This window comes from Frankia sp. CgMI4 (assembly GCF_001756285.1).
Taxonomy (GTDB): domain Bacteria; phylum Actinomycetota; class Actinomycetes; order Frankiales; family Frankiaceae; genus Frankia; species Frankia casuarinae.
In genome coordinates this window covers 57672-115342 of the sequence record NZ_MAQZ01000060.1, presented here as the reverse complement: position 1 = coordinate 115342, position 57671 = coordinate 57672, and the positions used below count along the sequence as shown (strand labels likewise).

Genomic DNA, 57671 nt, shown 5'->3' with positions numbered 1-57671 from the left:
CGCGCATGTCCGAACTCATGGCGGGTGGGCGCCGGCGAGCCCTGGCCGGACATCCTCCCGACGAACCCGGCGGACGATCCCCCGGGCGCTCTCTCCGCCGACGACCACCTCCCCCCGTACTGATCCGACTCCCCCGGTACTGATCCGATTCCTGAGGAAGCGCGACGCCCATGCCCTACACCAAGCAGATCGACCGGCGTGCCCCGGGCTGCTTCATCTTTCTGCTGGACCAGTCCGACTCGATGAACTACCCGATCGCCGGGCGTCCCGGCATCTCCAAGGCGCAGGCCCTCGCCGACATCGTCAACGACACCCTCGCGATGATCATCCGTCGGTGCAGCAAGGAGCGCGGCGAGGGTCCGCGTCCCTACTACGACATCGCCGTGCTCGGCTACAGCGGCCAGGAGGCCCGCTCACTGTTCACCGGAGCGCTCGCCGGCCAGTGGCTGGTCTCGGTACCGGACCTCTTCTCCTGCGTACTGCGCCGGGAGGAGCGGCACGGCTCCTCGATGCCAGTGTGGTTCGAACCGTTCGGGGCGGGCCTCACCCCGATGTGCGCCGCCCTCGACATGGCCGGGAGCCTCGCCTCCGGCTGGGCCCAGAGCCACCAGGACTCCTTCCCCCCGATCATCATCAACATCACCGATGGAGCCGCCACCGACGGCGAGCCCGAGAAGGTGCAGATGTGGGCCGACCGGCTACGGTCACTGCGCACCGCGGACGGCAACCTGCTGCTGTTCAACATCAGTATCTCCGCGGTCGCGCAGACCACCACCACCTTCCCCGCGGCCGAGTCCGAGCTGTCCGACGAGTGGGCTCGCGGGCTGTTCCGGATGTCGAGCGAGCTGCCGCCGCTGATGCGCACCGCGGCGGAGCGCCTGGGCGTGCAGACCCGGCCCGGCGCCCGGGGATTCGTCTCCAACGCGACACCCGACGCGATCGTCCTCGCCCTCACCGTCGGCACCCAGGTGGCTCAGGTCGACGCCTGAGTGGGGCGGTGGGCCGACGGCTGCGGTGGGTCCCGAGGAAGGAGAGGTGCGGGAGTGCGGGTCACGGGCCGTGTGCAGGTGTGGCTGCCGAAAAACAGCGGCTATGCCTCCGAAGACGCGACGATGGTGAGCACGGCGCGCCGGCGGGCGGCCGTCGCGGATGGCGCGTCGGAGGGGGTCGACGTGCGGCGGTGGGCAAACCTGCTGGTCACGCGATACGTCAACGCGCCGCCGCCGATCGGGGCCTCGGCCGAGGGCATCTACGAATGGTTCCGCGAGACGATCAGGATCTGGAACCTGAGCCCGCCGACGGTCGATCCCGACGACTGGCGGTTCCAGGGCGTCGGTGCGACGGAAGCGGCGTTCGCCACGTTTCTTGGGCTGCAGTTCAGGAGCGAGGAGAACGAACACGACGGCCGGCTGGAGTGGGAGGCGATCGCGGTCGGCGACTCCTGCCTGGTCCGGGTGCCCTCGCCGAAGGCCATCCTGGCGGGCGCGCAACCCGAGTTCTTCCCGTACTCCGCATCGGCAGCCTTCACGAGCACCCCCGACCTGGTGCCCAGCGACCTCGGGCGGGCCCGTCGGCTCGCGCCGACCGGGGAGGGCTGGCCGGTGCGGGTGCGGCGGGGCTTCGCCGAGGCGGGGGAGGTCTTCCTGCTCGGCAGCGACGCGATCAGCAAGTGGCTCTACACCCTGCCGTGGACTGATCCGGAGGTTTGGCGGCGACTTCCCGACCTACGCAAGCCGAACCTGGAGGGGCTCGCCCACCAGCTCAAGGACGCGGGCGAGATCGACCACGACGACCTCACGCTGGTGGTGCTCCGGGTGCGCGAGGACCCGCGGAGGTGACGCACGGGCGTGGATCCTAAACGACGGCCGGGCGCCACCCTCGCCGAGACGGATGGACGCCCGGCCGTGGCCGGTCCGCGGGATCGATCAGCCGGCCCTGCGCTTCTCGATCGCCTCGATGAGCTGCGGGACGACGTTGAACAGATCGCCGACCAGCCCGTAGTCCGCGAACTCGAAGATCGGCGCTTCCGGGTCCTTGTTGATCGCGACGATCGTCTTGGACGTCTGCATCCCGGCCCGGTGCTGGATCGCGCCGGAGATGCCGACCGCGATGTAGAGCTGCGGGGACACCGTCTTGCCGGTCTGCCCGACCTGGTTCTGGTGCGGGTACCACCCGGCGTCGGTAGCGGCACGCGACGCGCCGACCGCGGCGCCGAGGGTGTCGGCCAGCTTCTCCACCAGGGTGAAGTGCTCGGCGGCGCCCAGACCGCGACCACCGGAGACGACGACCTGGGCCTCGGTGAGGTCCGGGCGGCCGGACTTCGCCTCGACGACGCGGTCGACGATCTTGGCTCCCTTCGCGGCGTCGGAGATCGCGATGTCCACCGTCTGYTCGGACGGCGTCACCGGGGCGGCCTCGGGCGCCGTCGAGTTCGGCCGGACGACGACCACCGGAACACCCTTGACGACCTTCGACGTGACGATCGTCGAGCCGCCGAAGATACCCTGGGTGGCGACCAGATCGGGGGTCAGCGCGACAGCGTCCCAGATCAGGCCCGAGTCGGTCTTCGCGGCGACGCGGGCCGCGATCTCCCGCGAGTCCGCGGTGGCGGCGACCAGAACGGCGGCCGGCGACGCGTCCGCGACCAGCTTGGCCAGCACCTCGGCCGCCGGCGCGCCCACGTAGCCGACGACGTCCTCCGACTCGACGACGTAGACCCTGGCGGCGCCATACTGCGCGAGGTACTCCTTGGCCTTCGCATAGGTGCCCGGCGCTCCGAGGAACACCGCGGCGGCCTCGCCGAGCGAACGGGCGAGCGTCAGCAGTTCCGCGGTGACCTTCTTGGGTTCACCATCGGCGTGCTCGACGAGCACGAGAACTTCAGCCATCGGACAAAACCCCTCAGATAAGCTTCTGCGCCGCGAGGAACTCCGCGACCTTCGTGCCGCCGTCGCCCTCGTCCTTGACGATCGTGCCACTCGACCGCGGCGGCGCGGGCTCCGAGGCAACGACCGTCGACGTGGCGCCGGCCAGCCCGACCGCACCGGCGTCCAGACCCGCGTCCGCGGCGGACAACGTCGTCAGCGGCTTCTTCTTGGCCGCCATGATGCCCTTGAACGAAGGGTAACGCGGCTGGTTGATCTTCTCGACCACGGCGACCACGGCCGGCAGGCTTGCCTCGACCAGGGCGTAGCCGTTGTCGGCGAGACGCTCGATCGTGACCTTACCCGCGGCCGGATCCACCGTGACCTTGCGGGCCTRGGTGAGCTGGGGAAGGGCCAGCCGCTCCGCCAACAGGGCACCGATGACGCCGCCACGGGCATCGGAAGCCTCGCTGGAGGTGATGACGATGTCGGGTGACAGCGTGGAGATCACCTTCGCCAGCGCGGCGGACGTCGCCAGCGCGTCCGACCCGTGCAGCAAGTCGTCCGTCAGGTGCACGGCCTTGTCCGCGCCCATCGACAGGGCCTTGCGGATCGTCTCGGCCGCCTTGGCCGGTCCCATCGTGACGACGGTGACCTCGCCCCCGTGCGCTTCCTTGATCTTCAGGGCCTCTTCGACCCCGTACTCGTCCATCTCGTTCATGACGCTGTCGACACTCTTACGGTCGACGGTCTTGTCCGCGGCGTCGAGCTTCTTCTCCGCCCAGGTGTCAGGAACCTGCTTGACGGTAACGACGATGTTCACGCGTTGGGGCCTCCGTAGCCAACATCCGATGTCAGTCCCTTGACATCGTCGCATCTGGGGCGCTCACGCGCTCAATGATCGACGACGTGACGCGGACCGCAGTACGCCCCTGACCTGGACAGCCGGGCCGAAACCGGGCGGCAACTACGCTCCGTTATGGAGCCTAGTCCGTCCGCGCCCATCTCCGGCCCTCCAGCGCTCTCGGGGCGCGCGGAGACACGCCATGCAGATGTATGTGCAGAAAATGGATCCGCCACTTTCCGTAATGATTGAGATATTCCGCACGTTCTTTTACCGACCATCCGGGGATCCGCTAGAGGCATCGGCCCCGACTGGTCGTGCATTCCGGCCGGGTTATGCACACCCTCTTCCTTGCAACGTGACTTCTCGGCTACTTTCTGCCCAAGAGGTGCGCAAGGCACCGACATTATGGATTTAAGCCATCTTTACCTCGACGGGGGACACATGTCGAATACGTCGTCCGGAGATCCCTCTCCCACGACCCAGTTCGAGCGTCTGCTGCGGGAGGCCGGGGTATCCGACACCCGGTTCGCCCGGCAGGTGAACGCCCGCGCCCGCCATCAGCGCCGGATCGAGCTGGGCCTGGCCAGRACCACCGTCGGTCACTGGCGTCGCGGGATGCGGCCGCGTGACCCGATGGTCGCCGAACTTGCGGCGGCCGAGATATCCGCGGCCCTGGGATACCCGGTCCGGCCGGTGGATCTGGGCTGGCGCGGGGAGTCCTATGAACGCGACGACCTCGGGCTGTCGAGCTCGAACGCACCCACCGAGACCCTAAGCACCCTTGCCGGACTATCGGGACGAGACATGCGGCGACGCGACCTGTTGCACGACGGAACGGCCTTTATCGCATCGGCCTTCGCCGATCCGGTCCTCTCCAGCCTCACCGGAGTGGTTGACCGGGTCGCCAGGCCGGAATCAACGGGAGCCTCCGCCGGCGCCGTGATCCGGGATATGACCGAGACCTTCCGCCGGCTGGACGYAAAGTTCGGCGGCGACGAGATCCGGCCTCAGGTCGTCGCCTTTCTGCACGACCGGACCCGGGCCGCCCGGGAGGGGCGGCCGAGCCCCGACCTGTTCAGTGCGCTGGCCGAGCTGACCCAGTTCAGCGGGTGGCTCGCCCAGGACAGCAACCGGCAGGCCCTCGCGCAGCGCTACTACATCCAGGCCCTCAGCCTCGCCGAGCACGCCGACGACGCCATGCTCGCCGGCCGGGTGCTGTCCGCGATGAGCGACCAGGCCGCCCGGCTGGGCCATCCCCGGCAGAGCCTCGCCCTGGCCCGGGCGGCCCTCGGCCGCGCGGTGCGGCACTCCTCGTATGCCGTGCAGGCCATGCTGCACGACAAGCATGCCTGSGCACTGGCACGCAACCGTGACGAGGCCGGTTGCATGGAGGCCCTGGACAAGATGGACCGGGCGATCGCGCGCAGCGACGGGGACGAMGGACCGTCCTGGGCCGGCCACTACAACGCCGGCGACGTCGCCGAGTGCCATGGTCACTGCCTGTTACTGCTGGGCCGCGCCCGACCGGCCGAGACGAAACTGCTCGAGGCCCGGAGCCTGCAGGGCGCGGCGCGCGCCCGAACCCGCAGCTACGCCGAGGCCGACCTCGCCTTGGCCTACCTGCGCCGACCGACTCCGGACCTGGAGGCCGCCCTGGAGGCGGGCTACCGAGCCGTCGCCGTCGCCGGGCAGCTGTCGTCCTCTCGGGTCACCGAGAAGCTGCGGGAGCTGGACCGTGAGCTCGACACGCACCCGACGGTGGCGGTCCGCGAATGGCACGAACGGGCGCGCCCGCTGGTCGGCGCCGCGGCCGGCGCCACAGCCGCCACCTGACCAGTCACCGATAGCCGCCGCACGGGCGCCGACGGCTCCCGGCCCCGGCAAGCTACGGCCATCGGCCCCACCGTTACCGACCTCTCACCACCGAACGGGCCGTCCGGGAGCACCCGCCTCCCGGACGGCCCTGTCAGCCGGGCACTCTGGTGAAGTGAGTTCCGCGCAGGAGTCCGGTTCCGCCGTGCCGGATACCGACCCCACCTCCCGGCACAAGGACATCCCGGTCGCCGCCCCGGAGCCCCGGCCGCACCCGACCTTCCCGGTCCGCCCCCTGGTCGTGATCGTCGCGTGGGTCGCGGCGGCCGGACTCGGGGGGATCGCCCTCGGCCGGTTGGCCCATCTCGACGATGCGGTGGGCTGGCCCTACTCCGCGATCAACGCCGGGACCGAACTGCTCTACCTCCCGGCCTACGCCACCGTGGCGGTGGCCTTCGCGCTCCGTCGCAACCTGCTGATGATCATCTCCATGGCCCTGATCGCCATCCATCTGTTCTGGACCCTGCCCGAGGTTTTCCCCGGCGGCGCCGAGGAGGCCCCGCAGGGTGCCGCGCGCCTGCGGGTGATGTCGGCGAACCTGCTCTACTACAACGACCACGCCGACCGGCTGGGCGCGCAGATCCGCGCCGCGAACCCGGACGTGCTCGTCCTCGTGGAGCTCTCCCCGCTCACCCTGGCGCGGGTCACCTCGTCCGGAGCGCTGGCGAGCTACCGGTACCGCGAGGTGCACCCGGAGCCGGGTGCGTTCGGCGCCGCCGTGTTCTCCCGCTTCCCGCTGCACGACGCCGCGGCCCCGATCGTCGGCGGAGCAATGTCATTGCGGGCCACCGTGGAGGTGGATGAGCGTCGACGCTTCGTCGTGTACGCGGTGCACACGATCTCACCGACGACCAGCGCCTACACCGACCGCTGGCGGACCCAGCTCGACACGCTGCGCGCGCAGCTCGAGCACGCCACGCTGCCGGTCGTCATGGCCGGCGACTTCAATGCCACCCGGGACCACCGGCCGTTCCGTCGGCTGGTGAACTCGGGGGTACGCGACGCGCACGACGTCGTCGGCGGCGGATGGCAACCGACCTGGAACTCCAAGAGCCTGATCCTGCCGCCCGTGCTGCGCATCGACCACGTGCTGGCCTCACCCGCGTTCGCGGTGACGGGTTTCGAGGTCGGCGGCGACTTCGGCAGTGACCATCGGCCGGTCATCGCCGACCTGGCCATGCGGTAACCCCCGGATGGCGCCTTCGGCGCAATCCGGGGACCCCTACCACAGACACCGCACGGGGTCTCCGTCGAATCGCCTCCGGCGATCCTCCTGGGACAACCATCGCGCGCCTTCGGCGCAATCCGGGGACCCCTACCACAGACACCGCACGGGGTCTCCGTCAGCGGCCGATGAAGTCGGCCTTGCCGGGCCCGCTCTCGAGGAAGGACTCCATTCCGATCCGCCGGTCCTCGGTGGCGAACAGCCCGGCGAACAGCGCCGCCTCCAGACGTAGCGCCTCGGCCAACGCGATCTCCGCGCCGTCGTCAACCGCCTGCTTCGCCGCCGCGAGCGCCATCGCCGGGCCGTTCGTGTACCGGCCCGCGATCCGCTTCGCCTGCACGTACACCTCACCCGCGGGAACGACGGCGTCGGCCAGACCGATCTCCGCTGCCTCGGCCGCCCGGACCTGCCGGCCGCTGAAGATGAGGTCCTTGGCGCGGGACGGGCCGATCAGGCGCGGCAGCCGCTGGGTGCCCCCCGCGCCGGGGATCACTCCGAGCAGGATCTCGGGCTGGCCGACCCGGGCGTCCTCGGCCAAGACCCGCACGTCCGCGCACAGGGCAAGCTCCAACCCGCCGCCCAGGGCATAGCCCGTCACCGCGGCGACCACGGGCTTCGGGATCCGGGCCACGACCTCGAAGGTGGAGTTCAGATCGCCCACCCAGGTGGATACCTCGGCGTAACCCATCGGCGCCATCTGCCGGATGTCGGCCCCGGCGGCGAACACCTTTTCCCCGCCATAGAGCACCACCGCGCGGACGTCCGACCGCCGGGTCGCCTCGACCGCGGCGGTCCGCAGCTCCGCGGCGACCGTGGAGTCCAGCGCGTTCATCGGCGGCCGGTCTAACCGGATGGTGCCGATCCCGCCGTCAACCTCGAGCCGCACCACACTCATCCGCGTTCCTCCCGCTTCAGGCCCTCGATGACCGGCGAGGCGTCCGGCGCCCCGGCGTTCCCCACCCCGTCCGACCCGCCGAGATCGTCGACGGTGCCGGCTTTGAGGATGGTTTCGATGTCGCTGTAGATGTCGGTCGCCACGATAGGCCGACACCCGCTGATCTTCATCAATCATCTCCAGATCGGGTTCGGGGATCGCTCGGTTCCACCCGGCGCACTAGCCCATAGCAGGAAATAGCGGACATTGCCAACGGTCGGCCGCCGGCCGGTCCCCTCTCACGCCCGGAACCTGCCGACCGCCGGAACCTGCCGCGCAACTCCTGAGAGTTGACGGGCCTTCGTGGTAGACCGGGGGGGCAGCGTGTGACCGTGCTGTTCGTCCCGAGCCGACCCAGGAGGAGCCGTGACCGACACAGGTGTCAGCGTCTCGACCGGTCTCGAGAACGTCGCCGATCTCGAGGCGACCCTGGAGAGTCTGCTGTCGGTGGAGCGTTTCGACCCATCGGCGGCCTTCACCCGGCGCCTGCCGATGGACGCCGACCGGGCCGCCGCCGAGGCGGACCCGAACGCGTTCTGGGCTCGCAARGCCGAGGAGCTGCTGACCTGGCACACGCCGTTCACGCAGGTACTCGACGACTCGAACCCGCCCTTCTACACCTGGTTCGCGGACGGGATGCTGAACCTGTCGGAGAACTGCCTGGACCGGCACGTGGCGGCCGGGCGCGGCGAGCGGGTGGCCTTCCACTGGCACGGGGAGGAGGGGGAGCGGCGCACCGTCACCTATGCGGACCTGCTCGCCGACACCCAGCGGCTGGCGAACGGGCTGCGTTCGCTCGGCGTGCGCGCCGGCGACGTGGTCGGGATCTTCCTGCCGATGATTCCCGAGGTGGCCGTCGCGATGCTGGCCTGCGCCCGGATCGGCGCGGTCCACAACGTGGTCTTCGKCGGTTTCGCGCCGTCCGCGGTCCGGGAGCGGATGGAGGTCTCCGACGCCAAGGTGCTGATCACCGTGGACGGCGCGCGGCGCAAGGGACGGACGGCGCCGGTGAAGGCCGCCGTCGACGCGGAGCTCGGTGACCTCCCGGCGCTGGGGCACATTGTGGTCGTGTCCGGGCCGGGCGGTACCGGGGCGCCGATGACCGCGGGCCGGGACGTCTGGTACCACGAGCTGCTGGCCACGGCGGCGCCCGACTGCCCGCCGGAACCGCTGTCCGCGGAGCATCCCCTGTTCATCCTCTACAGCTCCGGGTCGACCGCGAAGCCGAAGGGGATCCTGCACACGACCGCGGGTTACCTGCTCGGCGCCACCTACACTCACCGGGCGGTCTTCGACATCGACCCGGACACCGACGTCTACTGGTGTTCCGCGGACGTCGGCTGGATCACTGGGCACTCCTACATCGTCTACGGCCCGCTATCGAACGGCGTGACCAGCGTGATGTACGAGGGGGCGCCGGACTACCCCGACTACGACATCTGGTGGCGGCTCATCGAGGAGTACAAGGTCACCGTGTTCTACACGGCGCCGACGGCGATCCGTACGTGCATCAAGTGGGGCGCGCGGTATCCCGGTCGGCACGACCTGTCCTCGCTGCGGGTACTCGGYACGGTCGGGGAACCGATCAACCCGAAGGCGTGGTTGTGGTACCACGTGGTCATCGGCGGTGGTCGCTRCCCGATCGTCGACACGTGGTGGCAGRCCGAGACCGGCTCCGCGCTCATCTCGCCGCTGGCCGGCGTCACGTCGACCAAACCGGGTTCGGCGACCCTGCCGCTGCCCGGTATCAGCCCGGCGCTGCTCTCGGAGGACGGCGAGCCGGTCACTGAGGGCACCGGAATCCTGGTGATCACCAAGCCGTGGCCGTCCATGCTGCGCACCCTTTACAAGGACGACGAGCGATTCGTCAAGACGTACTTCTCCCGCTTCGGCCCGTCAACCTACGTCGTCGGCGACGCCGCACGCCTCGACGCCGACGGCTACTTCTGGATCATCGGGCGGATCGACGACGTCATCAACGTGTCCGGGCACCGGCTGTCCACCGCGGAGGTGGAGTCGGCGATCGTCGCCCATGAGGCCGTCGCCGAGGCGGCGGTGGTCGCACAGTACGACGAGCAGACCGGCCAGGCGATCGTCGCGTTCGTGACGCTCGCCGGTGACCGCTCGGGCGACGAGGCCACCGAGGCCGAGCTGCGCGAGCACGTGGCCAGGCGGATCGGCAAGCTCGCCCGGCCGCGGCGGATCATCTGGGCCGACGACCTGCCGAAGACCCGGTCCGGCAAGATCATGCGCCGGTTGCTGCGTGACATTGCCGAAGGCCGGGAACTCGGCGACGTCACGACCTTGCGCGACCCCGCGGTGATGGCCGCGCTCACGGCCAAGGTGGGCACCGCCCGAGACAACGAGTAAGGGYGGTTCCGGTCCCCGATTCCGGACAATTCTGGCTGTCATCGGGTCGACATGACAGTTGTTTCCCGGYCGGGACCAGCTGGCCGCACCCGGGTGTGTCGACGTCGCCGGCACTGTCTAGGCTCACGTCTTCGTGAGAGCCCTCCGACGGTTCACCGTCCGTGCGCAGCTCCCCGGGCAGCTTGCTCCACTGGGGGAACTAGTCCTGAATCTTCGCTGGTCCTGGCATCCCGAGACGCTGGACCTGTTCGAGTCTGTTGATCCGGAGCTCTGGCGGGCGACGAAGGGAGACCCGGTCCGCCTGCTCGGCGAGGTGGATCATAACCGGCTGCTCGCGCTGGCCGCCGACCGCCGGTTCGTGCGCCGACTCACCGACGTCGCGGACGACCTCCAGGAGTACCTGACGGCCGATCTGTGGTATCAGCAGCGGAAGGCCGAGGGCGCCCCGTCGGCGATCGCCTACTTCTCCCCGGAGTTCGGTATCACCGAGGTGCTGCCGCAGTACTCCGGCGGCCTCGGCATCCTCGCCGGGGACCATCTCAAGACCGCGAGCGACCTCGGCGTGCCGATCATCGGCGTCGGCCTGCTCTACCGGGCCGGGTACTTCGTGCAGTCGCTGTCCCGGGACGRCTGGCAGCAGGAACGGTACCCGGGCATCGATCCGCACGGGCTCCCCCTGACCCAGCTGACCGATACGGCGGGGATGCCGGTGAAGGTGGCCGTCGGGCTGCCCGAGGGTCGCACGCTGCACGCGCAGATCTGGAAGGCGCAGGTCGGACGGGTCCCRCTGCTGCTGCTCGACTCGGACGTCGAGGACAACCAGCCGGCCGAGCGGGGGGTGACCGACCGGCTCTACGGCGGCGGAACCGACCACCGGCTGCTCCAGGAGATGCTGCTGGGCATCGGGGGTGTCCGCGCGCTGCGCGMCTACGCCGCGGTGACCGGGACTCCGGAGCCCGAGGTGTACCACACCAACGAGGGGCACGCGGGCTTCCTCGGCCTGGAGCGGATCCGGGAACTCGWCGAGAACGGGCTCAGCTTCGACGAGGCGCTCCAGGCCGCCCGCGCCGGCACACTGTTCACCACCCACACCCCTGTCCCCGCCGGCATCGACCGGTTCCCTCGCAGCCTGGTCGCCCGCCATTTCGGCGGGGACAACGGCTGGCCCGGCGTGCCGGTCGAGCGGATCCTGCAGCTCGGGGTGGAGGCCGACCCCAACGTCTTCAACATGGCCCACATGGGCCTACGGCTCGCACAGCGTTCGAACGGCGTCAGCAAGCTGCACGGCATCGTCAGCCGGGAGATGTTCGCGGGGCTGTGGCCCGGCTTCGACACCGCCGAGGTCCCGATCGGCTCGGTGACCAACGGGGTGCACGCCCCGACCTGGGTGTCCCGGCCCATTATCGAGCTTGCTGACCGCGAGCCCGACCCGGGCCTGCTTTCCGACGACGCGGCCGGATTCGAGAAGATCTCCACGTTGCCCGACGAGGTCGTGTGGGCCGCCCGGCGGCAACTGCGGGAGCGCCTCGTCACCGAGGTCCGCCGCCGGCTGCGGGCCTCCTGGCTCGAGCGCGGCGCGGCACCYGGTGAGCTGGAGTGGGTGGAGTCGGTTTTCGACCCGGACATCCTCACGATCGGTTTCGCCCGGCGTGTGCCGTCCTACAAGCGGYTGACCCTCATGCTGCGGGACCGTGACCGGCTGCGCCGGCTGCTGCTGCACCCGCAGCGGCCGATCCAGATGGTCATCGCCGGCAAGGCGCACCCCGCCGACGACGGCGKCAAGCAACTCGTCCAGCAGATTGTCCAGTTCTCCGACGACCCGGCCGTGCGGTCGCGCATCGTCTTTCTCCCCGACTACGACATCGGGATGGCGCGCTTCCTGTACTCCGGATCGGACGTTTGGCTGAACAACCCGCTGCGTCCGCTGGAGGCGTGCGGCACGTCGGGGATGAAGGCCGCGCTGAACGGCTGCCTGAACCTGTCCATCCGGGACGGCTGGTGGGACGAGATGTTCGACGGCCAGAACGGCTGGGCGATCCCGACCGCGGACGGGGTCGAGGACCCCGACCGGCGCGACGACATCGAGTCCGCCGCCCTGTACGACCTGTTGGAGAACACTGTCGCCCCCCGCTTCTACGACTCGGAGCCCGGCGACGGCATCCCGCGGCGCTGGGCCGCGATGGTCAAGCACACCCTGTCGGCCCTCGGTCCTCAGGTCCTGGCCAGCCGCATGGTCCAGGAGTACGTCGAGCGCTACTACGTGCCGGCCGGTGTCTCGGCCCGGGCCRCCGCCGCCAACGGCTTCGCCGGAGCCCGGGACCTGGCCGCCTGGAAGAGCCGGGTGCATGCCGCGTGGCCCGGGGTCCGCGTGCTCAACGTCGACTCCGCTGGTCTCGGTGACACCCCTCAGGTGGGCCAGTCGCTGGTGGTGCGGGCCACGGTCGACCTCGGTGAGCTGGCACTCGGGGACATCGACGTCCTCGCCTCCTACGGCCGGATCGACCAGACCGACCGGATCCTGGATCCTTCGACGCTGTTCCTGCAGCCGGTTGGCGAAGGGGAGGGCGGTTACCGCTACGAGGGCACCATCCCGCTCGGGCGCACCGGACCCTTCGGTTACACGGTGCGGGTGCTGCCCCGGCACGCACTCACCGCGAGCATCGCCGAACTGGGCCTGGTCACCAATCCTTAGGGGTCCCCACACCGCGGGGAAGCCGCCGTGCCGGGGGGATGGGCTCGTAGGACGAGCACGCTGTGGCCCAGCACGGTCAGGGACTCGCCGCCGACGTAGCTGGTTCCCGGTACCGCGACGGTCGCCGGGAATCCGGCAAGATCGTCGTCGGCGGTATTGAGCAGCAGGTCGTGGCGGGCCGCCCAGGGAGCACCGGGCAGGGTGACGACGGTGTCGCCGCGATCCGGGTGGAACACGTACACCAGGCCAGCGCCGTGGGCCGGTAGATCGTGCGTTCCCCGCCCGCCGGCAGGATCCTCATCGACGGGGCTGCCGGCGACGGGGCTGCCGGCGACGGGGCTGCCGGCGACATGGGCCACGAGCGTCTCGACCTGCGGGGCGTTCCAGTCCGCCACCGACATCACCGCCCCGTCCGCACGGAACCAGGTGATGTCCGCGAGTCGCCCGGGTGCCGACTGGCCGCCGTGGAAGAACCGCCCGCGGCGCAGCACGGGTTCGGCGGAACGCAGTGCCGCCAACCCGCCCACCAGCCGACACAGCGCCGGGTCGGGGCCGGCCGGGTCGGGGTAGGCGTGGTCCGGCTCCGCGACGTCCTCCGGTCCGGTGACGCCTTCCGGTCCGGTGACGTCCTCCGGTCCCACGAGGTCGGTCGGCCAGTCGAGCCAGGACACCGCGTTGTCCTGGCAGTAGGCGTTGTTGTTGCCGCCCTGCGAGCGACCGAACTCGTCGCCGGCGAGCAGCATCGGGACGCCCGTGGACAGCAGCAGCGTCGTGATCAGTCCCCGGCGCACCCGGCGGCGGATGRCCAGGATCGCCGGGTCGTCGGTCGCACCCTCCATCCCGTGGTTCGCCGAGCGGTTGTCCGCCTCGCCGTCCCGGTTGCCCTCGCCGTTGTCCTCGTTGTGCTTCTCGTTGTAGGAGACCAGATCGGCCAGGGGAAAGCCGTCGTGGGCGGTGACGAAGTTGATCGATGCCCAGGGGCGTCGGCCGCCGTGCTCGAACAGGTCCGACGAGCCGGACACCCGATAGCCCAGATCGGCGACGCCGCTGGTGTACCTGTTCCACACGTCGCGCACGGTGTCACGGAACCGCCCGTTCCACTCCGCCCAGGGTGCCGGGAACCCCCCCACCTGGTATCCGCCCCAGCCGACGTCCCACGGCTCGGCGATCAGCTTCACCGTGGCGAGGATCGGGTCGGCGTGGATGGCGGTCAGCAGGCTTGCCGCGGGGTCGAAGGCGTCGGGATTGCGGGCGAGCGCGGTGGCGAGATCGAACCGGAACCCGTCGACGCCCATCTCCGTCACCCAGTACCGCAGCGAGTCGCAGATCAGCCGCACGACGTGCGGTGAGGACGTGTTGAGGGTGTTGCCGCAGCCGGTCACGTCACGGTAGCGCCGGGGATCCATCGGCTCTACCCGGTAATAGGTCGTGTTGTCCAGGCCACGCAGGGACAGCGTCGGGCCCCGCTCGCTGCCCTCGGCGCTGTGGTTGTAGACGACGTCGAGTATCACCTCGATGCCGACGGCGTGCAGGGCTGCGACCATCGCCTGGAATTCGCCGATCGGATCGTCAGTGGCCGCGTACCCGGCATGAGGGGCGAAGAAGGCCAGGGTGTTGTAAGCCCAGYAGTTGATTTTTCCGCGCTCGAGCAGGGCCGGTTCGGAGACCGAGGCGTGCACCGGCAGCAGTTCGATCGCGGTGACGCCGAGCCGGCGCAGGTGYGCCAGGACGCTCGGGTGGCCGAGCCCGGCGTATGTCCCGCGTAACCGTGGCGGCAGGTCCGGGTGACGTTTCGTGAGCCCGCGTACGTGCGCCTCGTAGATGATCGTGTCCGACCAGGGGATGGTGGGCCGGTTGTCCGCCGGGTGTACGCCGTGACCCGTCAAACCGCCACTCCCGGATCCGGGGTCCCCGATCCCTGGGTCCCCGAATCCGGACTCCCTGGTCCCGGCGGAGCCCCGCTGCGCCCGCCCGGGCCCGGTCACGACGCAGCGGGGCACGAAAGGTGCGGAGTCCCGCGGGTCCGRTTCGAAGCCGTAGGGGTCGCCGCCACCGAACCCGTAGATCGCCGGGTCCGTGCGCAGCGTCCCGGCTACCGATCGGGTGTAGGGGTCGACCAGCAGCTTCGCCGGGTTGTACCGCTGGCCCCGCTCCGGGTCATAGGGACCGTGTGCCCGCAGGCCGTAACGCTGACCGGGGCGGACGCCAGCCAGATAGCCGTGCCACACCCCGCCGTCACGCTCCGGAAGTCGAWGGCGTGTCTCGCGGCCGTCGGCATCGAACAGGCAGAAGTCGACCGCCTCGGCCCCGGGGGCGACGACGGCGATGTTCACCCCGGACCCGTCCCAGGTCACGCCCAGTGGCACCGCGCACCCCGGCGCGAGCCCGGAGGCGGTCGGCGCCGGTACGCCCGGGGATGCCGCTATGTCCGGTGAGACGGTGGTCTTCACGGTGTCGGACACCTTGGCGACGCTAACCGATCCCCTTCTCCGGAGCACGGGAAACACGGTGGCCGTGGAACAGGCCGGGGATGACGTCAAAAGAAGGGGGACGGCTGCGCGGACGGGGACGGCTGCTAGGGCGCAGGGGTGGCGTGGACCCCCCCTACGTCCGGCCTCGACTGGCCGCGTACAAGGCTGTGGCCCACGTCGCACTCAACCAGGCAGATGAAGCCCGGTCAGCCCTGACGTGAAGCCCGGTCAGCCCTGACGGTGATGCAAACGAGCCGGACAACCCTGCCGCCCTATCCCGCCGCCGCGGCCTGGGAGGAGAGCGAGGAACTGATCTGGGCGGCTATGGCCCTGGCTGAACTTGGYGATTCCTCCGAAGTTCAGCCTCGCGTCACCGAAGCCCTGTCGGGCCTACCGACTCTCTCTCACCAGGCTCGCGCGAATGCCCTGTTCGCGGGGGCGCACGCCCAAGTAGACGATCCGGCGGCAGCGGCAGCGGGAGGACTCGCCGCGCTCGACGCGAACGCGGCGTGGCCATCCGCATCGGTCGTCGGCAGGGTGCGTCGGCTATCTGTGGCACTTCCGTCCGGGCCGGGCGCGCCTGCCGAGGTAGTCAAGTTGCGCCGAGCTCTCAGCACCGCACCCCCGCACGTTGCGGATAACGCCGCCGTCTGACCTTCCCGAGCCTGGTGTGCTACGCCGGACGCACGGTTACAGTTCCGGCGGTCCTGGTACCGACGTGGGTGTTCCGCCGCTACCGTTGATGCGGGTAGGGATCGATGGGAGACGGAGAGCAACAGGAGGCGGCGTGGTRCAAAGACCTAAGCACCGGGATAAACGGGGTAACACGTCCGGCGGATCAAGCACCGGGCGTTCCGGGACGAAGCGCGGCGGGACAAAAAACACCGCCGACCCGGACGACATGGTCAACCAAGGCCCACTCACCTGCCCGACGTGCGGCGGCTCCGGGCGGGCCGGCCGCCCGACCGCTGAACTCGACGCGGACGGCATGTTCGACGGTCAAGGTAAGGACAAGTGCACCAGCTGCGACGGCACCGGGAAGCAGAAAAGGTGAGTGATGAGCCGTGATGAGCCGTCAGCCCAGGACAACACCCCCGAGGGGCCAGACGTGATCATTCTGGAGTGTCCGAAGTGCCGGCGCGCCCAGGCACAGGCCCGCGCGAACGCCCGGAAGGGCAATCGGGACCGGGACGGCCTCCCGAATCTCAACCTCCAGGCGGTCCCTGACCGCTGCCCCCACTACCGGGACGTCTGGACGCCTGGGATGGGCCCCGGTTCCGATCCGCTGCCGCCGCCGGGCACGCCGGAGGAGCGCCGCCAAGGCCCGGTCTGACCGGGCCCGGAAGTCGCGCGAGGAGGTTCAGCGACTCCCGGCGGCGATCTCGGCCCGGACCCGCGCGACGAACGCCGCCAGCACCTGTTCGCCCGCGAGCACCCCGGCCGCGGCGGTGACGGTGACATTCGGGCCCGACCAGCCCAGCTCGTGCAGCTCACCGTGGGCCGGACGGATGGCGTGGTCGGCCGCCGCGAGCATCGGGACGTCGAGCACAGAGTCCCCCGCGGCCAGCAGCCGGGCGGTACCGGCACGGCGGGCGACCTCGACCACCGCGCGCTGCTTGGTCAGGACCGATGGGACGAAGTACACCTTCCGCCCCTGCACCGACATCGCCCAGCCCGCGGCCCGCGCCGTCTCGGCCTCCCCGGTCAGGTCGGGAATGCCAGCGCGGTCGTGGGCGACGAGGTAGACGAACARCCCGTCGGCGACCCGCACGAGCCGGGCCCAGCCGCCGGCGGCGGACCGCTCGGCGAGCGCCACCATCTCCGCCAGGGGGGCGCAGGCGGCGGCGGCCTCGGCAGCCACGTCCGCCGCCCAGGCCGGATCGGGAACCCCGTCGACCAGCAGGTGCCCGCCGTTGGCCGCGATCGCGTAGCGCGGCCGGACCCCGAGCTCGACCCGCGCGTACTGGGCGAGGGTGCGGGTGGTGACCGGGACGAGGACGGCGAGGTCGTGCAACTCGGCGAGCAGGGCCAGCGACCGCGCCGTCGCGAACGAGATCGGCGCTCCGTCGAGGCGTTCGACCTCGACGAGCTCCGGTGCGGGCCGGTCGTCGRCCAGCAGCAGCGAGTGCCGGGAAAAGATCAGCGTCTTGTCCAGGTCGCAGGCCAGCAGATGACGCGGCCCGGACGCGGCGGACGGACCGGCCGTCACGGGGGACGAGTCGGCCGTCACAGGACGTCCGGGCGCCAGCGCGCGTTCGGGGTGTGGAAGACCGGTGCCGCGCCGACCGGGCGGACCAGCCCCACACAGGAGAATGGCAGGTCCGCCAGCTCCTGGACCTCGACGTCGCGGTCGGCGGCCAGGGCCAGCACGTGCGTCAGCTCGTCGAGCCGGTCGGGGGCGACGAGGATGCGCCAGGGCACCCGGCGCAGCAGGACCCGGGTCGTCTCCCCCACCCCCGGCTTCACCATGACCACGTCGGGGATGTCGAACGCGGCCGCGATGCGCTCCACCGCCGCCCAGCCCGCCCAGGTCGGACTGCGGTCGGCGGCCCACAGCCGCGGCCAGGTCTCGGCGACCTCGTCGGCCACCTCGGGGAAGTGGGCCGCCACCGTCTCGACGAAGTGCCGGGACAGATCGTGCGCCGCGAGTTCGGCGTAGTACTTCGCACCGTGGAAGTCATCAGGACCGATGTGCTCGGCGTTGAGGACGGTCCGGCTGACCAGCCCGCTCACMGTCGAGTTCAAGCARGCGCTCKGGATGAGGAAGTCGTCGCGGGTCCCGTAGAGCGGCACGCACCGAGCCGGGTCGGCCAGCACGGCGAGGGTGTCGTCCAGCCCGAGCCGGGCCACCGCGTCGGTCAGCACCCGGGTCATCACCCCCTTGCCGGTCCAGCCGTCGACGAACTGGATCACCTTCCGGTCGTGCCGGGAGGTGAGGTAGCGGATCGCGTTCAGGTCCACGCCGCGATCCTTGATCACCGAGATCGCGTAGTGCGGGGTGTCGAGCCCGTGGCGCCAGCCGTACCAGCGCCGCATCAGGATCCCCACCGGGGTACCGGCCCGGGCGATCGAGGCCAGGACCGGCTCGGGCTTGGTGACCCGTACGAGCTCCGCCACGAGGCCGGTGGCGAGCGCGACCCGGCGGGCCGACCGGTCCAGCGCCCGGTGGTAGAGCTCCAGGTAACCGGCGTCGGGTTGGTACTCGACCGGCAGGTCCTCGGAGTAGTGCCGGCCGGCCTGCATGGCCTCCTCACGGTCCTCGGTGGGCCGCTCCAGGGCGACCGCGCTGAGGTCGGTCAGCAGGAAGGTCACGTCCGCCGGATCGTATGAACCCGAGCCGACGGTGCCGGTGAGCGCGGGATCCACCGCGCCGATCCCGCTCACCGGGCATCCCCGGGCGCACCGGTGAGCGGTCCGGCGGCGGGCGGCGCACCGGTCGGTCGAGGGGACGGCCGGTAGGAGGGCTGGTAGGAGGGCAGTGTCAGCACCGTGACCGGAGCGCATCGGCGTAGCTGAGTAAGCATGCCGTGGAGGCCGGTATCCGCACGGGGAGAGCTCCGGTCCGCCCCCGGGGCGACGTCCGGGACAGAGTCGACGACCCGGACAGAGTCGACGACCACCACGATGTCGTCGTACATCCCGGGCCGGACGTTGTAGACGTGGCTGGCCCGGCCCGGGTCGTCCGGCGCGGGAAAGGTGAGGGCGGCGCGGATGGCGTAGCCGTCGACGTCGACGGGGTGGACCGGCGAACGCGTCGTGGACTGGTAGCGGATCTCACCCGGACTCGTCCGGGCCAGCGCGTCCGCTATCCGCATCGGCGTGTACATCAGTTCCTCCGTCCCGAGCACGAGCGTGCGACCCGCGGGCCGGGTCAGCGCGGCCAGTACCGTCGCGGCGACCGGCGGCACGACCTCGTCGAGGCGGTGGCGGTCGGTCGGCGACCAGCGATGACGGCCACCGTCAGGCAGGTCGGACGGCCAGTCGGCCACCAGCCGGCGGACCGGGTGGGCCACCAGCGCCCCCGTCGCCCGCGCCGCGTCCCGACCGCCCGCGCCCCCGGCGAACCGGGCGCGGATCCGCGCGGCCCGGTCCGCGATCTCGGCCGGCACGGTGACGGTGGCCGTGAGCGGGGCGACGACATCCAGCCGGACCCCGAGCTCGCCGGCGAGATCGGCGAACGCGGCCCGGGCCGCGGGCGGACGGGCGTCGAGCAGCGTGGCAACCACGTAGTGCTCGCGCGGGGCGTGGGCCTGCAGGATCCGGATCGTGCCGAGGGCGGTACGCCCGGTCGACAGCTCGTCGTCGACGAGCACGATCGGCGCGCCGCACCGCAGGATCTCGCGGTCCTCGGGCATCAGCCAGTGGTGGGTCGCGTGGGAATGGGACTCCACGAACTCGAGGATCGGCGTGACACCGGGCAGCGGCCGCCGGGTGGTGTGCAGGTAGTGGCTCGCCGGGAGACCGTCGGCGACCGCGTGCCCCAAGGCCGTCGCGGTCTCGCAGTAACCGATCACGATCGGGCCGGTCCGCRGGCCCCCGGGCTGCTCGGCCGACGAACCCTGCACCGGCGGGTCCGCAACCCGCKGGTCCGCAACCCGCTTTCCGGCCTCCTCGAAGCCGGGCAGTGCCCGGACCAGCGCGGCAACCCCGGCCCCGGCCGCGAGCGCCTCGGCCGGTGCCACCGGCAGATGCTTGCCGAGCACCCGGCTGACCAACAGGTGCGCCCGGCGTGGGTTGCGGCGCAGGGCGAGTCCCACCAGGGCGTGCAACCCCTGGCCCGCCACGTCCGCGGTGACCTGGACATCAAGGCCCAGCTCGGTCCACAGCCACATCCCCGCGGGGGCGGCCGCTGGGCCGCGGGCGGGCGCGGGCGCGGGCGGGTGAGGGATGGGCGCGCCGGTGGGGGCGTCCGTCCCCGCCGTCGCCGTCATCGGGCATTCCACTGGTCGAAACGACCGTGCGTCGCCGCCAGCACCTCGACGAAGGTGTCGCCCTCGCGCAGGACACCGAACGCGCGCGCCCGGCGGATCACCACCTCGGCCCAGGCCCGGTGCGGACGCAGCTCGTTCATCTTGTTYGCGTAGCTGCTCGGCCGTACCCCGCCGGCATCCCCGTCAAGGACGGTCTCGGCATCGGTGTACTCCTCCTGGGTGACGACGTGCAGCGCGTGCACGGCGGGCACGTGGCTGGGGTGGATCACCGTCTTGCCGATCAGGCCGTTGGCCTTGTCCAGAACAACCTCCCGGATCAGCCGGTCGAGGTMCGCGGAGACCAGTTCGCTGCGCATCCGGATCGCTTCCTCCCCGCCGTCGACGCGGTCCGCCTGCGCGAACGGGGTCACCCGCAGCGAGCTGACGAAGAGCCGTTCCGGCTGGGCGAAGTACTCCCACACCGGTCCGGTCACGACGTGGTCACCGCCCCGCGCGCAGATGTTCACGATGTCGGCGATGCAGTCCCGGACGACGGCGATGTCGTAGATCGTCAGGTCGCGGTCACGGCGCAGCCCGAACAGCCCGCACAGGTCCGTCGCACCGAGCCGGATCGCCAGCACCTGGTCGGCGTGCTTGTCGACCAGCCGCCGGACCGCCGACAACGCCTCCACCCGGGTCTCCCGGTTGATGACCTGCGGGCTCTCCAGCACCGGCATAGTCCACAGCGGACGACCAACCGTCTCGGAGGCCCGCAGCACCGCCTCCATCGCCRCCTCGCCACCCTCCTCGGCGAACTTGGGCAGCACGAACCCGGCGAGACACCCGACTCCGGCCGGCCCGAGCCGGTCGACAAGATCCGGGATCTGCCCGACCGCGCGGACCCGGACGAACAGCAGCGGCATCGCGCCCGCGGCCCAGGGGGGCTCCRCCGCGAGCGCGCGCAACGCGGCGACGACGTTGGCCTCGGCTGCGGCCACCTCGGTGTCGGCGATGGAGTCCTCCAGACAGAGAACCATCGAGGTCACCCCCGCCGCGGTCTGTCTGCACACGTCCGATGCCAACCGGGGGCGCGTCCCCGGGGCGTAGAGGGTCGCGCCGAGCGCGGTGGCCAGCAGATGACGATCATCATTCACGGTGATGTCCTCCGGCGGCCGGAGGAACAGCGCGTCAACCGTCTCGGGGCCTAGAAAGGCGAAGTGGCGCAAGCAGCGTTCTCCTCGTCGAAGGCAGGGGCGTCGTTCGACGAGCATCCCGAAACGGTGCGCGCCGACCGAAGCCGGCAAGATCGTGAAACGTTGCCTCTCGGTGACGGTACCTGGCGAAAGGCATCCGACGACAGCCCGCGGGAACTGACAGCCAGCCGACACACGGCGGCCATCTCGGCGCCATCTACGGGGCGCCGATCTGCGGCGCAGCGTCCGCGAGCGGCCAGCCACCAGCCGGCAGCGGGCGGCAGCGGGCGGCGCCCGCCGGCCTGATCGGGAACGGGTGGTCCGGGAACGGATGACCCGGGAACGGGTGGTGGGCCGCGGAAGGCTGTGTCGCCCGCGGCCCACCACTCCCGGCCGACCCTCGATCGACCCCCACTAATGCGACTAACTGGCGCCGGATCCGAAGAGCTTCTTGTACATGGCGGCCGCCTTCGGGTTCTGACCGCCGTTCGTGATGGTCGAGCAGACGTTTCCGGGAGTGGGGTCGCTGAAGTAGGCGTCGTATCCCATCACGTCGCTGGCCGCCTTGAAGGTGTCGAACATCTTCTGGATGTAGAAGGGATTGTCGCCACCGCCGTCACCGCTGCAGGAGGCCACCCCCCATTCCCCGACGCCGACCTTCTTCCCGTGTTCCCGGGCGAACCTGATCACGTAGCACAGGCCGTTGACGTCCTCGCACTGCTTGTTCCACGTCGCCTCGTCCTTCGACGGGGGGAAGTGGTCGTAGGCGTCGATGCCGACATAGTCCACGTACTCGTCGCCGGGGTAKGCGCCCCAGGGACTGTTGCCGCTGGGTACCGGGGAGGCGTGCGCGTTGAAGGTCCAGTCGATCTTGACTTCGGAGTCGGTGGACCGGATGGCGGTCGCGATTTTCCGGAAACAGTCCCGGAACACCGTCGGGTCGGCGTCCGTATGCCAGTACATGAACGTTCCGTTGAACTCCCAGCCGATCCGGATGATGGAGTCCGCCCGGCCGTGCGCCACGAGGAAGCTGCCGAGCTTCTTCCATTCGGAGTCGTACTCGCCTCGGGCACAGGCGGCGTTGTCGCCCTGGCCCTTGGGGAATGTCGGCTGGCTGATCAGMAGCTTGCCCTGGAAACCCTTGAAGAGATCCACCGGCCAGGCCGGCTCCACCAGCCCGCCCCAACCCTGGTCGCGGCTCGTGTAGACGTGGACGATGTCGTTCGGCCGGCCGCGCCAGTCACCGAACTCGACGAGCTGCGCGAGCTGATGCGACTGGAACCCCGACAGCCACGGCAGKCCCGACCTCGTCCCACCGGCGCCGGTGCCCGTCGATCCCGTACCGGGGGTCGGTCTCGACCCGGACGGGGTCGCGGTCGGCGTTGCGGTCGGCGTTGCGGTTCTCCTGGTGGGGGYGGTCGAGCTGGCGCTCGCGGACGGCGCGGGGGACGGCGACGCGGACGCCGAACCGGCGGCGGACGGGGACGGCGCGGGCGAGACGGCCGGGCTCGGCGAGGTGCCCGCGGACGTGTCCTGCTGCCTGGGAGACGGCGATGTCGAGGGCGCCGTCTTCACCACCGGTTCATCGGGAAGAGCCGGAGCGGCCTGGAACGCCCGGGCGGCCGCCTCCGGTCCGGTCACATCAAGAGCGTCGGTCGCCGTGGCCGTGCCCTGGGTGGCCTTGACGTTGACGGTTCCCGCGAAGTCCGCCGGCACCCGGAAGCCGAGGATGAAACGGCCGTCGGCGTCCGCCCGGGTGAGCGCGCTGCCGCCCAGCTTGGCCGTCTCCGCCACGACGGTGACATCATCACCCGCGGTAAAACTGCGGCCACCGACGAGCACGATGTCCTGGTCGAAAAGGACGAGGGTGATCCGGCTGCGCGCCTGCGGGCTCAGCGTGGTGAGTGGAACGCCCTGCGCGCGGCCACTGCCCGCGTCGCCCCCCGCCCGGCTGGATCCGCTCGTCGCGGATGGCGACACGGCCGGAGTCGGCGACGGTGACTTTCCCGCGGCGCGGGCCAGCGGGGTGACCGCCTGGAGGAGACCCACCACGAACACGGCTATCAGGCCGATCCGGGCTCCGGTCCGGACCCGGCGCTGGGTGTGGATCCGGCCGCTGCGGGGTCGTCGATGGGCTGAGGGAATCGGCTGGCCGACCGGAGGGGCGGGTCGGCCGCGGATGATCGAGGCCATGCTCGCGCGCTGCCTTTCGGTGTTGGCGTGACATGCTCCCGTCGGATCACCCGGCGCGCGACGGCGGAGCATGGCCGGACCACGACCCACGATGGGGCGTCCCCTCCGAGCGGACCGCTCGCACGGCAACCGCTCAGCGCTCCACCGGACTCGACCCGTGCCTCACCAGGCGAGTCGACCGGGCACCGTCAGGTGCCCGTCCGTGAAMCCAACCGTCTCCGACCTCGCAGCCGGAACGATTCGACAGGTGCTCCACCCAGGTAACCGATACACACCTGGGCGGTACTGGGACTAGGAGTGATGAGGCCAATCGTAAACGGCGCATCCCAGCCAAKGAACAGCACCCTCATGAATACTTTCCGTAGTAGCGCATATGTTGTAGATCTGGTGCCACAAAACCCGAGGTAACCGCCATAAATCAACGGAAGAACAAGAAGAAATGAGCCGRAGCGGACCACGGAGAGCACATCCACCTGGGATCGCTCCGGATCATCGAATGACCAGTGYGTCGTCCGGTGGTTGGGTGATGGTCCATCCAGTCGGGTGCACCAGCGCAGGCAACAGCCGGACTCMCCAGGGCAGCTGGGCGCCGTCCAGGGTGACGTCGATGGTCCGGGTGCCGGCCTGGTCCACAGCGGCGAGCCGAGACAGCTCGTGGGCCTCCGCGGCAGCCCGCGGCGGTACGGTTCCCGGCCGCGCGAACAGAATCAGATCTCCGGCCGGACCGGTGGTGTGCACCTGTACCCGTAGGGTGCGCCGCCGCCAGCCGGACCTGCTCACGGTGTAGGTGACGGTCGGCTGGACGGCCGGAGCCTGCGGCGGCGTGGGGCCGGTGGACGAACCCGCCGTCGGGCCCGACGGCGGGTTCGTCTGCGCCTCCGACGCGTGCTCCGGCACCGGGCGGAGGGGGCCGGTGGCCAGGGGCTGCGGGTAGGTGCCCGTCGCCGCGGGCAACGGCACAGCACCCGTCGCCGCAGGCAACGGATAGCCCCCGGTGCGGGGCTGGGTCGGCCCACCCGGCGGCTGCATCGTGATCGGGTCGGCGACGGTACCAACCACCGGCCGGCCCGAGACCACGCCAGCCGAGACCACGCCAGCCGAGACCACRCCAGCCGAGCCTCCCGGGCTGCTCCCGGACGCCGCCGGCATCGGGGGTGGATCAGGACGCGTCGCGGGGCGCGCCAGCACCGAGACRCCGGCCGCGACCACCCGGGCCACGCCCCCCGACCGGTACACCGGGTAGCAGGCCACGTGGTAAGCCCACCCGTCCCGCGGCGCGGCGAGATGCCAGCCGCCCTTGATCTCCAGACTGGTATTGGTGACCTTGGCGCTCGCGGCGTAGGGATCATCCGGTCCGGTCGGCGGTTGGTCACGGCGCCACAGCACCCGYGCCTCGGTGACCCCCGGTGGCAGCTGGAAGGACAGCACGATCGAGTCGCCTCGATCGTCGGCGCGCAGATCCCGCACGGGTTCGATGGCGAGGTGACACACGGCCCGGCCGACGACGGCCGTCCCGCCATGGACCGTCAGCGGCGTGTAGATGACCTCGCCGACCTGTGCCACCTCGCTGACCTGCCCGGAACGGCTCAGCCCCACAAGACGTGACGAATCGGGGATGGCGGCGAGCGACACGTCGCAGCCTTCCGGCCCGATGCCGATCATCGGCAGGGGCCCCGACCCCGGGTAGGGCCACGGGCCGGTGCTGGTCGCGTGAGCGGTGCTGGTCACGTGGGTGATGGCGGCGGGGACGGCCGGCGGCTGCGGCACCGGGGTCGCGTAGATCCGCACCTCCCAGCCGGGCGGCGGCGTCCAGCGCAACGTGGTCCGCCCGGCGGCGGTGGCCGCCGTGAGGTCATGGACGGGCCGCGGGCGGGCGGCCACCTCCAGCGTCACCTCGGCTCCGGGGGTCCGGGCCGGGTGTCCCCGCGCGTCCTGGTACTCGACGAAGACGTGGTAACGATAGGTCACGCCGACGACGACATCGGTGTCGTGKAAGAGGCCGCCGGTGCCCCGCGCCCGCCGGGGCGGCTGGCTGACCGCGGCGGGCGGTGCCACCGTCCGCTCCACTGTCACGGCGGCCAGCGCCCCGCCGAGGCTCCAGTCCAGGCGGATCCCGGCGGCGGTGCGCTCGGCCCGCAGGTCGGTGATGTCCCGGGTGAAGACGAGCGGGGCGGTCTCCACCGGCGTGGAACGGCGCTCACCGCAGAGGGCAGTCACCTCGTATCGCACCGGAGTCCAGGCGGGAGCGCCGGCATCGCACAGCTCCGTCGAGCGGGTGGTACCGAGGCTGCTCCGCCCCGGGGCCACCCCCTGGCCGTCGCCAGCTTCCACGGGCACGACGCGTTCCACCCGGTAGGAGACCGGGCCCCCGACCGAGGGCGAAGCGCGCCACCACAGCTGCACCGAACCGTCGGGGCCCGGCACCGCGGTCAGGTCGGACGGCGGGGAGAGCGGCAGAGCCGCCATCGCCGCGAGCGCCTCCCGGTTGTCCGCCGCCGTCGCGAGGACCGCGGCGAGGGCGGCCTCCTGGTCCTCGGGTGGTAGCGCGCGCGCCGCCTCGACCCGCCGGCGGATCACCGCCTGGGCGGCAATGAGCTCGGCCAGCACCTCGGCCGGTTTCCGGCCGTCGGGGCCGGGGACGTCGGCGGCCTGTGCCGCGAGCCACCGGGCATCGGCAAGCGCCGCATCCGCCCGGCACGCCGCGCGGGCCTCGGTGAGTGCCCGCCAACCGGCGTCCGCGGCGCCCAGCGCGGCGGAGACCCGGGCTCCCAGTTCCTCCGCCGTCCCGGCGACCGGTCCACCGACGGCGGCYAGCACCGGATGGGCGGTCGTGAGGATCTCGCCGGCCTGGCGGGGATGACCGCCCTCCAGGGCGCGACGCACCGCGACGAGCGCATCGGCCGCCTCCCTGGCCTGGCGCAGGCTGTGCCCGCAGTGCCGGCAGACGACCGCCGCCGCCTCGGTCATCGATCCGCAGGACGGGCAGGTGGTGTAGAGGTCGGTGTCGCAGTACCGGCAGTGCCGCACGGACCCGGCCGCCTCCGGCCGGCCGCATCCCGGGCATACCACGTAGTCGAYGACCCCGCCGACGTTCACCGCGGCGCCGARCTCCCGAGCCGCCTCCAGGACGACGGACTTCGCCTGAGCCGCGGTCAGTCCGCGCCCGGTCGCGAGCGCCGCCCGGACGAGACCCTCGAAGGCGACCGCGGTGAGCTCGCCGTCGAGCACGACGTGTTCCTCGACCGCGGGCCGCAGCTCGTCCACGGCGTCCGCCATCAGCCCAACGGTGTACGCGGCGGGGTCGCCCTCGATCAACCGGGCGGAGACGAGGGCGAGCAGGTCCGCGGTGACCGTCTTCTCCCGGTCATGGGGACGGTGGTGGTTGCCCGCCACCATCGCGGCGTACGCGGCCCGCAGCCGCTCCGGTGAGGCGTCCGGGGCCAGCCCCAGGAAGGCCCACAGCGACGCCGTCGAGACCCGGTCCCCGCCGCGCAGGGCGCGCAGCTCGCCGAGCCGTTCGGAGATCTGCCGGCGGACCTCGGCCGGCAGCGGTTCGACGCCCCCGCCGACGGCGTCGATGATGATCTGCTCCCGGCTCAGGCGGGCGTCGAACTCCTCGACCGTCACCCCCGCGGCGACGGCGAGGCGGCGCAGGCCGTCCACCCGGGATGCCGGGATGCCGCCGAAACGCTCCCGGACGGTGGCGAGATAGCCGTCGACCTTGGCGAGACGCTCGGCGTCACCGCTACGCCGGGCTGCCAGCACCCGGGCGCGGACCCGTTCCCGGGAGTCCGCGTCCCGCAGCGGCTCCTCCCATTCCGCCCGCCGACGGACAAGCTCGGCGGCGAGGGTCGCGTACTTCGCCGAGTTGCGTTCCCGCTGCAGGAAGGCGAGCACCCGCACCAGGTGCGCCCCGACGTCGGAGTCGGTGTACGCCACCGTCGGATCGAGACCCGCGAGGAGGAACGGGTCGGCGGTGTCCAGGGAGGCGCGGGCCCGCAGCGGCGCCAGCACCCGCTGGCGATAGCCGCTGCCGTCGAACGCCGCGCTCACCGATCCACCTTCGTCCCACGTGCCCACCGTGCCCACCGTGCCCGCCGGGAACCGGCCGGCGGCCCGTCGTCAGGCGCCGATCGTGGAGCGGCCGTCGACCACTCCACACCTGAGAGTACGAAGCCGCGCCTCGGCGCGGGCCGCGGACGCCAGGTTGGCGCCGCCCGCACGCACTGCGCGCACCCACGTCCCCGCGAGGCCTGTAGGGCGCTCCACCGGACGCGGTGCCTGGTCAGGCTGAACCCTATCCACTCCGGCGTCGGCCGCCGCGGGCCGGAACACTCGTGCGGGAACACTCGTGGGGGAGGCCGAATGGCCCGGCACCGGCATCGATCCACGGCGAGGTCCGATCCGCCGCGGGGTCCGATCCGCCGCGGGGTCTCAGTCCCGCTGCTTGAGCAGGCTGACCTTCGCCGACTCGACGGCCCGCATCTCCTCCGAGCCGACCCCGGCGCGCACCTCGAGCACCAAGGGGGTGGCCGCGCCCTCGTGCGAGGCGGTGACCTGGATCGTCTGGTCCCCGCCCATCGTGAAGGTCACCTCAACGGGGGTGCCCAACGGGTGGCCAGGCGGAATCCCGCTGATGGAGCCGGCGACGATCACCTTGTTGTCGTCGATCGCCGTGGACTCGGCGGTGGTGCCCTGCTCGAAGACCCGGATGTCCACCTCGGCCTGATCGTCGACGACGGTGTAGAAGGTCCGGGTGACGGCGATAGGCAGCGGGTCGTTCTGGTGGGCGAGGAAGGCCGCGACCGGTGTGCCCCGGTCCTCGGCGAAGATCCCGAAGCCACGTGACGTGACGTTCGTCACTTTCGTGCGGACGAGATCGACCACGGAGGCGGTCGAGAGTCCCGCCTCCTCGGCGCTGGCTGCGRCCGCCTTCTCCACGTCCACGGCGTCGGCTGCGGCGAGTTCCTGGTCGGGACGTWGATGCCCGCTGGCGACCAGGTCCGCGTGGACCTCGCGCTCCAGTGCCTTCTTCTGCCCRTACACCGCGGCGCCCTTGGCGACGGCGAGATCGGGATCGGCAAGCCGAGAGGTGAGCCCGAAGGACTCCTGCAGCCGGCGGGCCACCGCCGGTGTCTTGCTCATGCCCCCCACCAGCAGGCACAAGTCGATCTTCTCGACACCCTTCTCCCGGGCTCGCGCCAGCACCGAGCCGGTCAGGTCGATGGTGCGCCGCAGCAGCGGGCCGGTGATCTCCTCGAAGACGGTCCGGGTCACCGGCACGCTTGTGCGCCTGCCGTTGTGCACGACCAGCACGTCGACGCTGTCCCGGCCGGACAACGCCAGCTTCGCGTCCTCGGCCGCGGCCAGCAGCTCCTGCTCGTCGTAGACGTCGTCGAGCGGGYCGCCCGCGTCGGGCTGCGCCTCGGTGAACTTCTGCGCCAGGTAGCGGACGAGTTCGTTGTCCCAGTCCGCACCGCCCAGSTCGTGGTCGCCATCCGTGGCGACCACGGTGATCGCGCCCTCGCTCAGCCTGATGACCGTGGTGTCGAACGTGCCACCGCCGAGGTCGTAGACCAGCACGGTCGACTCCTCGGCCCCGTCCTGGCCGAATCCGTAGGCGAAGGCGGCGGCGGTCGGCTCGTTGATGATGTCGACCACGTTGAGGCCGGCGAGCTCGCCGGCCAGCTTCGTCGCCTTGCGCTCCTCGTCACCGAAGTACGCGGGCACGGTGATCACTACATCGGTGACCGGGACACTGGTCGCGCGTTCGRCATCCGCGGCGAGCGCCTTGAGCACCAGGCTCGACACYGCGGCGGCGCTGTACTCCTCGTCATGCGCCACGAACCGCCAGTCCGACGCGCCCATGTGCCGCTTGACCAGCCGGGCGACGTCGTCGGGACGGATGCGAGCCTGGCGCTTGGCCTGGGTTCCCACCACGAAAGAGGTTGGGCCCTCCGCCCCAGTGTCGAACAGGACGACCGAAGGCGTCGTCGGCTGGGACTCGATGTTGCGGATCACTTCCGGTCGGCCGTACTCGTCGACCTGGGCAATGCAGGAGTAGGTCGTGCCCAGGTCGATCCCGAACACCTTGGTGCCTGCCACCGTCTAATTCTTCCCTTCACAAGCCTCGTACCTCCGCGGCTCAGCGCGATCGGTAGACCTCGGTCTCCGCCGGTCGGACGACCGTGGTCTCGCCGCGGACGAAACCCGGACGAACGGTACGAGCGATCGTCCCGTCCCGTCCCGGGTCGTCCGTCGGCACCCGACGCACCCCCAGGTGCCGCGCCGGGTCGAAGGTCCCGCCCGGCACCGCCGTGTACGGGCGGACGTCCACAGCGACATCGAGCACCTGGAGCAGCTGCTTACGCAGGATGCCGGCGACACTCTGCGGATCGTCGGCCCCCAGGCTACCCATTTGATCATGAAGTCGAATCAACCCCCGCAGAAGGGGGGCCATGGCTTCGGTAAGCTCACCACTACGTAGCCGGGCATTCTCGGCATGCAATCGGTCCACGAGTTGGGTATCGTGACGCCGTAGCCGGGCCAGTTCGTCAACGCGGCTCGCGAGGCGTTCCARCGCCACCGCCTGGACAGCACCGATCGAACCCACCAGATCCGTCCCGCCGCCGTCAGGGCCCGGACGGTCCACGGGGCAGTCCTGATCCGCCGAACCGTCCTGAGGAACCTGATCATCCTGAGCCGCGGTGCCGCCATGGTCGACCGGGCCGCGCTCCGCATCCCGTTGATCCGGGCCCGTCGGAGACCGTGTCGGCGTCGCCGGTCCGGCGTGCTCGGCGCGCTCGGATGCCACGGCCGACTCCGGCTCGTYGGGCCGGACCTCGTCGGGCCGGACCTCATCAGGCCAGACCTCATCAGGCCAGACCTCATCAGGCCGGACCTCATCAGGCCGGACCTCATCAGGCCGGACCTCATCAGGCCGGACCTCATCAGGCCGGATGTCCTCAGGGCCACCCGCCCCGCGGTCCCCGGCCTCGGGACCGGTCTCGCGCCACTCAGCCTCCGGCAGGTCATCGGCCTCGCGCGGATCGGTCGCCTCGTACGCGGGCGCGCCCCGAGAGCCCGCGACGGAGCGGTGCTCCTCCCGCGCCCCATACCCCGATCCGGCATGGTCCCCGTAGCCACTCGACCCGCCGTGGCTTGGCTGCGAGGGGGACCATGCCGGGGCGTTCCGTCCCGGGAACCGGTCCTCTCTCGGCGGATGGGCGTCCACCGGAACCTGCCCTCTCCGGCCCTGTTCCCAGCCGGCCGCCCGCGAAGGACCGGCGTACGCCGGGTCGGCCTGGCCCGGATCGGCGCCGGTCACCGGCCCGCCGCGATCATCGGCGGAGTATCGTCCGGGCCGCTCCCGGCCTCGCCCGGAAGCCGGGTCACGATCAGGATGAGATCGGTGCCCGGGGTGGGCCCGCTGGTCGCAGCTCGCACGGTCGGCGCGCGCCTRCTCGGGCGAGGGCTCGCGACGTGGCTGGAACATCGAGTATCGATCCTCCTCGCCGACGGGCGGCGGGACCGGATGGCTCATCGCGGACTACCGGCGTCACTTGCGGCCGGCAGTCCAGTTCAGGCCCCAGCCGTAGGCCTCGTCGAGCTCGCGGTGACCGCTGACGTAGCGGACCTCCCGGCTGACCTTGAAGTCGTTGCCGGTGTTGGTCAGCAGGGCGATGGCGCACATCCGGGCGCCACCGGCCTGCTCGTCCAGCCGGACCTCGATCGGGGCACCCTGCGCCGGAGTCAGGGTGACCACCGCGTCGGCCTGGTCGAACGAGGCCACCCCCTCGTAGATGAAGGCGAACACGAGGATGCGGCGGATCTGGGAGATGGCGGCGAGGTTCACGTACAGGTTCTCGCCACCGACCGCGGCGCCCGTGCGGTCGTCCGCGTCGAGGTTGATGAAGGGGGGATCCGTGAAGGAGCCGAACGCATCACCCAAGGCCTGGACCACACCCGCACGGCCGTCGGAGAGCTCGAACAACGCGGCGAGGTCGAGATCAATGCCGCCGCCCGCGGCGCCCAGCACCCGCTTGAGGAAGCCGCCCTTCTGCTGGCCGCCGCCCGGCTGCTGGTTCCAGTTGAGGTTCACGTGCAGCCGCCCGCCACCACCCTGCTTGCTCAGCGAGACGGTCGGCGCGGATTTCGTCAGTGTCACCTTGCTCAGCGAGACCGGGCCGGAACCGGCCGCCGGTGTGGCGGGACGTTTGCTGTAGTCGATGCCCATGATCCGCTCCCTCGCGGTAGCTGGGTGTCATCCATGATCAGGTGATCATCGCCTGGCAGGATCGGACGCCAGTACCCGACGATGTCACATCCGCGGCGGCGCTCTCCAGACCGGCCACCCAGGCCCGGTGCGCCGGCCGGCTGTCGCCGCCCGGCGCACGGCCGCTACATCGGGGCGCCGACGGCCTCTCGTGGCTGCCCCGGGCCGCCCTCGTCCTCGCCCGGGACGGACCCGGCACCCGCCAAACCGCGCTCGGCGGACCGGTGGCGGATGGAGGACAGCAGCGACAGACCGATGAAGGCCACCCCGATGAGACCGGTGACGATCTCCGGAACCTCGGTCTCGATCGWGATGGCCAGGATGATGGCCAGCGCCCCGATCRCATAGTGGGCACCGTGCTCGAGGTAGATGTACTCGCCGAGAGTGCCCCGCCGGACCAGGTAGACGGTCAGGGACCGGATGTACATCGCGCCGATCCCGAGACCGGCCGCGATGACGAAGATGTTCTGGGAGATCGCGAAGGCGCCGACGACTCCGTCGAACGAGAACGACGCGTCGATGACCTCGAGGTAGAGGAAGAGGAACGCGGCGGCCTTGCCGGTGGCGAGCACCAACTTCGGCGGGCCGCCGGTACCGTTCGACCGGACCGGGGCCAAGCCTGCCGACTCGGCGACGGAATCGTCGTCATCGTCCTCGGCGCCCACACCGCGGGCCTCGAAGAACTCGCCGAGTCCCCGCACGCCCAGATAGGTCGCGAGCCCCGCCACCCCGGAGAGCAGCACCTGCTGCTGGTGGTCGCCGGCGAAGGCCTGGCCGACCACCAGCAGGGCGATGAGCCCAAGCACGATCGGAACCACATCGAGCTGGCCCGCCCTGCGCAGCGGCTCCTCCAGCTTCTTGATCCACTGGATCTCCCGTTCGGGGTCGAACAGGAAGTCCAGGAACAGCATGAACAGGAAGATCCCGCCGAACGCGGCGATGGCCGGATGCGCGTCACCCAGTTTCTCCGCGTACCGGGCACCGTCGTTCAGCGCCAGGTCGAAGACCTCGAGCGGACCGAGATGCGCGGTCAGCGCCACGATGGCGATCGGGAAGATCAGACGCATGCCAAACACCGCGATCAGGATGCCGAGCGTCAGGAAGATCCTCTGCCAGAACTGGCTCATCCGGCCGAGGATCGTCGCGTTGATGACGGCGTTGTCGAAGGACAAACTGATCTCGAGCACCGCGAGGATCGCGACGAGCGCCGCGTTCCTGGGGCCACCGATCACCCCCGCCGCGGCCACCCCGATAACGGTGATCGCCAAGGACCATCCGAAGATTCGCAAGGCGTGCACGCCTACCAACACCCTCCCGGACCGGTCGCCAGACCCCGGCCGCGCCGCGCGGGCGGATCCGCGGTCCGTCGGATCCCGCATCGCTCAAGCATCGCCGGAGACCGCGTCGTCCCGCGGCCTRCTGGCCCGGTGYGGCGGTCGTCGGCATCGTAACTGCTCGTCTGGTGGGCACGACCTGACAAAAGTGCTACACCCGATGTGTATCGCTCTACCTGTACATGTCACCCACACACGACCGGACCCATAGCATCTGGTCATTACCGCGCCGGCCGGCGCGGTCGGACCCAGTGACCCGGTCGGACCCGGTCGGACCCAGTGACCCGGTCAGACCCAGTGACCCGGTCAGACCCAGTGACCCGGTCGGACCCGGTCGCCTGACCGAGCCCGACTGCGCATCCGGGGTTCAGACGTATCCGGGGTTCAGACGTTGACGCCGAAGTCGCGCGCGATCCCGGCCAGACCCGAGGCGTAGCCCTGTCCGACGGCTCGGAACTTCCAGTCCGCGCCGTGCCGGTAGACCTCGCCGAACACCATGGCCGTCTCGGTGGAGGCGTCCTCGGTGAGGTCATAGCGGGCGATCTCGCTGCCGCCGGCGCCGTTGACGATCCGGATGAAGGCGTTGCGGACCTGGCCGAAGTTCTGCTGCCGCGAGTCCGCGTCATAGATCGAAACCGGGAAGACGATCTTGTCAATCTCCGCCGGCAGGGATGTGAGGTTCACCGTGATGGCCTCGTCGTCGCCCTCACCCTCGCCGGTCAGGTTGTCGCCCTGGTGCTCGATCGCACCGTCGGGGCTCTTGAGGTTGTTGAAGAAGACGAAGTGCCCGTCCGACACGACCTTGCCGTCGGCCCGGCACGCGATGGCGCTCGCGTCCAGGTCGAAGTCCGCGCCGGTTGTGCTCCGAACGTCCCAGCCGAGCCCGACCAGGATGTTGGTGAGTCCGGGCGCCTCCTTGGTCAGCGACACGTTGCCGCCCTTGCTGAGGCTGACTCCCACTGCTCCTCCTGCTGTGCGTTGTTCGAAAGGGCTGCCGTTCAGATGTTGCTGCCGTTCAGATGTTGCTGCCGTTCAGATGTTGCTGCCGTTCAGATGTTGCTGCCGTTCAGATGTTTCGGGGGCCGCTCGAGCGGCCCCCGCGGAAGCCGGCGACCCGGGGCGAGGTGCGCCCCGGGTGTCCCCGGGTGTCCCCGGGTGTCCCCGGGCGCCGGCAGCCTACTGCGCGGCGTGAACGCCACAGTGACTCTCCGCCCACGAAGGCCACGTGGCCGGAGTACTGTGCCCTGCGGGACGAACGAGTGGGCCACGAGGTTCCCGCAGCCGGTGCCACACCGCCCCGTAGCCGCRCCGGCTGCGCCCGAATCGTCCCGGTGCCGCCCGCCCGCCACGATCGGGCCACCCCTTTACGCGCCGGCAAYCGCGGCGGAACACCACCCGAGCCACCCCGACCCCATCACACAACATCACCACAATGATTCCGGAATGCGCCGGGCGTCCGCCGCCGGGACCCCGGTGACGCTCCGACCTCGACCCCGCACCCGGAGCACCGCAACAGAGGAGGTTCGGACGTTCGACAGGGCCGCAACTGGGGAACATTGCCTTCAGCGCGGGCCATCCGGGCGGGACGGACCGACCCATCCCAACGACAACAATCGCCCATGCGATGGTCGCGGGCAGTTCACACAGAGGTGTCGCCAATCGCCACGTACAGGGCGGACCATTGAGGTGTGGTTCGTCTGGATAAGGTCGTCATGATGATCGGACGTTCAGTAGGCCGGGTTGTCGTCTCCGATGTGACACCGACCGTCTCGTGTGGCCAGTGGCCGGCGCGGGCGGTCGCGGGCGAAATTCTCACCGTCGGTGCAACGGTGTTCCGCGAGGGTCATGACCTCATCGGCGCGAACGTCGTGCTGTCAGGTCCCGACGGGCAGGGAACTCCGTTCATCCGGATGCGCTCCGCCGGCCCCGGTACCGACCGTTATGAGGCGGAGATCACCGCCGGGACCGAAGGCCTGTGGGGATATCGGGTCGAGGCGTGGGCCGATCCGGTCGCCACCTGGCGGCACGGTATTGCCCTCAAGGTCGGCGCGGGCCAGAGCACGGACGAACTCGCGGTGGACTTCGAGGACGGTGCGCGCCTRCTGCTGCGGGCCCTGCCCGCAGTCCCCGAACCGCGCCGGGCGGAGATCGCTCTCGCCGTGGCCGCGCTGCGCGACGACGACTGCACCGACCCCCGCGACCGGATCGCCGCGGCCCTCGATCCCCGGCTGGTGAGCCTGCTGGACGCCTGTCCGCTGCGCGAACTGGTGACCCGCTCACCGCTGTACCGGCTGTGGGTGGATCGTCGGCGCGCCCTCTACGGCAGCTGGTACGAGATGTTCCCGCGCTCGGAGGGCGCGAGCCTCGACCCGCCCCGGTCCGGGACCTTCCTCACCGCGGCCGAACGCCTGCCCGCGGTCGCGGCGATGGGCTTCGACGTGGTGTACCTGCCGCCGATCCATCCGATCGGCGAGGTCAACCGCAAGGGTCCCAACAACACCCTCACCCCCGGTCCGACGGACCCCGGCTCGCCGTGGGCCATCGGCAGCGAACACGGCGGCCACGACGCCGTGCATCCCGACCTCGGCACGATCGACGACTTCGACCTGTTCGTCGCCCGGGCACGCTCGCTGGGCATGGAGATCGCGCTGGACCTCGCCCTGCAGTGCGCGCCGGACCATCCATGGGCGAAGCATCACCCGGAGTGGTTCGYCGTGCGTAGTGACGGCTCCATCGCCTACGCGGAGAATCCGCCGAAGAAGTACCAGGACATCTATCCGCTGAACTTCGACGCCGACCCGACCGGGCTCTATCAGGAGATCCTGCGCGTCGTCCGGTACTGGACTGCACACGGAGTACGAATCTTCCGTGTCGATAATCCGCATACAAAGCCCGTCGAGTTCTGGGAATGGCTCATCGCCCAGGTGAAGTCGACCGAACCAGATGTGCTCTTCCTCGCGGAGGCATTCACCCGGCCGGCGATGATGCAYACGCTCGCCAAGGTCGGTTTCACCCAGTCATATACCTATTTCACCTGGCGCAACACGAAGTGGGAGCTCGAGAAGTACGCGCGCGAACTGGTGTCGGCCGCGCACTACATGCGGCCGAACTTCTTCGTCAACACCCCGGACATCCTGCCGGAGTACCTGCAGCACGGCGGCCCGGCGGCGTTCCGGATCCGGGCGGTGCTCGCTGCGACGCTGTCACCGACCTGGGGCGTCTACTCCGGGTACGAGTTGCGCGAGAACACCCCGGTCCGACCGGGCAGCGAGGAGTACCTGGACTCCGAGAAGTACCAGTACCGGCCACGCGACTGGGCCGCGGCGGAGCGTGCGGGCCAGTCGCTCGCGCCGTACCTGACCAGACTCAACCAGATCCGCCGTGCCCACCCCGCCCTGCAGTGGTTGCGCAACCTGCACTTCCACCATGCCGACGGGGACGAGATCATGGTCTTCTCCAAGCGGGTGGACTCCCTGCGGGCGGACGGCACGGATCCCGGGGACACGGCCGCCGCCGACACCGTGCTCATCGTCGTCAACCTCGACCCGCACGCTCCCCGGGAGACCACCGTGCGGCTCGACATGCCGGCCCTCGGCCTYGGCTGGGAAGACTCCTTCGAGGTCACCGATGAGATCACTGGTGCCACCTACGCGTGGGGCAAGCAGAACTACGTGCGGCTGGACCCGGCGGTCGAGCCCGCGCACGTCTTCGCTGTGCGGGCCCGGTCGTGATGGATTCTGAGCCTCTCAGCGAACCGATCGGCGACCACACCCCCGGCCCGGCCCCCGCCATGCCGGTCGGGGGGACTTTACGCGACCCACACTGGTTCAAGCGAGCCGTGTTCTACGAGGTGCTCATCCGCGGCTTCGCGGACTCCAACGGCGACGGCACGGGGGACATTCGCGGCCTGATCTCCAGGCTCGACTACCTGGAGTGGCTCGGTGTCGACTGTCTGTGGCTGCTACCGATCTACTCCTCGCCGTTGCGTGACGGCGGCTACGACATCAGTGACTACTTTCAGATCCTRCCGGAATTCGGTGACCTCGGCGACTTCGTTAGCCTGGTTGACGAGGCCCACCGCCGGGGCATCCGGATCATCGYGGATCTGGTGATGAACCACACCTCGGACGCCCATCCCTGGTTCCAGGCGTCCCGCTCCGACCCCGACGGGCCGTTCGGGGACTTCTACGTCTGGTCCGACAGCGACGAGCTGTACCCGGACGCCCGGATCATCTTCGTGGACACCGAGAAGTCGAACTGGTCGTGGGATCCGGTCCGCGGTCAGTACTACTGGCACCGTTTCTTCTCCCACCAGCCCGACCTGAACTATGACAACCCCGAGGTCCAGGAGGCGATGCTGGAGGTTCTGCGCTTCTGGCTCGATCTCGGCATCGACGGGTTCCGGCTCGACGCGGTCCCCTACCTCTATGTCCGGGAGAACACCAACGGCGAGAACCTGCCGGAGACCCACGAGTACCTCAAGCGGGTCCGCAAGGAGGTCGACGCCAAGTACGCCGACCGGGTGCTGCTCGMCGAGGCAAACCAGTGGCCCTCCGACGTCGTCGAGTACTTCGGCAACGACGACGAGTGCCACATGGCGTTCCACTTCCCGTTGATGCCGCGCATCTTCATGGCGGTCCGGCGGGAGTCCCGCTACCCAATCTCGGAAATTCTTGCTCAGACACCCCAGATCCCGCCGAACTGCCAGTGGGGCATCTTCCTGCGCAACCACGACGAGCTGACGCTCGAAATGGTGACCGACGAGGAACGGGACTACATGTGGGCCGAATACGCGAAAGATCCGCGTATGAAAGCCAACATCGGCATTCGTCGCCGGCTGGCGCCGCTGCTGGACAACAGCCGTGACCAGATGGAGCTGTTCACCGCGCTCCTGCTCTCGCTGCCCGGCTCGCCAGTGCTGTACTACGGCGACGAGATCGGGATGGGCGACAACATCTACCTGGGCGACCGGGACAGCGTCCGGACTCCGATGCAGTGGTCACCGGATCGTAACGCCGGTTTCTCCACCGCGGACCCGGCCCGACTGTACCTTCCCCTGATCATGGATCCGGTCTACGGTTATCAGGCCCTGAACGTCGAGGCCGGACAGCGCATGCCGACCTCGTTCCTGGCCTGGACCAAGCGGATGATCGAGGTACGCAAGCGTCATCCGGTCTTCGGGCTCGGCGACTACACCGAGCTCGGCGCGTCCAATCCCTCGATCTTCGCCTTCGTCCGCGAGTTCGGCGACGACCGGGTCCTGTGCGTCGCGAATCTGTCCCGCTTCGCCCAGCCGGTGGAGCTCGATCTGCGTCGTTTCGAGGGAATGGTTCCGGTGGAGCTGCTCGGCCGGGTGCACTTCCCGCCGATCGGCGAGCTTCCCTACCTGCTGACACTGCCAGGTCACGGACATTACTGGTTCGCGGTGACCAGACCGGGGGAATTCACCCCCTAGCCGCGTTGGGCGGACCGGGGCAACGGAGGCCGTCGGGGCGGTCGGGCAAGGAACAGCCAAGGAGCACTGGAACCGCCTGAACGACGTGCGGCCCGGCCCGGGTCGGGCAAAAGGCTGCTATGGAGGCAGTGGACGTTAGGTTAGCTGGCATAATGATCGTTGAGGACGGGCACCGGGAGGTCGATGATGGGTGACCACCACGCGGAACTGACCGGCCTGTTGCGCGAGTGGCTCCCCCGGCAGCGCTGGTTCGCCGGGAAGGGCAGATCCGGGGGCGGCCTGCGGATCCGTCACGACGTCATGGTCTTCGAACCGCTACGGCTGCTCGTCGTTGACGTCGACTACGACCACGGTCCGTCGGACCATTACCAGGTTCCGGTGGTCATCCGCTCGGACGCGCCCTTCGGCCWCGAGGGCTTCCTGATCGGCGAGAGTGCCGGCGGCCTGGTCTACGACGGCCTGCACGACCCCGATGGCAGCTYGGCCCTGCTGAGTTTCCTCCGCCGGTCGACACACCGCGACGGCCTCGTCGCCGAGGCGCTGGAACCACTGGACATCCTGCCCGCCCACGCCGTCGGCGCCGAGCAGTCCAACACCTCGATCGTCTACGGCGACGCCTACATCCTCAAGGTGTTCCGGCGGCTCTGGCCGGGCGTCAACCCCGATCTGGAGGTGACCCGGGCGCTGGCGGAGGCGGGCAGCACACACGTGGCCCGCCCCGTCGCCTGGTACTCCGGCCGTGTCGACGGGACACCGACCACCTTCGGATTCCTCCAGGAGTACCTGCGCAGCGGTACCGAGGGCTGGCGACTGGCGCTGGCCAGCGTGCGCGACCTGTACGCCGAGGCCGACCTGCACGCCGACGAGGTCGGCGGCGACTTCGCCGCGGAGGCCGAGCGGCTGGGTACCGCCACCGCCGAGGTGCACGCCGACCTCGCCCGGACGCTGCCGACGAGGCCCGCGACCGCCGATGCCCTGCGCTCCCTGGTGACCTACCTGCATGGCCGGCTGGATGCGGCGGTCGAGGCCGTCGCCGAGCTGCGTCCCTTCGAGGCGGCGATCCGCAAGAGCTACGACGAGGTGACGGGGGCGTCGGCGCAGGCCGTCCATCCCCGGCCCTTCCAACGGCTACACGGCGATCTGCACCTGGGTMAGGTCCTGCGGGTCGACTCGGGCTGGGTGCTGTTCGACTTCGAGGGGGAGCCAGTCCGCCCGGTCGCCGACCGTGTGGGGCTGGAATCGCCGCTGCGCGACGTCGCCGGGATGCTGYGCTCGTTCGACTACGCGGCCCGGTCGATGCTGCTCGAACGCGGTGACGAGCCGTCGTTGGCCTACCGCGCCCAGGAGTGGGCAGATCGCAACCGGGAGGCGTTCTGCCGGGGCTACGGTGCCGCGGCCGGCCGCGATCCTCGTGCGGATGCCGTGGTGCTGCGTGCGTTCGAGCTCGACAAGGCCGTGTACGAGATCCTGTACGAGGCCCGCCACCGACCGGGGTGGATCGGGATCCCGCTGTCCTCGGTGGAACGACTGACCCGGTCCAGCCCGTCGGCGGGGTAAGCCACGGCCCGGCCCGGGCCGTGGCGGCCGCCCGGCAGCGGTGCCGGCACCCGGACGCGGATCAGCCAGAAGACCCGACAGAAGACCCGAAAAATCACCGCGCAGAGAGGCAGGGGTGTCCCAGTGAACAACGGCGACGTCAACAACGGCACGGCGCGGACGGGACGCCTGGCCACCGGGCTCGCCCCCGACCGACCGAACCCCCGAGGGGCGGCCACCGCCGTCCGCAACGGCGGTGGCCGGGTGGCGCTGGCGGACCGCGACGCATCGTCCGCCAGCGCCCAGCCTGGACAGACCGCCGACGATCCCGCCGTGCCATCGGCCCCACCATCGGCCCCACCATCGGCCCTGCCCGCRGACCCGCCCGCGGTTGCGCCCGCGGTCTCGGTCGACCTGCCCTACGACGACCTGGAGCGGTTGGTCAGCGGGGCGCATCACGACCCGCACGCGCTGCTCGGGGCGCACCCGCATCCCGGGAGCGACGCCACGGTCGTCCGGGTGCTGCGCCCCGATGCGAGGGCCGTGACCGTCCTCGTCGGGCCGGCCCGCTACCCGGCCACCCGGCTGCACAGCGGCGGGGTGTTCGGAGTGGCCGTGCCGGGAATGCTGCCCGACTACCGCATCGAGGTGACCTACCCGGACGGCCCGTACCTCATCGACGACCCCTACCGGCACCTGCCCACCCTCGGTGAGATGGACCTCCATCTGATCATCGAGGGCCGGCACGAACAGCTCTGGAAGGTGCTCGGGGCGCATCCGCGCGCGCTGACGACGCCGGGCGGCGCCACAGTCACCGGGGTCAGCTTCGCCGTGTGGGCCCCCTCCGCGCGGGGAGTGCGGCTCGTCGGCGATTTCGACTTCTGGGACGGGCGTGCCTTCCCGATGCGCTCGCTCGGCCGCTCCGGGATCTGGGAGCTGTTCGTCCCCGGCGCCGGCACCGGCGCCCGGTACAAGTACGAGATCCTCGGCTTCGACGGGATCTGGCGGCAGAAGGCGGATCCGCTGGCGTTCCACACCGAGGTGCCGCCGGCCACCGCGAGCGTGGTGTTCGCCTCCGACTTCACCTGGAACGACGGCGCGTGGCTCGACCGGCGGGCCCGGACGGCCTGGCGCACCGAGCCGGTGAGCGTCTACGAGGTCCACCTGGGCTCCTGGCGGCGCGGGTTGTCCTATCGGGAGCTCGCTGAGGAACTGACCGCGTACGTCGTCGAGAACGGCTTCACCCACGTGGAGATGCTGCCCGTGGCCGAGCATCCCTTCGGCGGCTCCTGGGGCTAYCAGGTGTCGGCCTACTACGCCCCGACGRCCCGCTTCGGCAGCCCCGACGAGTTCCGCCACCTTGTGGACACGCTGCACCGCGCCGGCATCGGGGTGATCGTCGACTGGGTGCCGGCGCACTTCCCCCGGGACACCTGGGCGCTGGGCCGCTTCGACGGCACCCCCCTGTACGAACATCCCGATCCACGCCGCGGTGAACAGCCCGACTGGGGTACCTACGTCTTCGATCTGGGCCGCCCCGAGGTACGCAACTTCCTCGTGGCAAACGCCCTGTACTGGTTCGAGGAATTCCACATCGACGGGCTACGCGTCGACGCGGTCGCCTCGATGCTGTACCTCGACTACTCCCGGCCGGAGGGCGGCTGGCTGCCCAACATCCACGGCGGCCGGGAAAACCTCGACGCCGTCTCGTTCCTGCAGGAGACCAACGCCACCGTCTACCGCCGTTTCCCGGGCGCAATGATGATCGCGGAGGAGTCGACCGCGTGGCCCGGGGTCACCCGCCCCACCCACCTCGGCGGCCTGGGCTTCGGCTTCAAATGGAACATGGGGTGGATGCACGACACCCTCGACTACAACTCCCGGCTGCCGATCCACCGCATGTACCACCACCATCAGATGACCTTTTCGATGGTGTACGCCTACTCGGAGAACTTCATCCTGCCGTTCAGCCACGACGAGGTGGTCCACGGCAAAGGTTCACTGCTACGCAAGATGCCCGGCGACCGCTGGGCACAGCTCGCGAACCTGCGGGCGCTGCTCGCCTACATGTGGGCGCATCCCGGCAAGAAGCTGCTCTTCATGGGCTGCGAGTTCGCCCAGGACAACGAGTGGAACGAGTCCGCGTCCCTCGAATGGCCCCTGCTGGACGATCCCGCCCACGCCGGTGTCGCGGACCTCGTGCGCGACCTGAACGGTCTCTACCGGACGGTCCCGGCCCTGTACCAACACGACGCCGACCCGGCGGGCTTCTCCTGGATCGACGCGAACGACGCGGAGAACAACGTCTTCTCGTTCCTGCGGTGGTCGGGCGAGGACCCGGCGGGCGGCGTGCTGGCCTGCGTCACCAACTTCGCCGGCATCGGGCACGAGGGCTACCGCATCGGGCTGCCGTTCCCCGGCCGCTGGCGCGAGATACTCAACACCGACGGGTACCGCTACGGCGGCGGCAACATCGGCAATCTCGGCTCGGTCCAGGCTGTCGAGGAGCCGCATCACGGTCTCGACGCCTCAGCAACCCTGACGCTGCCGCCTCTCGGGGCCATCTGGCTCTCCCCCGCCTAGTGCCTTCCCCCGCACGGCGGCTTCGCCGCAGTGCGGGGACCCCTGGCCCAGGGCGCCGTACGGGGCCTCCGTCAGCTCGCCTTCGGCGACCCTCCTGGGATAGCCTCCTGGGATAGCCATCGGGGCTTCGCCGCAGTGCGGGGACCCCTGGCCCAGGGCGCCGTACGGGGCCTCCGTCAGCTCGCCTTCGGCGACCCTCCTGGGATAGCCTCCTGGGATAGCCATCGGGGCTTCGCCGCAGTGCGGGGACCCCTGGCCCAGGGCGCCGTACGGGGCCTCCGTCAGCTCGCCTTCGGCCGGTGAATGTGGGGATCTGAGCACGGTCCGCGGTCCCTGGACCGTGCACTGGCTCCCCACAACTCGACTGCCGCGTCCTCAGAAGAGAGCGGCTGCCAGGGAGCGTCGAGCCGGGGCCACCGCGGGCTCCTCGTCACCCAACGCCTGGAACAGCCCGACGAGGTGCGCTCGGACCCTTTCCCGCTCCGGTCCCGCCGTCCGGCGGACGACCTCGACGAGACCAGCGAGGGCCCCGGCCACGTCTCCCTGCGCGATGCCCAGGTCGGCCGCGGCAACCGCGGCCTCGACGTCGTCCGGATTCGCCACCAGYCGGTTGCGGACGTCCACCGGATCGTACCCATGCACCCGGCGCAGCAGTTCGGCCCGCGCGAGCCCGGTCAGGGCCTCGGGATCCGCGGGCGCCTCGGTGAGCCGGATGCGGTAGGACTCGACCGCGGTGTCGAAGTCGCCACGGGCAAGCGCCGCCTCGGCCGCCGCCACATGTGGGTCACGGGCGGGGCCGCCCGCGGCTGCCGCGCCCGGGACTGCGCCCATCGCCTCGCCGACCAGGGAGAGCAGCTGATCGAGCCAGCTCCGCACCTCCCGTTCGGGCACGGCGCCGGTGAACTCTCCGATGATCCGCCCGCCGATCACCGCCTTCACCGCGGGGATGCCCTGCACGTCGGCGGCCTGCGCGAGGCCCGGGTTCGCGTCGACGTCGATCTTGGCGAGGATCCACCGGCCGCCGTCCGCCGCGGCGAGCTTCTCCAGGATCGGGCTGAGCTGCTTGCACGGGCCGCACCAGGAGGCCCAGAAGTCCAGCACTACGGGAACCTGCATCGACCGGCTGACCACGTCGGTGGCGAAGCTCGCCTCGGTGACGTCGATGACCACGGGCCCGGCTGGCGCGCCGGGACGGGCGTCCGGCGCGGCCGTGGCGGCGCTGCTGGCGGGGGGAGGCGGGGTCGCCGGCTTGGGGTCGAGCGGGACGGCGCCGGCGAGGCGCAGACCGCCGAGGCTTTCGGGCAGACGTCCCGCGCCTCCCGCACCGCGCGGCGATCTGGATGGGACTGGTGGCCTACGTTGCATGCCTCCATCGTGGCATCTGGTCGCGGTCAGTGGGCTCGGCACCGGACGACTTTTCCGGTCCTCATGTCCGCCTCGCCCGGGGTCGGACACAGACGCCCAATCCGGGCCGGCGGGCCGCGGGCCGCGGGCCGTTGCCCGCCGGCCGCGGTCAACGATCAGTGGCGTCCGCGCCGGTCTCGCCCCCGGCCAGCAACCGGTCGATCGCGGCGACCTTCGTGTGCAGAGCGTCGGTGACTCCCGGGCGAAGATCGGCCTTCAGCACCAGACTCACCCGGCCAGCACGGGCCGAGACCGCCTCGGTGGCCCGGCGGACGACGTCCATCACCTCGTCCCACTCGCCTTCGATCGTGGTGAACATGGCGGTCGTCTCATGGGGCAGCCCACTGGCCCGCACTATCCGGACCGCCTCGGCGACCAGATCCGCGACCCCCTCGCCCTGACCGATGGGCGTGACACTGAAGGCAACAAGCATGCGGTCAGRCTTATCACGACAGTCCGCTCACCGCGCATCGAACAACGCAGGGCCACTACCCTGCTACGCCGACGCACCGAGGTCGTCGGTAAGCTATTTGCATGTCACGAAACGTCGCCAGAAAACCGGCCAGCGATCCAGTTGAGCAAACCCGGAACAACGGTCTCTGACGGTACGCCCTACCATTGCCCGCCGTGGGGTGGAAGAAGACGGATAATGAGGCGTAGGTGGGGTCACGCATCTTGCTCGACGCGCTGACGGACCTGGCTGTGGTCGTCGGCACGGATGGTCGTGTCACCGACATGGGTGCCGCCGCCCGTGCCTTCCTCGGTGACCGGGTTCCCCGCGTCCCCCATCTGCGCGATCTTGTCGACGTCGTCGATCCCGCGTTCCGCCTCGCTCTCGGTGAGGCGGTGACGGCCGCGCTGGGGCGGACCGGGCAGTGGCGTGGCTCGGTGGGACTCGTCGACCTGGCCGGGGCCACCGTGCCCCATCACGTGACGGTCCGGGTCGACCCGGAGGGCGGGCTGGTCGTCGTCGCTCGGGACACCAGCGACCAGCGCGCCCGCGAGGTCGCCGAGAACGAGTCACGGGCCAAGGACGAACTGATCGCCCGGCTCGGCCACGAACTGCGGACCCCGCTGAACGCCATGCTGGGCTTCGCGCAGCTGCTGGAACTCGAACCGCTCACCCCCGACCTCCACGACGACGTCGAGCGGATCATCACCGGTGGCCGCCACATGCAGGCGTTGATCGATGACGTGCTGGACCTGGCCAGGCTCCGCGCGGGCCGGGGGGACATCAACAAGGGGYCGGTCAACGTCCTCGACATCGTCCAGGGCGTGGTGGAGCTCGTCGAACCGCTCGCGGCGCAGCGCAGCATCCGGCGGGTGATCCATCCGGCGCTGCCGCTCGTCGCCGACGCGGACCGCCGCCGCCTGTGGCAGGTCCTGCTCAACCTTGTCGGTAACGCGCTGAAGTACGGCCGGGAGGGCGGCAGCGTGCGCGTCGGCATCGTGCCCATCACCGGCTCGCGGATCCGTATCGAGGTCGAGGACGACGGCGCGGGGCTCTCCCCCCGGGCGATCGACCGACTGTTCCGGCCCTTCGAGCGCCTCGGCGCCGAGCGCAGCGGAATCGAGGGCAGCGGGCTGGGCCTCGCGCTGTCCCACGCCCTGGTCACGGCGATGGGCGGGGTGCTTACCGTCGCCAGCCGGTACGGCGTGGGAAGCGTGTTCGCCGTCGTGCTCGACGCGGTCGACCTGCGTTTCGAGGATCTCGATGATGACAGCGGGTTCGTGGGCAGTTACGGTGGCCTCCCAGGTCGCTCCGGCGAGTCCGGCACGGTCACCCTCGGCCGTCCTCCCGCACCCGGYGGCCTGCGGGTCGTGCACGTCAGTGGCGATCCCGCCCTGCGTTCCCTGGTCGCCGAGACCCTCACCGATTTCCTGGCTGCGGACACCGTGACCGYTCCCCGCGCCGGTCTCGCCCTCGACGCGGTGCGGGGGGCCCGGCCGGCGTTCATCCTGCTCGACCGGGACCTGCCCGACACGACCGCGGCCGAGCTGCTCGCCCAGCTCGCGGCGGACCCGACCGCCGGCGTCATCCCGGCCCTGGTCCTCAGCGAGGACACCGACCCCCGCGAGCGGGCGTACCTGCGCCGAGCCGGCGCCGTGGACGTCCTGAAGATCCCGCTGGATCCCGGCGCCCTAGTCGCCGCGGCAGCCGCGCTCACCACCGCGATGACCGCCCCGAGCTGACCTGACCGGGCCGCCCCGAACGGCGCCTGATGCGGGGAAGAGCTCGAAGTCCAGAAAGTCGAAGCCAGGCGCCACCACGCAGCCGACCAGGACGTGCTGTCCATCGCGCGGGACCGCGGTCTGCCATTCGCCGGCCGGCACGACGAGCTGCGGCGCTTGGCCCGCGGCCAGATCGGGCCCGAGGATCCGCCGGTCGGCGGCGACCGGCGCCCGGCCCGGCCCGCCGAGAGTGAGATCGAGGGCCCCGCCGCCCTGCCAGAGCCAGATCTCGGCCGAGGCCACCCGATGCCAGCCGGACACCTCTCCCGGACGCAGCAGGAACAGGATGGACGTCATGACGGGGCGCCTGCCGCCATGTGCGTCGATCTGGTCGGGACTGGCCCAGGTCCGGCGGTACCAGCCGCCCTCGGGATGTTCTTCGAGACCAAGCTCCCGCACCAGGTCGTCGGCCAGCGTCGCGGGGTCGTCGATGCGGGTCATCGCGGGAGCCTCCCCGAGGCCTGCCGTCACGCCGGAACGCGCAGCACCAAGGCGTCTCCCTGGCCGCCGCCGCCGCAGAGACCGGCGGCCCCGATCCCGCCGCCGCGGCGCTTCAGCTCGTTGGCCAGGGTCAGGGCGATCCGGGCACCGGAGGCTCCGACGGGGTGACCGATCGCGATCGCGCCGCCGTTGACGTTGGTGATCTCCGGGCCGATCCCGAGGTCGCGCATGGACTGGATCGCGACCGCGGCGAAGGCCTCGTTGATCTCGACGAGGTCGAGATCGGCCGGGGTGAGCCGCTCCTTGGCCAGCGCCGCGAGGATGGCGCGCGAGGGCTGGGACTGCAGGGAGGTGTCCGGACCGGCCACGAAGCCGTGGTGACCGACCTCCGCGAGGATCGGCAGGCCGAGCTGTTCGGCCTTCGCCCGGCTCGCCACGATGACGGCGGCGGCGCCGTCGGAGATCGGCGACGACGAACCCGCGGTGATCGTGCCGTTGCCGTCGAAGGCCGGCCGCAGCTTCGCGAGCACCTCGACGGTGGTGTCGGGACGCACGCTCTCGTCCTGGTTGACGACCAGCGGCTCGCCGCGGCGCTGCGGCACCGCGACCGGGACGATCTCGTCGTCGAACAGCCCGTTCTTGGTGGCGGCGGCGGCCCGCTGATGCGACTGGGCGCCGAACTCGTCCTGCTCGGCCCGGCCGATGCCAAGCCCCGCGTTGTACCGCTCGGTGCTCGCCCCCATCGCGATCTGGTCGAAGGCGCAGAACAGCGCGTCGTGCTCGGTGGCGTCGAGCAGCTCGGCCCGGCCGTACTTCACCCCGGAGCRCAGCGAGCGCAGCAGGTGCGGGCCGCCGGTCATGGACTCCATCCCACCGGCGACGACGAGGTCGAACTCCCCGCTGGAGATGTACGTGTCGGCCAGGGCGATCGCGTCGAGGCCGGACAGGCAGACCTTGTTGATCGTGATGGCGGGCACCGACAGCGGGATGCCGGCGGCGACCGCCGCCTGCCGGGCGGTGATCTGACCCGCACCGGCCTGGATCACATGCCCCATGATCACATAATCGACCGCGTCGCCGGRCAGGCCGGCCCGCGCGAGGGCACCCGAGATCGCGATGCCACCGAGATCCGTCGCGGTGAAGCTCTTCAGCCCGCCCGACAGTTTCCCGAACGGTGTCCGCACTCCGGCCACGATCACGGAACCAGGCATGGATGCCTCCTCATCTCCAGGAAGATCTTCGGACCGGGACGGCGCCGGCACACGGCATGCGGCATGCGGCATGCGGTGACGTCGTCTCGTGGCGACGGCCTCGAGAACGGCCGTTGCTGATATAATAGCCTGGTCACGTCTGAGATTCCCGGCCGCGATTCTGGCCTCTCAGGGACAAGCGCACCCAGCCGGACCGGCGGGACGGCCAGGAGAAGCGGACCGTCCTGACAGGGACCGTCAGGACAGCTGGCCGCAGGCTGCCACGAACGGCGAGGTGGCCGGGTCCGCCGGCAGGCGTACCTGGTCGGACCGGCTGTCTTGGGCGGCCAGGCCCTCCGGGGTCAGCGCCAGGATGGTCGTGGCCACGGTGAACAGCGAACCGTCGGTCGAGGTCCCGCTGTTGATCCGCAGGGCCCGGTCCATGCAGCGGAACCCGGCGCCRACGTTGCCCTGAACTCCGGCGGCGAGGGTGAGCTGAGCCGGCAGGGAGACGGAGGCCAGCGTGTCGAGACTGGCGTAGCGCACCAGCGCGTAGTTGTCCATCCCGCTCCTCGACGTGGTCTGCACCAGGATCTCGCCGAACCCGTTGGCGTCGATGTCGACGACCGTGTAGTGCAGGGGCACCACGATCGCGCCCAGGTCGACCTGCCCGACAGTTCCGTCCCGGGAGAACACGACCTCGAGTTTGCTCCCGGTCGCCCGCACCTGGTCGGAACGGCCGTCGCCGTCGACGTCGCCCGCCACCGCCGGCTTCACGACGGCCGTCGGCAGCTGAGGGCTGTCCTGGGTCACCGTCGTCGGACTGGCTGACGAACCGGCCGTGACGGGCGGGGAGGACACGCTGGTGCTCGGGAGGGCGGTCGGCGGGGTAGTCGCCGACCAGGTCGCCGCTCCCCCTCCGGACCCACCGCCGGCCCTGGCAGAACGGCCGGTGCCGCCGGTCGAGGGCGCGACGGGTGTCCGGCTCGGCCCCGTCACGGGTGCGGTCACGAGCGGCGGGACGGCTGGCTCGACGAGCTCGTTGCTCGACGGAGGGGGCCGCAGCGCCACCACGGCGAGCCCGATGAGCGCGGCCATGACCATCCCGCCCGCCGTCATCAGCGGCAGACGCCACCGGCGCCGACGGTCGATCCCGGCACGGATCTGCCGGTAAGCGTCCGGCGAGGGCCGGATGGGCTCCACCGCCTCGGTGAGCAGGCGGGCGAGCTCCTCCGGTTCCAGACCACTCACCGCAGGCCCTCCAGCTTGCCGCTCAACGCCGACAGCCCCCGGGAGGTGTACGCCTTGACGGAACCGACACTGCAGCCCATCACCGCCGCGGCGTCCGCCTCGGACATGTCGGCGTAGTACCGCAGCACCACCGCCTCCCGCTGCCGGCGGGGCAGCTCGCGCAGCGCCTGGATGACCGCCGCCCGTTCGAYGAGGGAGTAGGCGCCCTCCTCGGCGCTCGCGGCGTCGGGCATCGGCTTGGGAGCGTGTTTGAGAGCGACGAGTCGACGACGCAGTGTCGAACGTGCGAGGTTGACGACGGTCTGCCTGAGGTAGGCCAAGGCCTTGTCCCGGTCCTGGAGCCGCCCCCAGGCCGCGTGGACGCGGATGTAGGCGTCCTGCACAACCTCCTCGCAGAGGCCGAGATCGTCAAGTAGTAACGCTGCAAGACGAACCAATGACCGATAGTGTTCGGAATACAACGCGGTCAGGGCGGCATCGGCGTCCCGCGCGACATCGCTACGGGCGGCGTCGCTCCGTGCAGGCACGGGCCGCCACCCTTCCACGACAGTCATGGGCGCGATCACACCCAGTTGGACGCGTACCGAGCACTCGAAGTTGTCCCAAAAGTTCTATCGCGTCGCGCACGAAACAGACAGCCTCCACATCCCGCGACCCCGCCTCCCACCTATGGGTAACATCTGCCGTCTATCCGCCACCAGCACCAGCGTCCTACGGAGGCCGACCGTGAAGGACATTCTCGAAGCGATCATTGCCCAGAGCCCTCCGTCGYCCGCCCGGCGGGCGGAGTTCGCATCCCTCCCGGTCCCCGAGTCCTACCGCGCCGTGGTCRTGCGCCGGGACGAAATCGGGATGTTCGAGGGCATGCCGTCCCGGGACAAGGACCCCCGCCGCTCCCTGCACGTAGACGACGTGCCGACCCCCGAGCTCGGTCCCGGCGAAGCCCTCATCGCGGTCATGGCCTCCTCCGTGAACTACAACACGGTCTGGACGTCGATCTTCGAGCCGATCCACACCTTCAACTTCCTCGAGCGCTACGGCCGAACCTCTCCGCTTGCATCCCGTCACAACCAGCCTTACCACGTTGTCGGCTCGGATCTGGCCGGAGTTGTGCTACGGACAGGGCCTGGCGTACAGGCCTGGTCCCCCGGGGACGAGGTCGTCGCCCACTGTCTGTCCGTGGAACTTGAGCGTCCCGACGBCCACAACGACACGATGCTGGATCCCGAGCAACGAATCTGGGGATTTGAGACGAATTTTGGYGGACTCGCCGAGCTCGCCCTGGTCAAGACCAACCAGCTCATGCCGAAACCCGCGCACCTGACCTGGGAGGAGGCGGCCGCACCCGGTCTGGTCAACTCGACCGCGTACCGCCAGCTGGTCTCGGTCAACGGCGCGAACATGAAGCAGGGCGACGTCGTTCTCGTCTGGGGCGCGTCCGGGGGCCTGGGCTCCTACGCCACCCAACTCGTGCTACGCGGCGGGGCCATCCCGGTCTGCATCGTCTCCTCGCCGGAAAAAGCCGACATATGCCGCTCCCTCGGCGCAGAGCTGATCATCGACCGCGCCGCCGAGGCCTATCAGTTCTGGAGTGACGAACACACCCAGAACCCCCGGGAATGGCAGCGGTTCGGCAAGCGCATCCGCGAGCTCACCGGCGGCGACGACCCCGACATCGTCCTCGAACACYCGGGCCGGGAAACCTTCGGCGCCTCCGTCTATGTGACCCGCCGCGGCGGAACTATCGCCACCTGCGCCTCCACCRGCGGTTTCCAGCACGAGTACGACAACCGGTACCTGTGGATGAATCTCAAGCGCATCGTCGGCTCGCACTTCGCCAACTACCGGGAGGCCTGGGAAGCCAACCGACTCATCATGCGCGGGATGATCCATCCGACCCTGTCCCGGGTCTACCCGCTTACCGAAACGGGGCAGRCCGCCTACGACGTGCACCGCAACCTCCACCAAGGGAAGGTGGGCGTGCTGTGTCTCGCCCCGGCCGAGGGGCTGGGTGTCCGCGACGAGGCACTCCGCTCCCGCCACCTGACCGCAATCAACCGGTTCCGCGGCGTATAAACCCGGAAATCGGCCAGGTCGACAGCCGGCTCCCCTCACGCTCGCATTGACCGTCTGAGATGCTGAGGTCCTATGACCGAACACACCGATCTCATCCCAATGGCCGGCGAGACCGACGGGCCCCCCGCCTTTGATCTGGTGCGCCGTGGCTACGACCCCAATCAGGTCACCCATCACGTGAACTGRCTCGTCGAGCAGCTACGCGAGGCCGAGGCGCACCGGGCGGCGGCGGAGGCGGCCGCGTCGGAGGCTGCGACCGAGGCGGCCCGGGTACGCGACGATCTGGCCGCCAACCGTCCCGCCTGGGAGGAGTTCGGTGGCCGCGTTACCCAGATCCTCCAGCTCGCCGAGGAGGAGGCGGCCACCGTTCGGGCTGAACGCACCCGGGAGGCCGATGCCCAACTCGAGGAGGCCCGCCGGATCGTCACCGAGGCCGAGCAGACCCGGGAGAAAACCCTGCGCGACGCCGACGAGCAGGCCGCGGCCATCGTCTCGACGGCCCGCGCGGAGGCCGAACGGATCGTCGAGGTCGCTCGGGCCGCGGCCGCGCAGGCCGAGGACGACTCGAAGCGTCGGCTGGCCGACCTCGAACGCCAACGCGAACAGGTGACCTCGCAGCTTGCCACCCTGCGTGACCAGGTGACGGCCCAGCTGGGCGCGCTGCGCGACAAGCTGACCGCCGCCTCCGCGTCGATCGCCTCCATCGAGGCACCGCCGCCTGAGGAGCGTAAGGCGCTCGGCAGCGAGCCGAACGCGTTGCCCGCGTCGGCGGCCTCCCGCGGGGTCTAGCCCGCACGGGAGACCGTCGTCTCGTGGGGTCAGCCGTCACGGACGCGCGGCCGGGCCGCTCGGCATCGGCGTTCCCAACACGGCCGGTGCCAGTGTCGACGGTCCTCGATCCGCTCGGGCGGCCAGACCACCACGTGAGCGGCGCCCGGAGTGATCTCATAATCACAACCGGGACACCGGTAGACCTTGGTGGTCGCCGCGCCGCTCGTCGGTCGCACACCCACTCACCGTCCCGCAGGACGACGACCGGATCCGGCATCCACCAGCCGACCGGGTGCCCGCGCTGCGCATCCGACGGCCGGGCCCAGCGTCGGCGCGCCTTCCTCGTCACCGCCCGCGAGCGGGTCTGCCCGATGCCCGGAACCGATCCCGCCGGGTGCGGGAACCCGAACCCGGGGTATCGCCGGCCGGCGGGCCCGCGACCCACTCGCCCCGGTCCACCACCTCGCCGTCAACGATCCGAGGCCGGTCATCCGCCGCCGGTCCGGCCGAGGAGGCCGTCGTGCGCCCGCCCGTCCCCGCCCCGAACCTCTCGCCCGTCCACCGCACCCGCCCGCCGACCCGCTCGAAGCCGGCCATCACGAGCGAGCGGGCGAGCTTGGCCTTGCGCACGGCCCCCGCCGGACTCGCCAGGGCGGACGACGCACCGATGAGCAGCTGGAAGCCGCGATCGCTGCCACGCCAGTGCTCACGCAGGATCGGCTCCCCGGCTCCGACGGCCAGCCGCCGGAAGGCGAACGCGATGACCGCGACGTCGTCGAGCTGACCCACCACCGGAATCGCGTTGGTCAGCCGGTTCTTCGGCGACACGAGGTACGCGAGCGCCGCGGCGGCCTCCACCTTCGCGGACTGCGGGACCCGCGGATCGGCGACGACCCGCCGCAGCAGCTGGACCAGATCGGGAAGGAACATCGTGACTTCCCGACTGAACGCTCGCACGGCGTCCCTGTCGAGCACGACCATCGCCGCTCCAGCCTCCTCCCGCGCGAATCGGGATTTCCCGCCGACCGTCGACATCCTAGTCCGCGCGGACAGAAGCGATCTTGTTCTCGGCGTGACGGGTGGGCTCAGCGCGGCGGGTGGTCGAGGAACCCCCGGCCGGTCTTGCGTCCCAGGAACCCAGYCCGGACCAGCTGTTCGAGCAGGGGTGCCGGGGCGTAGCCGGGCTCGCGGAACTGCGCGTACAACGAGCGCGTGATCGCGAGCGTGACATCGAGGCCGACGACGTCGGCGAGCGCGAAGGGGCCCAGCGGATGGCCGCAACCGACCGTCATCGCCGTGTCAACGTCCTCGATCGTCGCATAGTGCGCCTGGAGCATCTTCACTGCGTCGTTGAGATAGGGAAACAGCAGCGCGTTGACGATGAACCCCGCCCGGTCGGCGCAGAGCACCGGATGCCGCCCGGCCGCTCGGGACAGCGCCAGGACCGTGGCTGTCACGTCGTCGCCGGTGAGAACCGTGGGCACCACCTCGATCAGCTTCATCGCCGGGGCCGGGTTGAACCAGTGCATACCGATGACGTCCCGCGGCCGGCTGGTGGCCATGGCGCACTCGATGACCGGCARCGAGGACGTGGTGGTCGCCAGCACGGCGCCGGGCGCCGCGATCTTGTCCAGGTCGGCGAACAGCTCCMGCTTCACCGCCAGGTCCTCCACCACCGCCTCAAGCAGCAGCTCGCAGTGGCCGAGCTCACCCAGATCGGTCGTGCCGCGCACCCGGGYCAGAGCCGCCAGCCGGTCGGCGTCGGACAGCCGCCCCCTGGCCACCGACGCCGCCAACGACGACTCGATCTTCGCGAGGGTGGCGGCGAGGGTGCGCTCGCTCCGGGCCCGCAGGAGGACGTCGTGCCCGGACCGGGCCAGCACCTCCGCGATGCCACCCGCCATCGTGCCGCTCCCCACGACGCCGACCGAGCGCACCGGGCGGCCCCGCCCCAGGCGGTCGGCGAGCGGATCGACCGCGTCGACCACCTCGGAGGAGTCCGGTGCCGCGTAGGTGTAGAAACCACGACCGGTCTTGCGGCCGAGCAGGCCCGCGCGCACGAGCTGGCTCAGCAGCGGTGCCGGAGCGTGCAGGTGGTCACGGGACTGCCGGTACATCGAGTTGAGAATCTCGTGGGCGGCGTCCAGACCGATCAGATCGAGCAGGGCGAGCGGGCCCATCGGATGCCCGCACCCGAGCCGCATGGCCGCGTCAATGTCCTCCCGGGCCGCATACCGGGCCTCGAGCATGCGCACGGCGTTGTTGAGATAACCGAACAGCAGCGCGTTGACGATGAAGCCCGCCCGGTCCTCCGCGACGACCGCGGTCTTCCCCACGTCGTTGACCAGGCCGATCACCCCGGCCAGCACGGTCGGGTCGGTGACGACCGTGCGTACGACCTCCACCAGGCGCATCACCGGCGCCGGATTGAACCAGTGGGTGCCGAGCACCCGTTCCGGGCGGGCGGTGCCCGCCGCGAGTTCCGTTACCGACAGGGAGCTGGTGTTCGTCAGGAAGACGGTGGCCGGGGGGCAGATCTCGTCGAGTCGGGCGAAAAGCGCCTGTTTGGCGCTCATTCGTTCGTCGATCGCCTCGATCACCAGCTCGCAGTCGGCGACCGCCGCGAGCTCGGTGCCGAGACGCATGCGGGCCAGCACGGCCTCCCTGGTCGCGTCGTCGAGCTTGCCGTGGCGGCCCGCGCGGTCGAGGGAGTGCTCGACCCGGGCCCGGCTGCGGGCGAGCGCGTCGGCGTCACGCGCGATGCCGACGACCTCCAGACCGGCCTTCGCCAGCACCTCGGCGATGCCCGCGCCCATGGTGCCGAGCCCCACCACCCCGACCCGGCGGTGTCTCACCGCCTCGTCCCGGCTGTTCTCCGGCTTCTTCTCCTGGTTCGCGTTCTCCTGGTTCGCGGCCGGCCCCGTTCCCGATGTGGTTCCCGATACGGGCCTCTCGATCATGCCCAGGCTCCTCTACTTCGGCGCACGGGCCCCGGGCGACGGGTGGGCGTCGCGGGCCGGGCGGTGTCAGACGGCGAACGCCGCGATCCTCCCATATTCTCGAGACGCCGGCCCATGATCGCACTACGGGAACGGACCGGCCGCCGGACGGGGAAGCCGGACGGGCGGCCGTCGCAGGTTCGGCGGACCGGGCAGGCTCGGCGGAATCGCTTTCAGAAAAGCGTCGGAATGGACGGTTCGAGGCCCCGCAGCTCGTCATAGTCGACGACGGCGCAGCCCAGCCCCCGGTCCGCCGCCAGCAGCCGCGCCTGCGGGGTGATGGACTGCGCCGCGAGGATGCCGCGCACGGGATGCGGCAACGCCGGGTCGGCCTCCAGGCGGACAAGGTAACGGGTCAGCTGCTCCACCCCGTCGATCTCACCCCTGCGTTTGATCTCGACGGCGACCGTCGAGCCGTCCGCGTCGCGGCACAGCAGGTCGACCGGCCCGATGCCGGTCTCGTACTCGCGGCGCACCAGGGTGAGTCCGGGCGCGATCGCGTCGGGCCGGTCGGCGAGCAGCACCTGCAGATGCGCCTCCACCCCGTCCTTGCGCAGACCCGGGTCGACGCCGAGGTCGTGCGTGGAATCGTGCAGCACCTGTTCGAGGGTGATGACGAGCTGCTCGGCCGCGCGGTTGGTGACCCGCCAGACCCCGTCCGCCTCGGCGATGACGCACGGGGGACTCATCCAGTTGAGCGGCTTGTACGCTCGCCCGTCGGCGTGGATGGAGACGGATCCGTCCGCCTTGACGAGTACCAACCGGACGGCGCTCGGCAGATGTGCGGTGAGCCGACCGACGTAGTCCACGCTGCAGCGAGCGATGACGAGCCGCATGACGTCACGCTATCGCGGCCGTTTCCGGCGCCCGGCGGCGGTGGGACCGCCGCGCACCGGGCGATCGCCTGACGATCACCCGACATCGCCGCCGCGAGCCGCCACGAGGTCGTCCAGAATCCGGCATCGATCCACGTACCGGGCCGACAACCGGGCGGCGTCCTCGGGCGGCAACCGCCTCAGCCTGGCCGGATCGGCGTTGTCCTGTATGTCGGCCCGTTTCACGACGACGGCAAGCGGATCGGCGGCCACCCGGGCGAGATAGTCGGGCACCGGCTCGCCCTCCCGATGGGACAGCGCGTCGACCGCCGCGACGACCGGGGCCGGATAGCCCGCGGCCACGAGATCCGCGAGGGTGGTCTCGCTGTCCTCGACGACGTCGTGCAACACCRCCGCGAGCTGGGCGGCGTGGGCGTCCACCCCGGCGGTGGGAGCCGTGCGCGCGACTGCCGCCATCACGCGCAGCGGATGGCCGATGTACTCCTCACCGACCTTGTCCAGCTGACCGGCGTGCGCCCGGGTGRCCAGGGCGACGGCGTCGTGCAGGGTGGGCGTCGCGGCGCGGTGCGGACCGTCCGCCTCGCCATGACCGGGCCGCGCGTCGTCAATCCTGGTTGAGGGCACAGACCGACCGTACGACGTCGAGGGTGCCCCGGGCTGTCAAGGGTACCCCGGGCCCAYGGCGGTGCAGGTCACCCGGTGCAGGGCGGCGGGGAGACCTTCCACAGGGTGATCAGAGCGCTCGGAAGCACATCACAGGCCCGCGGGCCGTTGCGGACGATCGTCCAGGGCCCGGCTCCGATCCGCCGCCACACGTGCGGGTCGACCGGCGGCGTGGCCGGCCCTTGGACCTCGATGCGACCGATCGCCCAGTACTCGTCGTGCGCCGCGTCAACGCCCTCGACGGCGCCGAAGTACATCCCGTTCACGATCGTCACCTGCCGGGCGGAGATGGTGGAAGCACCCCCGGCCGCCTTGATCGAGTCGGCGACCRTCCACGACAGCGCGAGCCGCAGGGCATCCGGATCAGGCTCGTCGAGGACCCGCATCTGATGGGCCGTGCCCGGTCGGCGGGCGCCCTCCCACGGGGCGGTCCGCAGCGCGGGGGTCAGCTCCGGGGCGGGCGAGGTGGCGGTCCGAGGCGCATGCACGGTGCCGGACTGCCGGTCCGCGGTCACGTAGCCGATGGCCACGCCGAGCAGGACCGCGACCACGAACGCCACCGGGACCAGGACCGACCGGTACTCGCGCACCCCGGCCAGCCCGGCGGATCGCGCGCTCCGATCGCCGACGGCATTCACCCGCGCGGGCACCTCCACGTCCTRCACGCCTCCGTCCGGCATCACACCCTGCCAAGAGCCGGGCCCGTCACCCGAAAGCAGTACCCGATCAGCAGGTACCCGGCAAGCATGCCGCATCGCGTGTCCGCCCGGCACACGGGCGCGCCTGACATGACGGTGCGCAGCCACCCTGGTTCGTTCCGCTCCGGGCTCCGTCCCGATCGGGACGGAGCCCCTCCTGGCGGGCCTAGGTGGTGGTCGAACGGATGAGCCGCCCGGGCAACCCGCTCAGGCGTGGCCGACGTGCACCAGGTCGGCGGCCTCCTCGAACCGCAGCAACCCACCCAGCCGGTCCGCGACGAGCAGGCGTTCAAGCGGGCTCGGCACATCGACCAGCACCATCGAGCGGCCAGCGGCACGGGCTCGGCGAGCGCCGC

The 57671-nt window shown here is 70.7% G+C and carries 43 protein-coding genes and 1 pseudogene (2 of these 44 cut by a window edge); 15 read left to right on the top strand and 29 right to left on the bottom strand.

Going from position 1 to position 57671, the window contains the following annotated elements; all coding sequences use genetic code 11:
* The 3 genes in view from Manayef4_RS24890 to Manayef4_RS09045 are tightly spaced (at most 54 nt apart) and all read left to right on the top strand, a layout consistent with a single transcriptional unit that may run on beyond the window.
* Positions 1 to 123: the end of a hypothetical protein gene (locus Manayef4_RS24890; protein ID WP_175443350.1), read on the top strand. 1047 nt of this gene lie to the left of the window's left edge; 123 of the gene's 1170 nt are visible here — the last part of the coding sequence; its start codon lies off the left edge, out of view; the stop codon is at positions 121 to 123.
* 47 nt (positions 124 to 170) lie between these two features.
* Complete coding sequence (locus Manayef4_RS09050) at positions 171 to 989, top strand: vWA domain-containing protein (RefSeq protein WP_011438032.1); 819 nt, start codon at positions 171 to 173, stop codon at positions 987 to 989.
* A 54-nt stretch (positions 990 to 1043) separates the two neighbouring features.
* Positions 1044 to 1838 (top strand): hypothetical protein, encoded by a 795-nt coding sequence (locus Manayef4_RS09045; protein ID WP_023841113.1) that lies wholly within the window; start codon positions 1044 to 1046, stop codon positions 1836 to 1838.
* A gap of 87 nt (positions 1839 to 1925) precedes the next feature.
* On the opposite strand, the gene Manayef4_RS09040 is transcribed toward Manayef4_RS09045, so the two are convergent.
* Both Manayef4_RS09040 and Manayef4_RS09035 read right to left on the bottom strand, forming a co-directional pair.
* A complete protein-coding gene (locus Manayef4_RS09040) occupies positions 1926 to 2888 on the bottom strand; it encodes an electron transfer flavoprotein subunit alpha/FixB family protein (RefSeq protein WP_011438034.1) in 963 nt (320 codons plus the stop codon).
* Positions 2889 to 2901: 13 nt separating this feature from the next.
* The gene (locus Manayef4_RS09035) at positions 2902 to 3687 is read right to left on the bottom strand and encodes an electron transfer flavoprotein subunit beta/FixA family protein (RefSeq protein ID WP_070131286.1); all 786 of its coding nucleotides are present in this window, start codon (positions 3685 to 3687) and stop codon (positions 2902 to 2904) included.
* A 465-nt stretch (positions 3688 to 4152) separates the two neighbouring features.
* On the opposite strand from Manayef4_RS09035, the gene Manayef4_RS09030 reads away from it, so the two are divergent.
* The gene (locus Manayef4_RS09030; protein ID WP_070131285.1) at positions 4153 to 5544 is read left to right on the top strand and encodes a transcriptional regulator; all 1392 of its coding nucleotides are present in this window, start codon (positions 4153 to 4155) and stop codon (positions 5542 to 5544) included.
* Positions 5545 to 5728: 184 nt separating this feature from the next.
* The gene (locus tag Manayef4_RS09025) at positions 5729 to 6769 is read left to right on the top strand and encodes an endonuclease/exonuclease/phosphatase family protein (protein WP_023841111.1); all 1041 of its coding nucleotides are present in this window, start codon (positions 5729 to 5731) and stop codon (positions 6767 to 6769) included.
* A 157-nt stretch (positions 6770 to 6926) separates the two neighbouring features.
* On the opposite strand, the gene Manayef4_RS09020 is transcribed toward Manayef4_RS09025, so the two are convergent.
* A complete protein-coding gene (locus Manayef4_RS09020; RefSeq protein WP_011438038.1) occupies positions 6927 to 7703 on the bottom strand; it encodes an enoyl-CoA hydratase-related protein in 777 nt (258 codons plus the stop codon).
* A complete protein-coding gene (locus Manayef4_RS24885) occupies positions 7700 to 7846 on the bottom strand; it encodes a hypothetical protein (protein WP_157858550.1) in 147 nt (48 codons plus the stop codon). The genes Manayef4_RS09020 and Manayef4_RS24885 overlap by 4 nt, the downstream gene beginning before the upstream one ends.
* Before the next feature lie 262 nt (positions 7847 to 8108).
* Between Manayef4_RS24885 and acs the strand changes: the two genes are divergently transcribed.
* Together acs and glgP are read left to right on the top strand one after the other, a co-directional pair.
* Positions 8109 to 10112 (top strand): acetate--CoA ligase, encoded by a 2004-nt coding sequence (gene acs / locus Manayef4_RS09015; protein WP_070131284.1) that lies wholly within the window; start codon positions 8109 to 8111, stop codon positions 10110 to 10112.
* A gap of 133 nt (positions 10113 to 10245) precedes the next feature.
* Positions 10246 to 12804 carry an alpha-glucan family phosphorylase gene (glgP, locus tag Manayef4_RS09010; RefSeq protein WP_070131283.1) on the top strand — a complete coding sequence of 853 codons (2559 nt, stop codon included), beginning with the start codon at positions 10246 to 10248 and terminating at the stop codon, positions 12802 to 12804.
* On the opposite strand, the gene glgX is transcribed toward glgP, so the two are convergent.
* Positions 12801 to 15170, bottom strand: coding sequence for a glycogen debranching protein GlgX (gene glgX / locus Manayef4_RS09005; RefSeq protein WP_254665547.1), 2370 nt, complete (start codon positions 15168 to 15170; stop codon positions 12801 to 12803). The two genes, glgP and glgX, sit on opposite strands and share 4 nt — an antisense overlap.
* Before the next feature lie 1162 nt (positions 15171 to 16332).
* Here glgX and Manayef4_RS09000 point away from each other — a divergent pair.
* Positions 16333 to 16608: a hypothetical protein gene (locus Manayef4_RS09000; protein WP_023841106.1), complete on the top strand. Its 276-nt coding sequence runs from the start codon at positions 16333 to 16335 to the stop codon at positions 16606 to 16608.
* 27 nt (positions 16609 to 16635) lie between these two features.
* Here Manayef4_RS09000 and Manayef4_RS08995 read toward each other — a convergent pair whose 3' ends face one another.
* The 11 genes from Manayef4_RS08995 to Manayef4_RS08945 all read right to left on the bottom strand — a co-directional run bounded on the left by Manayef4_RS08995 (position 16636) and on the right by Manayef4_RS08945 (position 34140).
* Positions 16636 to 17484 carry a sucrose-6-phosphate hydrolase gene (locus Manayef4_RS08995; protein WP_070131299.1) on the bottom strand — a complete coding sequence of 283 codons (849 nt, stop codon included), beginning with the start codon at positions 17482 to 17484 and terminating at the stop codon, positions 16636 to 16638.
* A 17-nt stretch (positions 17485 to 17501) separates the two neighbouring features.
* Positions 17502 to 18659 carry a cysteine protease StiP family protein gene (locus Manayef4_RS08990; RefSeq protein ID WP_139140048.1) on the bottom strand — a complete coding sequence of 386 codons (1158 nt, stop codon included), beginning with the start codon at positions 18657 to 18659 and terminating at the stop codon, positions 17502 to 17504.
* A complete protein-coding gene (locus tag Manayef4_RS08985; RefSeq protein ID WP_070131281.1) occupies positions 18656 to 20206 on the bottom strand; it encodes a phosphoribosyltransferase family protein in 1551 nt (516 codons plus the stop codon). The genes Manayef4_RS08990 and Manayef4_RS08985 overlap by 4 nt, the downstream gene beginning before the upstream one ends.
* Positions 20203 to 21411, bottom strand: coding sequence for an HpcH/HpaI aldolase/citrate lyase family protein (locus Manayef4_RS08980; protein ID WP_070131297.1), 1209 nt, complete (start codon positions 21409 to 21411; stop codon positions 20203 to 20205). The genes Manayef4_RS08985 and Manayef4_RS08980 overlap by 4 nt, the downstream gene beginning before the upstream one ends.
* Positions 21412 to 21801: 390 nt before the next feature.
* Positions 21802 to 23571: a glycosyl hydrolase gene (locus Manayef4_RS08975; RefSeq protein ID WP_175443348.1), complete on the bottom strand. Its 1770-nt coding sequence runs from the start codon at positions 23569 to 23571 to the stop codon at positions 21802 to 21804.
* A gap of 489 nt (positions 23572 to 24060) precedes the next feature.
* Entirely contained in the window at positions 24061 to 27624 is a 3564-nt protein-coding gene (locus Manayef4_RS08970) for a hypothetical protein (protein ID WP_070131296.1), read from the bottom strand.
* 381 nt (positions 27625 to 28005) lie between these two features.
* The gene (locus Manayef4_RS08965; protein ID WP_070131279.1) at positions 28006 to 29676 is read right to left on the bottom strand and encodes an Hsp70 family protein; all 1671 of its coding nucleotides are present in this window, start codon (positions 29674 to 29676) and stop codon (positions 28006 to 28008) included.
* A 40-nt stretch (positions 29677 to 29716) separates the two neighbouring features.
* Positions 29717 to 29989 (bottom strand): hypothetical protein, encoded by a 273-nt coding sequence (locus Manayef4_RS25885; RefSeq protein ID WP_254665544.1) that lies wholly within the window; start codon positions 29987 to 29989, stop codon positions 29717 to 29719.
* Between the two features lie 1140 nt (positions 29990 to 31129).
* Entirely contained in the window at positions 31130 to 31807 is a 678-nt protein-coding gene (locus tag Manayef4_RS08955; RefSeq protein WP_011438051.1) for a tellurium resistance protein TerA, read from the bottom strand.
* Between the two features lie 164 nt (positions 31808 to 31971).
* Positions 31972 to 33144, bottom strand: a complete 1173-nt coding sequence (locus Manayef4_RS08950) for a DUF475 domain-containing protein (RefSeq protein WP_070131278.1) — start codon at positions 33142 to 33144, stop codon at positions 31972 to 31974.
* A gap of 420 nt (positions 33145 to 33564) precedes the next feature.
* Complete coding sequence (locus tag Manayef4_RS08945) at positions 33565 to 34140, bottom strand: TerD family protein (RefSeq protein WP_011438053.1); 576 nt, start codon at positions 34138 to 34140, stop codon at positions 33565 to 33567.
* A gap of 752 nt (positions 34141 to 34892) precedes the next feature.
* Between Manayef4_RS08945 and Manayef4_RS08940 the strand changes: the two genes are divergently transcribed.
* From Manayef4_RS08940 to glgB, 4 genes are all read left to right on the top strand, one after another.
* Positions 34893 to 36911 carry an alpha-1,4-glucan--maltose-1-phosphate maltosyltransferase gene (locus Manayef4_RS08940; protein ID WP_070131295.1) on the top strand — a complete coding sequence of 673 codons (2019 nt, stop codon included), beginning with the start codon at positions 34893 to 34895 and terminating at the stop codon, positions 36909 to 36911.
* 59 nt (positions 36912 to 36970) lie between these two features.
* On the top strand, positions 36971 to 38635 hold the full coding sequence (gene treS, locus Manayef4_RS08935) for a maltose alpha-D-glucosyltransferase (RefSeq protein WP_070131294.1): 1665 nt from the start codon (positions 36971 to 36973) through the stop codon (positions 38633 to 38635).
* Between the two features lie 186 nt (positions 38636 to 38821).
* The gene (locus Manayef4_RS08930; RefSeq protein WP_070131277.1) at positions 38822 to 40192 is read left to right on the top strand and encodes an aminoglycoside phosphotransferase; all 1371 of its coding nucleotides are present in this window, start codon (positions 38822 to 38824) and stop codon (positions 40190 to 40192) included.
* A 123-nt stretch (positions 40193 to 40315) separates the two neighbouring features.
* The gene (glgB, locus tag Manayef4_RS08925) at positions 40316 to 42754 is read left to right on the top strand and encodes a 1,4-alpha-glucan branching protein GlgB (protein ID WP_070131276.1); all 2439 of its coding nucleotides are present in this window, start codon (positions 40316 to 40318) and stop codon (positions 42752 to 42754) included.
* A gap of 375 nt (positions 42755 to 43129) precedes the next feature.
* On the opposite strand, the gene Manayef4_RS08920 is transcribed toward glgB, so the two are convergent.
* Positions 43130 to 44119 carry a tetratricopeptide repeat protein gene (locus tag Manayef4_RS08920; RefSeq protein ID WP_011438059.1) on the bottom strand — a complete coding sequence of 330 codons (990 nt, stop codon included), beginning with the start codon at positions 44117 to 44119 and terminating at the stop codon, positions 43130 to 43132.
* 148 nt (positions 44120 to 44267) lie between these two features.
* The gene (locus tag Manayef4_RS08915) at positions 44268 to 44591 is read right to left on the bottom strand and encodes an MTH1187 family thiamine-binding protein (protein WP_011438060.1); all 324 of its coding nucleotides are present in this window, start codon (positions 44589 to 44591) and stop codon (positions 44268 to 44270) included.
* A gap of 227 nt (positions 44592 to 44818) precedes the next feature.
* On the opposite strand from Manayef4_RS08915, the gene Manayef4_RS08910 reads away from it, so the two are divergent.
* The gene (locus Manayef4_RS08910; protein WP_070131275.1) at positions 44819 to 46351 is read left to right on the top strand and encodes a HAMP domain-containing sensor histidine kinase; all 1533 of its coding nucleotides are present in this window, start codon (positions 44819 to 44821) and stop codon (positions 46349 to 46351) included.
* Here Manayef4_RS08910 and Manayef4_RS08905 read toward each other — a convergent pair.
* The 4 genes from Manayef4_RS08905 to Manayef4_RS08890 form a co-directional block, all read right to left on the bottom strand.
* Complete coding sequence (locus Manayef4_RS08905; protein WP_011438062.1) at positions 46301 to 46831, bottom strand: cupin domain-containing protein; 531 nt, start codon at positions 46829 to 46831, stop codon at positions 46301 to 46303. The two genes, Manayef4_RS08910 and Manayef4_RS08905, sit on opposite strands and share 51 nt — an antisense overlap.
* A gap of 26 nt (positions 46832 to 46857) precedes the next feature.
* Entirely contained in the window at positions 46858 to 48042 is a 1185-nt protein-coding gene (locus Manayef4_RS08900) for an acetyl-CoA C-acetyltransferase (protein WP_070131274.1), read from the bottom strand.
* 237 nt (positions 48043 to 48279) lie between these two features.
* A complete protein-coding gene (locus Manayef4_RS24880) occupies positions 48280 to 49272 on the bottom strand; it encodes a VCBS repeat-containing protein (protein WP_011438064.1) in 993 nt (330 codons plus the stop codon).
* Entirely contained in the window at positions 49269 to 49826 is a 558-nt protein-coding gene (locus Manayef4_RS08890) for a SigE family RNA polymerase sigma factor (RefSeq protein ID WP_070131273.1), read from the bottom strand. The genes Manayef4_RS24880 and Manayef4_RS08890 overlap by 4 nt, the downstream gene beginning before the upstream one ends.
* A 172-nt stretch (positions 49827 to 49998) precedes the next feature.
* On the opposite strand from Manayef4_RS08890, the gene ccrA reads away from it, so the two are divergent.
* Positions 49999 to 51348: a crotonyl-CoA carboxylase/reductase gene (gene ccrA / locus Manayef4_RS08885; protein WP_070131272.1), complete on the top strand. Its 1350-nt coding sequence runs from the start codon at positions 49999 to 50001 to the stop codon at positions 51346 to 51348.
* Between the two features lie 72 nt (positions 51349 to 51420).
* Positions 51421 to 52137, top strand: a complete 717-nt coding sequence (locus Manayef4_RS08880; protein WP_070131271.1) for a sugar-binding protein — start codon at positions 51421 to 51423, stop codon at positions 52135 to 52137.
* Between the two features lie 29 nt (positions 52138 to 52166).
* On the opposite strand, the pseudogene Manayef4_RS26465 reads toward Manayef4_RS08880, so the two are convergent.
* The 7 genes and pseudogenes from Manayef4_RS26465 to Manayef4_RS08850 all read right to left on the bottom strand — a co-directional run.
* Positions 52167 to 52396, bottom strand: a pseudogene (locus Manayef4_RS26465) (hypothetical protein).
* 68 nt (positions 52397 to 52464) lie between these two features.
* Entirely contained in the window at positions 52465 to 53100 is a 636-nt protein-coding gene (locus tag Manayef4_RS08875; protein ID WP_011438069.1) for a DUF1232 domain-containing protein, read from the bottom strand.
* Between the two features lie 104 nt (positions 53101 to 53204).
* Positions 53205 to 55079: a 3-hydroxybutyryl-CoA dehydrogenase gene (locus Manayef4_RS08870; protein WP_083282361.1), complete on the bottom strand. Its 1875-nt coding sequence runs from the start codon at positions 55077 to 55079 to the stop codon at positions 53205 to 53207.
* 212 nt (positions 55080 to 55291) lie between these two features.
* Positions 55292 to 55954: an endonuclease NucS gene (gene nucS, locus Manayef4_RS08865; RefSeq protein WP_011438071.1), complete on the bottom strand. Its 663-nt coding sequence runs from the start codon at positions 55952 to 55954 to the stop codon at positions 55292 to 55294.
* Between the two features lie 75 nt (positions 55955 to 56029).
* Positions 56030 to 56578, bottom strand: coding sequence for an HD domain-containing protein (locus Manayef4_RS08860; RefSeq protein WP_070131270.1), 549 nt, complete (start codon positions 56576 to 56578; stop codon positions 56030 to 56032).
* 68 nt (positions 56579 to 56646) lie between these two features.
* Positions 56647 to 57273: a hypothetical protein gene (locus tag Manayef4_RS08855; RefSeq protein ID WP_254665542.1), complete on the bottom strand. Its 627-nt coding sequence runs from the start codon at positions 57271 to 57273 to the stop codon at positions 56647 to 56649.
* 249 nt (positions 57274 to 57522) lie between these two features.
* On the bottom strand, positions 57523 to 57671 hold the final stretch of the coding sequence (locus tag Manayef4_RS08850) for an STAS domain-containing protein (RefSeq protein ID WP_011438074.1). Its footprint extends 217 nt past the window's final position; 149 of the gene's 366 nt are visible here — the last part of the coding sequence; its start codon lies beyond the right edge, outside the window — the gene reads right to left on this strand; the stop codon is at positions 57523 to 57525.

Coding starts and splice junctions, on each gene's coding strand:
- Manayef4_RS09050 (WP_011438032.1), top strand. CDS start 171: ATGCCCTACACCAAGCAGATCGACCGGCGTGCCCCGGGCTGCTTCATC.
- Manayef4_RS09020 (WP_011438038.1), bottom strand. CDS start 7,703: ATGAGTGTGGTGCGGCTCGAGGTTGACGGCGGGATCGGCACCATCCGG.
- Manayef4_RS09000 (WP_023841106.1), top strand. CDS start 16,333: ATGAGCCGTGATGAGCCGTCAGCCCAGGACAACACCCCCGAGGGGCCA.
- Manayef4_RS25885 (WP_254665544.1), bottom strand. CDS start 29,989: ATGGGTAGCCTGGGGGCCGACGATCCGCAGAGTGTCGCCGGCATCCTG.
- Manayef4_RS08955 (WP_011438051.1), bottom strand. CDS start 31,807: ATGGGCATCGACTACAGCAAACGTCCCGCCACACCGGCGGCCGGTTCC.
- Manayef4_RS08915 (WP_011438060.1), bottom strand. CDS start 44,591: ATGCTTGTTGCCTTCAGTGTCACGCCCATCGGTCAGGGCGAGGGGGTC.
- Manayef4_RS08905 (WP_011438062.1), bottom strand. CDS start 46,831: ATGACCCGCATCGACGACCCCGCGACGCTGGCCGACGACCTGGTGCGG.
- Manayef4_RS08875 (WP_011438069.1), bottom strand. CDS start 53,100: ATGGTCGTGCTCGACAGGGACGCCGTGCGAGCGTTCAGTCGGGAAGTC.
- nucS (WP_011438071.1), bottom strand. CDS start 55,954: ATGCGGCTCGTCATCGCTCGCTGCAGCGTGGACTACGTCGGTCGGCTC.